56 protein-coding genes and 1 tRNA gene (2 of these 57 only partly in view) are annotated in these 56,060 nt (G+C 55.3%); 32 read left to right on the top strand and 25 right to left on the bottom strand.

Annotated elements, in window-relative coordinates; all coding sequences use genetic code 11:
- The 3 genes in view from GRI36_RS01930 to GRI36_RS01920 are tightly spaced (at most 50 nt apart) and all read left to right on the top strand, a layout consistent with a single transcriptional unit that may run on beyond the window.
- Positions 1-340, top strand: the end of a protein-coding gene (locus tag GRI36_RS01930; RefSeq protein ID WP_160596933.1) for a polysaccharide biosynthesis/export family protein. 371 nt of this gene lie to the left of the window's left edge; 340 of the gene's 711 nt are visible here — the last part of the coding sequence; its start codon lies beyond the left edge, outside the window; the stop codon is at positions 338-340.
- A gap of 12 nt (positions 341-352) precedes the next feature.
- The gene (locus GRI36_RS01925; RefSeq protein ID WP_160596932.1) at positions 353-2,512 is read left to right on the top strand and encodes a GumC family protein; all 2,160 of its coding nucleotides are present in this window, start codon (positions 353-355) and stop codon (positions 2,510-2,512) included.
- A gap of 50 nt (positions 2,513-2,562) precedes the next feature.
- Positions 2,563-3,741 carry a hypothetical protein gene (locus tag GRI36_RS01920; RefSeq protein WP_160596931.1) on the top strand — a complete coding sequence of 393 codons (1,179 nt, stop codon included), beginning with the start codon at positions 2,563-2,565 and terminating at the stop codon, positions 3,739-3,741.
- A 24-nt stretch (positions 3,742-3,765) separates the two neighbouring features.
- On the opposite strand, the gene fabI is transcribed toward GRI36_RS01920, so the two are convergent.
- The 3 genes from fabI to GRI36_RS01905 form a co-directional block, all read right to left on the bottom strand.
- Positions 3,766-4,569, bottom strand: a complete 804-nt coding sequence (gene fabI / locus GRI36_RS01915) for an enoyl-ACP reductase FabI (RefSeq protein WP_160596930.1) — start codon at positions 4,567-4,569, stop codon at positions 3,766-3,768.
- Positions 4,566-5,462, bottom strand: a complete 897-nt coding sequence (locus tag GRI36_RS01910) for a YihY/virulence factor BrkB family protein (RefSeq protein WP_160596929.1) — start codon at positions 5,460-5,462, stop codon at positions 4,566-4,568. The genes fabI and GRI36_RS01910 overlap by 4 nt, the downstream gene beginning before the upstream one ends.
- A gap of 132 nt (positions 5,463-5,594) precedes the next feature.
- Positions 5,595-6,557: a DnaJ C-terminal domain-containing protein gene (locus tag GRI36_RS01905; protein WP_160596928.1), complete on the bottom strand. Its 963-nt coding sequence runs from the start codon at positions 6,555-6,557 to the stop codon at positions 5,595-5,597.
- Between the two features lie 95 nt (positions 6,558-6,652).
- Between GRI36_RS01905 and pdxH the strand changes: the two genes are divergently transcribed.
- From pdxH to GRI36_RS01890, 3 genes are read left to right on the top strand one after another with little or no spacing between them, the layout of a single operon-like run.
- On the top strand, positions 6,653-7,261 hold the full coding sequence (gene pdxH, locus GRI36_RS01900; protein ID WP_160596927.1) for a pyridoxamine 5'-phosphate oxidase: 609 nt from the start codon (positions 6,653-6,655) through the stop codon (positions 7,259-7,261).
- Positions 7,234-8,202 (top strand): cation diffusion facilitator family transporter, encoded by a 969-nt coding sequence (locus GRI36_RS01895; protein ID WP_328598336.1) that lies wholly within the window; start codon positions 7,234-7,236, stop codon positions 8,200-8,202. Before pdxH ends, GRI36_RS01895 begins: the two co-directional genes overlap by 28 nt.
- A complete protein-coding gene (locus GRI36_RS01890; protein ID WP_160596926.1) occupies positions 8,199-9,014 on the top strand; it encodes a PhzF family phenazine biosynthesis protein in 816 nt (271 codons plus the stop codon). The genes GRI36_RS01895 and GRI36_RS01890 overlap by 4 nt, the downstream gene beginning before the upstream one ends.
- Here the strand turns inward: GRI36_RS01890 and GRI36_RS01885 are convergent.
- Complete coding sequence (locus GRI36_RS01885) at positions 8,999-10,123, bottom strand: serine hydrolase domain-containing protein (RefSeq protein WP_160596925.1); 1,125 nt, start codon at positions 10,121-10,123, stop codon at positions 8,999-9,001. The genes GRI36_RS01890 and GRI36_RS01885 overlap by 16 nt on opposite strands.
- 34 nt (positions 10,124-10,157) lie before the next feature.
- Here GRI36_RS01885 and GRI36_RS01880 point away from each other — a divergent pair, with 34 nt between their 5' ends.
- Positions 10,158-10,520 carry a hypothetical protein gene (locus tag GRI36_RS01880; protein WP_160596924.1) on the top strand — a complete coding sequence of 121 codons (363 nt, stop codon included), beginning with the start codon at positions 10,158-10,160 and terminating at the stop codon, positions 10,518-10,520.
- Positions 10,521-10,539: 19 nt separating this feature from the next.
- Here GRI36_RS01880 and mnmA read toward each other — a convergent pair whose 3' ends face one another.
- Positions 10,540-11,685, bottom strand: a complete 1,146-nt coding sequence (gene mnmA, locus GRI36_RS01875; protein WP_160596923.1) for a tRNA 2-thiouridine(34) synthase MnmA — start codon at positions 11,683-11,685, stop codon at positions 10,540-10,542.
- Positions 11,686-11,810: 125 nt separating this feature from the next.
- Between mnmA and GRI36_RS01870 the strand changes: the two genes are divergently transcribed.
- The 6 genes from GRI36_RS01870 (at position 11,811) to GRI36_RS01845 (ending at position 19,148) form a co-directional block, all read left to right on the top strand.
- On the top strand, positions 11,811-12,149 hold the full coding sequence (locus GRI36_RS01870) for a hypothetical protein (RefSeq protein ID WP_160596922.1): 339 nt from the start codon (positions 11,811-11,813) through the stop codon (positions 12,147-12,149).
- Positions 12,149-12,448: a CtrA inhibitor SciP gene (gene sciP / locus GRI36_RS01865; RefSeq protein ID WP_160596921.1), complete on the top strand. Its 300-nt coding sequence runs from the start codon at positions 12,149-12,151 to the stop codon at positions 12,446-12,448. The genes GRI36_RS01870 and sciP overlap by 1 nt, the downstream gene beginning before the upstream one ends.
- Before the next feature lie 157 nt (positions 12,449-12,605).
- Positions 12,606-12,869, top strand: a complete 264-nt coding sequence (locus GRI36_RS01860; RefSeq protein ID WP_160596920.1) for a GlsB/YeaQ/YmgE family stress response membrane protein — start codon at positions 12,606-12,608, stop codon at positions 12,867-12,869.
- Between the two features lie 251 nt (positions 12,870-13,120).
- Positions 13,121-14,338, top strand: a complete 1,218-nt coding sequence (locus tag GRI36_RS01855; protein WP_160596919.1) for an efflux RND transporter periplasmic adaptor subunit — start codon at positions 13,121-13,123, stop codon at positions 14,336-14,338.
- Between the two features lie 5 nt (positions 14,339-14,343).
- Complete coding sequence (locus GRI36_RS01850) at positions 14,344-17,874, top strand: efflux RND transporter permease subunit (RefSeq protein ID WP_160596918.1); 3,531 nt, start codon at positions 14,344-14,346, stop codon at positions 17,872-17,874.
- Positions 17,875-17,939: 65 nt separating this feature from the next.
- Positions 17,940-19,148, top strand: a complete 1,209-nt coding sequence (locus tag GRI36_RS01845; RefSeq protein ID WP_160598992.1) for a DUF445 domain-containing protein — start codon at positions 17,940-17,942, stop codon at positions 19,146-19,148.
- 35 nt (positions 19,149-19,183) lie between these two features.
- Here GRI36_RS01845 and GRI36_RS01840 read toward each other — a convergent pair whose 3' ends face one another.
- The 4 genes from GRI36_RS01840 to sucC form a co-directional block, all read right to left on the bottom strand.
- Positions 19,184-20,065, bottom strand: coding sequence for an energy transducer TonB (locus GRI36_RS01840; protein ID WP_160596917.1), 882 nt, complete (start codon positions 20,063-20,065; stop codon positions 19,184-19,186).
- 110 nt (positions 20,066-20,175) lie between these two features.
- Positions 20,176-21,105 carry an electron transfer flavoprotein subunit alpha/FixB family protein gene (locus GRI36_RS01835; protein WP_160596916.1) on the bottom strand — a complete coding sequence of 310 codons (930 nt, stop codon included), beginning with the start codon at positions 21,103-21,105 and terminating at the stop codon, positions 20,176-20,178.
- Positions 21,105-21,851: an electron transfer flavoprotein subunit beta/FixA family protein gene (locus GRI36_RS01830; RefSeq protein WP_160596915.1), complete on the bottom strand. Its 747-nt coding sequence runs from the start codon at positions 21,849-21,851 to the stop codon at positions 21,105-21,107. The genes GRI36_RS01835 and GRI36_RS01830 overlap by 1 nt, the downstream gene beginning before the upstream one ends.
- A 141-nt stretch (positions 21,852-21,992) precedes the next feature.
- Positions 21,993-23,207, bottom strand: coding sequence for an ADP-forming succinate--CoA ligase subunit beta (gene sucC, locus GRI36_RS01825; RefSeq protein ID WP_160596914.1), 1,215 nt, complete (start codon positions 23,205-23,207; stop codon positions 21,993-21,995).
- A 130-nt stretch (positions 23,208-23,337) separates the two neighbouring features.
- Here sucC and GRI36_RS01820 point away from each other — a divergent pair, with 130 nt between their 5' ends.
- Complete coding sequence (locus tag GRI36_RS01820) at positions 23,338-24,120, top strand: 3'(2'),5'-bisphosphate nucleotidase CysQ (RefSeq protein ID WP_160596913.1); 783 nt, start codon at positions 23,338-23,340, stop codon at positions 24,118-24,120.
- A gap of 112 nt (positions 24,121-24,232) precedes the next feature.
- Here GRI36_RS01820 and GRI36_RS01815 read toward each other — a convergent pair whose 3' ends face one another.
- Positions 24,233-24,925, bottom strand: coding sequence for an OmpA family protein (locus GRI36_RS01815; RefSeq protein WP_160596912.1), 693 nt, complete (start codon positions 24,923-24,925; stop codon positions 24,233-24,235).
- Between the two features lie 223 nt (positions 24,926-25,148).
- On the opposite strand from GRI36_RS01815, the gene GRI36_RS01810 reads away from it, so the two are divergent.
- Positions 25,149-26,453, top strand: coding sequence for a hemolysin family protein (locus tag GRI36_RS01810; protein WP_160596911.1), 1,305 nt, complete (start codon positions 25,149-25,151; stop codon positions 26,451-26,453).
- A 134-nt stretch (positions 26,454-26,587) separates the two neighbouring features.
- On the opposite strand, the gene GRI36_RS01805 is transcribed toward GRI36_RS01810, so the two are convergent.
- The 11 genes from GRI36_RS01805 to GRI36_RS13690 all read right to left on the bottom strand — a co-directional run bounded on the left by GRI36_RS01805 (position 26,588) and on the right by GRI36_RS13690 (position 36,736).
- Positions 26,588-27,001 carry a DUF3035 domain-containing protein gene (locus GRI36_RS01805; protein ID WP_160596910.1) on the bottom strand — a complete coding sequence of 138 codons (414 nt, stop codon included), beginning with the start codon at positions 26,999-27,001 and terminating at the stop codon, positions 26,588-26,590.
- Between the two features lies 1 nt (position 27,002).
- Positions 27,003-27,536: a signal peptidase II gene (lspA, locus tag GRI36_RS01800; RefSeq protein ID WP_160596909.1), complete on the bottom strand. Its 534-nt coding sequence runs from the start codon at positions 27,534-27,536 to the stop codon at positions 27,003-27,005.
- Positions 27,533-30,505, bottom strand: coding sequence for an isoleucine--tRNA ligase (gene ileS, locus GRI36_RS01795; RefSeq protein ID WP_160596908.1), 2,973 nt, complete (start codon positions 30,503-30,505; stop codon positions 27,533-27,535). The genes lspA and ileS overlap by 4 nt, the downstream gene beginning before the upstream one ends.
- 62 nt (positions 30,506-30,567) lie before the next feature.
- A complete protein-coding gene (locus GRI36_RS01790) occupies positions 30,568-31,620 on the bottom strand; it encodes a glycerophosphodiester phosphodiesterase family protein (protein WP_160596907.1) in 1,053 nt (350 codons plus the stop codon).
- Between the two features lie 21 nt (positions 31,621-31,641).
- Entirely contained in the window at positions 31,642-32,568 is a 927-nt protein-coding gene (locus tag GRI36_RS01785; RefSeq protein ID WP_160596906.1) for a bifunctional riboflavin kinase/FAD synthetase, read from the bottom strand.
- Positions 32,565-33,785: a dipeptidase gene (locus tag GRI36_RS01780; protein ID WP_160596905.1), complete on the bottom strand. Its 1,221-nt coding sequence runs from the start codon at positions 33,783-33,785 to the stop codon at positions 32,565-32,567. The genes GRI36_RS01785 and GRI36_RS01780 overlap by 4 nt, the downstream gene beginning before the upstream one ends.
- Positions 33,782-34,294: a dihydrofolate reductase gene (locus GRI36_RS01775; RefSeq protein ID WP_160596904.1), complete on the bottom strand. Its 513-nt coding sequence runs from the start codon at positions 34,292-34,294 to the stop codon at positions 33,782-33,784. Before GRI36_RS01775 ends, GRI36_RS01780 begins: the two co-directional genes overlap by 4 nt.
- Positions 34,294-35,349, bottom strand: a complete 1,056-nt coding sequence (locus GRI36_RS01770; protein ID WP_160596903.1) for a 5-(carboxyamino)imidazole ribonucleotide synthase — start codon at positions 35,347-35,349, stop codon at positions 34,294-34,296. The genes GRI36_RS01775 and GRI36_RS01770 overlap by 1 nt, the downstream gene beginning before the upstream one ends.
- Positions 35,350-35,362: 13 nt before the next feature.
- Entirely contained in the window at positions 35,363-35,845 is a 483-nt protein-coding gene (gene purE, locus GRI36_RS01765; RefSeq protein ID WP_407985653.1) for a 5-(carboxyamino)imidazole ribonucleotide mutase, read from the bottom strand.
- Complete coding sequence (gene gpmA / locus GRI36_RS01760; RefSeq protein ID WP_160596902.1) at positions 35,842-36,528, bottom strand: 2,3-diphosphoglycerate-dependent phosphoglycerate mutase; 687 nt, start codon at positions 36,526-36,528, stop codon at positions 35,842-35,844. The genes purE and gpmA overlap by 4 nt, the downstream gene beginning before the upstream one ends.
- 37 nt (positions 36,529-36,565) lie before the next feature.
- Positions 36,566-36,736 carry a hypothetical protein gene (locus GRI36_RS13690; RefSeq protein WP_202392095.1) on the bottom strand — a complete coding sequence of 57 codons (171 nt, stop codon included), beginning with the start codon at positions 36,734-36,736 and terminating at the stop codon, positions 36,566-36,568.
- A gap of 116 nt (positions 36,737-36,852) precedes the next feature.
- Between GRI36_RS13690 and GRI36_RS01755 the strand changes: the two genes are divergently transcribed.
- Positions 36,853-36,927: transfer RNA gene (locus GRI36_RS01755), tRNA-Thr, on the top strand.
- 114 nt (positions 36,928-37,041) lie between these two features.
- On the opposite strand, the gene GRI36_RS01750 is transcribed toward GRI36_RS01755, so the two are convergent.
- Positions 37,042-37,440, bottom strand: a complete 399-nt coding sequence (locus GRI36_RS01750; protein ID WP_160598990.1) for a winged helix-turn-helix transcriptional regulator — start codon at positions 37,438-37,440, stop codon at positions 37,042-37,044.
- A 126-nt stretch (positions 37,441-37,566) separates the two neighbouring features.
- On the opposite strand from GRI36_RS01750, the gene GRI36_RS01745 reads away from it, so the two are divergent.
- Genes GRI36_RS01745 through GRI36_RS01735 form a run of 3 tightly spaced genes read left to right on the top strand, consistent with a single transcriptional unit; the run spans position 37,567 to position 39,893 of the window.
- Positions 37,567-38,208 (top strand): NAD(P)H-dependent oxidoreductase, encoded by a 642-nt coding sequence (locus tag GRI36_RS01745; RefSeq protein WP_160596901.1) that lies wholly within the window; start codon positions 37,567-37,569, stop codon positions 38,206-38,208.
- A 21-nt stretch (positions 38,209-38,229) separates the two neighbouring features.
- The gene (locus GRI36_RS01740) at positions 38,230-39,093 is read left to right on the top strand and encodes a cytochrome b (RefSeq protein ID WP_160596900.1); all 864 of its coding nucleotides are present in this window, start codon (positions 38,230-38,232) and stop codon (positions 39,091-39,093) included.
- A 17-nt stretch (positions 39,094-39,110) separates the two neighbouring features.
- Positions 39,111-39,893 (top strand): glucose 1-dehydrogenase, encoded by a 783-nt coding sequence (locus GRI36_RS01735; RefSeq protein WP_160596899.1) that lies wholly within the window; start codon positions 39,111-39,113, stop codon positions 39,891-39,893.
- Positions 39,894-40,104: 211 nt separating this feature from the next.
- On the opposite strand, the gene GRI36_RS01730 is transcribed toward GRI36_RS01735, so the two are convergent.
- Complete coding sequence (locus tag GRI36_RS01730; protein WP_160596898.1) at positions 40,105-41,100, bottom strand: tetratricopeptide repeat protein; 996 nt, start codon at positions 41,098-41,100, stop codon at positions 40,105-40,107.
- A gap of 653 nt (positions 41,101-41,753) precedes the next feature.
- On the opposite strand from GRI36_RS01730, the gene GRI36_RS01725 reads away from it, so the two are divergent.
- The 7 genes from GRI36_RS01725 (at position 41,754) to GRI36_RS01700 (ending at position 48,645) form a co-directional block, all read left to right on the top strand.
- Complete coding sequence (locus tag GRI36_RS01725; RefSeq protein ID WP_160596897.1) at positions 41,754-42,185, top strand: SxtJ family membrane protein; 432 nt, start codon at positions 41,754-41,756, stop codon at positions 42,183-42,185.
- 10 nt (positions 42,186-42,195) lie between these two features.
- Complete coding sequence (locus GRI36_RS13685) at positions 42,196-42,345, top strand: DUF5989 family protein (RefSeq protein ID WP_202392094.1); 150 nt, start codon at positions 42,196-42,198, stop codon at positions 42,343-42,345.
- 8 nt (positions 42,346-42,353) lie between these two features.
- The gene (locus tag GRI36_RS14000) at positions 42,354-44,144 is read left to right on the top strand and encodes a carbamoyltransferase family protein (RefSeq protein ID WP_202392093.1); all 1,791 of its coding nucleotides are present in this window, start codon (positions 42,354-42,356) and stop codon (positions 44,142-44,144) included.
- Positions 44,145-44,261: 117 nt separating this feature from the next.
- A complete protein-coding gene (locus GRI36_RS01715; protein WP_160596896.1) occupies positions 44,262-45,173 on the top strand; it encodes a radical SAM/SPASM domain-containing protein in 912 nt (303 codons plus the stop codon).
- Between the two features lie 37 nt (positions 45,174-45,210).
- Positions 45,211-46,488: an SGNH/GDSL hydrolase family protein gene (locus GRI36_RS01710; protein WP_160596895.1), complete on the top strand. Its 1,278-nt coding sequence runs from the start codon at positions 45,211-45,213 to the stop codon at positions 46,486-46,488.
- Between the two features lie 136 nt (positions 46,489-46,624).
- Positions 46,625-47,095, top strand: coding sequence for a PH domain-containing protein (locus tag GRI36_RS01705; RefSeq protein WP_160596894.1), 471 nt, complete (start codon positions 46,625-46,627; stop codon positions 47,093-47,095).
- Positions 47,096-47,100: 5 nt separating this feature from the next.
- Positions 47,101-48,645, top strand: a complete 1,545-nt coding sequence (locus GRI36_RS01700) for a PH domain-containing protein (protein WP_235902326.1) — start codon at positions 47,101-47,103, stop codon at positions 48,643-48,645.
- Positions 48,646-48,684: 39 nt separating this feature from the next.
- Here GRI36_RS01700 and GRI36_RS01695 read toward each other — a convergent pair whose 3' ends face one another.
- Complete coding sequence (locus GRI36_RS01695) at positions 48,685-48,987, bottom strand: GNAT family N-acetyltransferase (protein ID WP_160596892.1); 303 nt, start codon at positions 48,985-48,987, stop codon at positions 48,685-48,687.
- Positions 48,988-49,041: 54 nt separating this feature from the next.
- On the opposite strand from GRI36_RS01695, the gene GRI36_RS01690 reads away from it, so the two are divergent.
- Together GRI36_RS01690 and GRI36_RS01685 are read left to right on the top strand one after the other, a co-directional pair.
- A complete protein-coding gene (locus GRI36_RS01690; protein ID WP_160598988.1) occupies positions 49,042-50,049 on the top strand; it encodes a threonine aldolase family protein in 1,008 nt (335 codons plus the stop codon).
- A 10-nt stretch (positions 50,050-50,059) separates the two neighbouring features.
- Positions 50,060-50,968, top strand: a complete 909-nt coding sequence (locus GRI36_RS01685) for a DMT family transporter (protein ID WP_160596891.1) — start codon at positions 50,060-50,062, stop codon at positions 50,966-50,968.
- On the opposite strand, the gene GRI36_RS01680 is transcribed toward GRI36_RS01685, so the two are convergent.
- Positions 50,965-51,735 (bottom strand): Rossmann-fold NAD(P)-binding domain-containing protein, encoded by a 771-nt coding sequence (locus tag GRI36_RS01680; RefSeq protein ID WP_160596890.1) that lies wholly within the window; start codon positions 51,733-51,735, stop codon positions 50,965-50,967. The two genes, GRI36_RS01685 and GRI36_RS01680, sit on opposite strands and share 4 nt — an antisense overlap.
- A 53-nt stretch (positions 51,736-51,788) precedes the next feature.
- Here GRI36_RS01680 and pepN point away from each other — a divergent pair, with 53 nt between their 5' ends.
- The 4 genes from pepN to GRI36_RS01660 form a co-directional block, all read left to right on the top strand.
- The gene (pepN, locus tag GRI36_RS01675; protein ID WP_160596889.1) at positions 51,789-54,422 is read left to right on the top strand and encodes an aminopeptidase N; all 2,634 of its coding nucleotides are present in this window, start codon (positions 51,789-51,791) and stop codon (positions 54,420-54,422) included.
- Positions 54,423-54,426: 4 nt separating this feature from the next.
- Positions 54,427-55,185: a peptidoglycan editing factor PgeF gene (gene pgeF, locus GRI36_RS01670; protein WP_160596888.1), complete on the top strand. Its 759-nt coding sequence runs from the start codon at positions 54,427-54,429 to the stop codon at positions 55,183-55,185.
- A 271-nt stretch (positions 55,186-55,456) separates the two neighbouring features.
- Positions 55,457-56,032: a ubiquinol-cytochrome c reductase iron-sulfur subunit gene (gene petA, locus GRI36_RS01665; protein ID WP_160596887.1), complete on the top strand. Its 576-nt coding sequence runs from the start codon at positions 55,457-55,459 to the stop codon at positions 56,030-56,032.
- 18 nt (positions 56,033-56,050) lie between these two features.
- Positions 56,051-56,060 carry the start of a cytochrome b gene (locus GRI36_RS01660; RefSeq protein ID WP_160596886.1) on the top strand. Its footprint extends 1,283 nt past the window's final position, so 10 of the gene's 1,293 nt are visible here — the first part of the coding sequence; its start codon is at positions 56,051-56,053; the stop codon falls past the right edge of the window.

Raw genomic sequence — 56,060 nt, 5'->3', positions numbered from 1 at the left:
AGTACCAACGATTTCCATTGGCGGGGAGGTCGAGCGGCCTGGTACCTATCCGTCCGCGACATCGCAAACTTTGCTTCGTGCGGTTAATAATGCCGGGGGATTGTCAGACATAGCGAAGGTTGACGATGTGCTCGTCATGCGCACCATCAATGATCAGCGCTATATCGGCGTCTACAATATCGAAGCAATCCAGCGCGGGAACTATAATGATCCGCTAATTTACCCTGGCGACATCGTTACCGTTGGCGATTCAGTCGCTAGGCGCAATTTGGAAAATATCCTGCAGTTCATTCCGCTGCTGTCGACGAGTGCGATCCTCATCGATCGCGCAATCAGATAATCGCGAGCTAAAATGACTGATACATCAATTTCCGCCATGGAAAAGCTAACGGCTTCCAGCCAGGTGAACGAGGCGCAGGCATCTGATTCCTTGCGGATCGATCTTGAGCGGTTTTGGATACAGGCACAGCACCTTAAATATTGGCTTGTTGGGATTATCCTTTTGGGCTTGCTGGCGGGCTTGGTTGTAACGTTGTTATCAACCGAACTATTTCGAGCAACGACGCGGATTGAAATTTCGTTGGTCGAGCAAAATGTGACATCTGTCGCCCCGTTGGAGAATGCATCGCGCACAGGCCAGATTGCTTATTTGACGACACAATACGAATTACTGGAATCGAAATTTCTGGCGAAACGAGTTGTTGATGCAGGAAATCTTACACGAGACAGTCAATTCCTAGAGGCGTTTAACTTGAACGAGTCTGGTAATGTCACCTCGCGTCGAATCGAAAGTATTCTGCTGAGCAGCGTGACGATTGATCCCGTGCCGAACTCCAGCCTAGTGGACATTCGTGCATCAAGCCCGAGCGCTGAAGTCTCAGCTAAGATCGCCAATCTATGGGCAAGTGAATTCATTGAAGCGAATTATGAAAAGCGGTTTGGTGCAAATATTGAGGCGCGGACCTTCCTTGAAGGTCAAATTGAAGAATTGCGCGAGCGATTGGCCGTTTCTGAGCGTGAGTTGATTGATTACGCCAATGCTAATGAGATTGTAATTCTAGCGATCCCGTCAGAAGGCGGCGGATCAGAAACTGCGACCCAAACATTGGTTGGTGCCGAACTGGTCGCTTTGAATCAGGCATTGGCGGAAGCCACCACGCAACGGATCGAAGCGGAAGCCGCTTTGAAATCCGGATCACGTAACGTGTCGGGGGCTGCAGCAACGGCCGGGCTTCGCAGCCGTCTTGCAGAGACACGCGCCCAACTGGCTGAACTTCAAGCAAAATTTGGCCCGGGCTATCCAGAAATCCAAGCCAAGAAAGCTGAAATAGCCTCGCTTCAACAAGCATTGGCGGGCGAGGGGGCTGTCGACAACCAAGATGCACAAGCTGCATTTCGCAAGGCCAGCATGCAGGAACAGAGCCTGCGGTCACGGATGAACGCGGCCAAAGGATCCTTTCTCGGCCAACAGGGCCAAGGCATCCAATATGGCATTTTGAAACGCGAAGTTGATACCAATCGGCAGATCTATGACGCGCTATTGCAACGTTATAAGGAATTGGAAGCCGCCGGCGCCGGCAAGAACAATATGACCACTATTGATCAGGCTTCTGCTCCGAGTGATCCTTATGCTCCTTCCCTGTTCCGAAACTTGATAATCGGGCTTGTTGCATCGTTGTTGGCGGCAGCCGCGCTGGTCTACCTTCGTGAAACGATGGATCAGACAATTCGGGATCCTTCTGATGTGAGCCGCAGACTAGGCCTTTCGCCTCTCGGCCTCATTCCGCGGACTGATTCGGACAATATTGTCGATGAACTTCAGCGCCGAAGTTCTGAGATCAGTGAGGCGTATGCTGCTGCCCGAACCAACATGGCATTTCTTACGCCGCAGGGCGCGCCGAGATCGATTATGCTCACCAGCACACGGCCCAATGAGGGTAAAAGTATCTCGTCAGTTGCGCTGGCACGCAGTTTCGTCCAACTCGGCAAGAAAGTATTGTTGATTGATGCCGACTTGCGTCATTCCGGTCTTAGTGACTTCATTGGGATTGATGCGAATCCTGAGCATGGCTTAAGCGCCATGTTAAGCGGGAACACCGATCTGAAATCGTCCGTGGTTGCGGTTAACCCTCACGGGTTTGATATTCTTCCTACAGGTCACCGCCCGCCCAATCCGGTTGAATTGCTCGCTGGCCCGGGCCTTGGCAATGTCGTCCGGAATGCACTCGAAACCTACGATCAGGTCCTCGTTGACGGTGCGCCTGTGCTCGGCCTTGCGGATGCTCTTGAAGTCTCCAAAGCTGTAGATGGGGTTATCTACGTAATCGAATCGAATGGTGTGAATACACGCGCCATCGAAACAGCCCTGAGCCGTCTTAAATCGGCTAACGCCACAGTCTTCGGCGCGCTAGTAACCAAATTGGACCAACGTAATTCGGCCTACGGCTATGGCTACGGCTATGGCTACGGTTACGGCTATGGTGACGGTGATGGTCGGGACGATCAGAAATAGTCGCGGGCCTTTTATGGCTCGATTGAGTATGGAAGAGGCGTGAAAAGCGCATGAGTAGCCAAAAAGTATTTCGCCTTGCGGCTGCGATTGTGATTGGCCTCACGCTTGCGACATTGCTGCTCCTGCAATCATTCAGCAGTGTTTTGATGCGCAAGAATCCCGCACTTGCAGTTCAGTTGCTGCCAGTGAACGGATTGGCTCAGGAGCAATTGGCGGCACGCCAGTTTATGGGCGGGGTCAAGGAAGCCTCAGACATAACACCATCGGCACGCACTGCCGCATCAATGGCAACAGCTGCATTTGGCAACGACCCACTTAGCCCAAAGGCGCACGCAATCTTGGCATTGGCTGAAAATGATGCTGCCAAGCGACAGGGAATACTCGAAGCTGCCACGCGTTTGAACAGGCGGGACTTGCTTCTGCAAGGCTTGGTACTCGAGGGGCAGGTCGAACGCAGAGACTACTCCGGGACGCTTGAAACACTTGATGCGATCATGCGCGTCCATCCGGAACAGAAAGCTAATTTCTTTCCCATCCTGACTCGCGCATTGGAAGACGATAGTGCGCTGTCTGCGCTTTCGGGAATTCTTGACCGCAAGGCTGAGTGGCAGGAGGAATTTCTCAAATACGCAGCCTCGCAGCCTGATGCTTTGGCCAATCTTGCCGAACTCAGGCTTCTGCGCGGAGCGGTGGATCCTGAGGTCGATGCACGGCTTATCCGAGGGCTGGTTGCCGCTGGATCGATTGAGACGGCTTATCGCATTTTTGAAAAGGCAAACGGTGTTGCGCAACAAGAGCGGTCAACTTCGCAATGGCACCGGACATTTGCGCCTTTCGATTGGCGGCTGGAAGACCAAGCGGCCTTCCGGGCACAGCCTGATCCGAATTCCAATGCGCTGGAAATATTTGTACGCAGCGGGAAGGGTGGGGTCTTGGCCGAAAGGTGGCTACAAAACCCGAACGCCCCCCTCACCGTGACATTGGCGCACTCGATCGAGCCAGCAGCGCAAATAAAGGATGTCCGGATGCAGTTTAGCTGCGCCACCTCGGCCGAGCCCTATTATGAACGTGCGCTCCGTATTCGCACAGACAGTTTCGACGTTCCTTCGCCGCCAGCAGCCTGCAAGTTTGTTAAGATTGCGATCTATGCTCGTTCATGGTCTGGCAGTTCCGATATCCGCGGCACCATCGACCGTCTTGATATCAAAACACCTCAACCCACTCGATAAATTCGCAGTGATGTGTCCTGTCTTCTAATCGAGCGCGATATCCGGGGCGTCTTCCTGTTTCATCCCGACAACATGATAGCCCGCATCAACATGGTGGGTCTCACCAGTCACACCGGAGGATAGATCGGAGAGGAAATACAATCCTGATCCGCCGACATCATCAATCGTTACATTGCGGCGCATGGGCGAGTTTAACTCGTTCCATTTCAGGATGTACCGGAAATCTCCGATACCACTCGCGGCTAAAGTCTTAATCGGGCCGGCAGAAATGGCGTTTACCCGAATATTTTGCGGACCCAAGTCGTTGGCAAGATATTGCACGCTGGATTCAAGCGCAGCCTTGGCCACGCCCATAACATTGTAATGCGGGATGACTTTCTCGGCCCCGTAATAGGTCAATGTCAGAATAGAGCCGCCATTTGGCATCATTTCCGATGCCCGCTTGGCCACCGCGACCAGAGAATAGGCCGAGATATTCATAGTCATCTGGAAATTTTCGAGACTTGTATCTACATATTTTCCACGTAACTCATTCTTGTCAGAAAATCCGATTGCATGGACTACAAAGTCAATTGTGTCCCACCTGCTCCTGAGTATCGCGAATGCGGTATCCAAGGCGGACATTTCGGAGACATCGCATTCAAAGGTGAAGTCCGACCCAAGCTGCTCTGCCAGCGGCTTGACCCGCTTGGCAAGTGCGTCACCCTGATACGTAAAAGCCAATTCTGCACCATGCTCGCGCAATTTCTTAGCGATACCCCAGGCGAGCGATTTGTCATTGGCTAGGCCCATGATCAGCCCGCGTTTTCCTTGCATCAATCCGGTCATTGCGAACTCACCCCATTTTCTTGTGCTATCTCTTGCGCAGTTTCCGACACCGGTCCGAAAGACTCATTCTCAGGATCGGCCAAAGCAGCGTTCAATTCCGCACCCACAACAACCCCTAACCCTACCAACCAGAAAAAGAAAAGTGCGATCATCATCCCGGCAAGGCTGCCATATGTTAGGTCATAAGAGAAGAATTGTGTCAGGATCGGCGGCAGAGCAACAGTTACGCCAACCCACCATGCCGCAACCACAAGCGCTCCTGGCCATTTTGGATATTGTTTGCTCCGGTATGGGGCGGGCGTTAGCGTCTTGAATAATAGATAGATGGATCCAAAAAGGCCAAGCGCGGGAATGATCCGTGAGATCGAAAGTTCTGAAACCACGTCACTAAGCAATGGCAAATATGCGGCAATCACTTGCTGCGCGGTTCCGATGGCGACCTGAGCAATCAGCGAGAGCATGAGCATCACCACTGCCGCCATAATGACACCAAATGAAAGCAAGCGATAACGCCAGAATGCCAATGTGGCTTCTGTTCCGTATGCTCGGCGCAGTATATCGCGGATTGTCTCGACTAAGCTGGAGACGGTCCATAAGCCGACCAGTCCACCAATCCATAGCAGCCATCCACTACGCGCGGCCACAACGTTACGTGCGACCGGCTCGATCACGTTGCCAACAACTGGCGGAAGCGCGAACAGGATGGCGTCTATTGTCGCGGCGCGCTCGCTTTCTTCTCCGATGGCAGAAAAGATCGCTGCGCCCAGAATGAAAAAAGGAAACAGCGCTAGCATCGCCATATATGCGAGATTGCCGGCATGAATGAAACCGTCATTCCATGCGCCCGAGATTGTCCGCTTCATCACTTCGAAGAAGCGAGAGCCAGGCCCCATTTTATTGGTTAGTCCATTTCGCAAAACATCGCGCTTCCGGCGCCGCGCTTCGGGTGACAGCGACGTTGCGCGGCGTTGCTGAGGCTGAGGAACTTGTCTGATGATTGATACTCTTTTGAGAGGCAGACGGTATTAAACGCCCATATCAGCTCGCGGGTTACTTGTATCGTGCCAGCCCTCAAGACGTTTGGCCAGTTCCGGTAAGTCCTTCGGTAAGAATATCTCCAGAGTCACCAACTGGTCACCGCGTGAGCCACCCTTTTTGGAAAAACCCTTGCCTTTTAGGCGTAGGACTGTCCCGCCATTGGTCCCGGGTTGCAACGTCATCATCACCGGCCCATCGACAGTGGGGACCTTAACTTTTGCCCCGTTTACGGCCTCATCCAGCGTAATGGGCAAGTCCATCCGGACTTCACTGCCATCGCGGCGAAAGAACGCGTGTTTGTCGATTGAAATGATGACGATTCCATCGCCATTTCCGCCCGGTCCGGCGCTACCTTTGCCTTTAAGCCGCATTTGGGTGCCATCCTCGACACCTTCGGGCAGCTTCAAATCAATGGTCTTCCCGTCAGACAGAGTAATCCTTTGATCAGCCCTGGTCGCAGCATCGGTAAACGCGACGCGAAGTTTATATTGGATGTCAGCGCCTTTTTGCGGCGGCGCCGATGGGCGTCGCCCAAAACCAGACTGACCATATCCGGCCTGTCCTGCGGTACCGCGCCGCTGCCCGCCTCCTCCTCCAAATAGCCCTTCAAAGATATCACCAAGATCCACACCTTCGGATGAGAAACCGTCAAAGCCTTGCGCGCCATAGCCGCCCTGTGGTCCTGACCCGGGTCGTCCGCCACCCATACCCGCGAAAGGGTTCGCTGGATTGCCATCTGCATCGATTTCACCACGATCAAATTGGGCGCGTTTGTTTTTATCCGACAGCAAATCATAAGCCTGCGTGACTTTGCTAAACTGCTCTGTCGCCTTCGGATTGTCTTTGTTCTTGTCGGGATGCAACTCTTTGGCGAGCTTGCGATAGGCGCTCTTAATATCCTGTTCGGACGCGCCGCGTGAAACGCCAAGGGTGGAATAAGGATCGCTCATACTGTGTTAGCTAGGTGCGACGGTCGCAAGGCGCAAGCAGAGTCATGCAACTTCCGGTGCTTCCACCGTCATCAATTGGCCTGTAGGGAGGCACGATGACCAAAGATCAACTGCAAAGCGCTGTCCCGCAATCAGACCCCTTCGGGATTTTTGACGAATGGCTCGCCGAAGCCCGCGAAACGGAATTGAACGATTCGAATGCAATGGCGCTGGCGACTGCAACAGCTGATGCCGTTCCATCAGTAAGGATGGTCTTGCTAAAGGGACACGGGACAGACGGATTTACATTTTATACCAATGCGCACAGCCGGAAGGGCGATGAGATCTTGGCCAATGCGCAAGCGGCATTGCTATTCCATTGGAAATCGCTCCGCCGCCAAATCCGTATCGAAGGGCCGCTAAGTGAAGTGTCCTCAGCAGTCGCGGATGAATATTTTCACAGCCGGTCACGCGATTCGCAATTGGGGGCTGTGGCTTCTGACCAATCGCGGGCGCTGCCTGACCGGGCCACTTTCATTGATCGCTATCAGGCCGCCGAAGCCAAATTCGCTGGCGGAGCAGTGGAACGTCCGGCACATTGGACAGGTTTTACCGTCAAACCCGTTGCCTTTGAATTCTGGCTCGATCGCCCCAATCGGCTGCATGATCGGCGCCGTTTCATCCGTTCGGGCGGCGAGTGGACCAGCACGTTGCTTTATCCGTGACAGAGCCGTTCGATAAACACGCCGGCCTGGCCCGAAGCGCTGCGCTGGCTTCGATTGCAGTCGCAATCTTTCTGGTTGCAATCAAATTCTGGGCCAGCGTTGAAACCAGTTCTACCGCTATGCTCGGAAGCCTTGCCGATAGCGCACTCGATTTAATCGCAAGCATAGCAACTCTGGTGGGAGTCTGGATTGCGGCGCAACCTGCAGATGAGGACCACCGTTTCGGGCACGGCAAAGCCGAATCGCTAGCGGCGATGTTCCAAGTAATGTTGATCGCGCTGTCCGCTGCAGCCATCGGCTTTAGAGCGGTTGAGAAGTTGGTCGAAGGCGGGCGAACCAGCGCTGCGGCTGAAGGTATTGGCGTTTCAGTGGTTGCAATTGTTGCTACGCTCGGGCTCCTTGCATGGCAGCGCTATGTCATTCGCCGGACTGGTTCGGTTGCGATTTCTGCTGACCATTTGCACTATCAGTCGGATCTTATGCTCAATCTGGCAGTGATTGCCGCGCTGGCGCTTGATCAGTTTGCAGGGTTTGGCCTAGCTGATCCGCTGTTCGGACTCGGCATTGCGGTTTGGTTGCTGTGGGGGGCATGGCGCGCGGCGACCGAGGCAATCGACCATTTGATGGACCGGGAATGGCCTGATGAAAAACGACTACGTTTCGTCGAATTGGCGGCCAAGCACCCCGAATTGAATAACCTGCATGATTTGCGAACCCGCACCAGCGGGACACGTGATTTTGTCCAGTTTCACGTTGATATGCCTGCGCAAATGACAGTTGAAGAAGCGCATGACATTATCGAACGGGTCGAGGCAGATTTGGAAGGTCACTTCCCTAATATGGAATTGCTGATCCATATCGATCCGGAGGGGCATGTGGACGAACCGGGCAACCTGCTGGTCGAAGATGATGAATTCAAGAAGCTAGGAAAAAGCATATGAGCCGGATCGCCATCCCATATTTTCATGTTGATGCTTTCGCTGACCGGCCCTTTACCGGCAATCAAGCGGCGGTGATGGTTCTTGAGGAATGGCTGCCCGATGATGTCCTCGTTGCAATCGGTGAAGAGAACAATTTTGCGGAAACAGCCTTTATCGTTCGCGACCAAACAGAAGCGGCCGATTGGGAGCTACGTTGGTGCACCCCGACTTACGAAATTGCCCTATGCGGCCATGCTACACTTGCCAGCGGGCACGTAATCCTAACTCGCGACGGAGGGAGTAGGGTAACATTCCGGACCCGTAAATCGGGCATCCTAGAGGTTCACAAAAGCGAAGGCGGGTATGAAGTGGCATTACCCGCCATCCCTACGCAGCCTCGCGTGCACCCTGAAGCAGCCGCATTGTTGGGGGGCGAACCATTGGAAGTGAACCAAAACCCAGACCTCTACAATTTGTTCCTTTACGGGAGCGAGGACGAAGTCCGGGCGCTCAAACCTGATCTCAAAGCCTTGGGTGAATTCGGGGTTGATCAGTTTATCTGTACTGCCCCCGGCGATCGCACCGACATCGTCAGCCGTGTTTTTGTGCCGGGAGCCGGAGTTGATGAAGACAGCGTCACCGGCTCTGCACATGCGGTTCTAACCCCTTATTGGGCCGACCGACTGGGCCGCAGCAGCTTTACCGCCCATCAGGCATCACAGCGAGGCGGGGATCTAACCTGCCGGCTTGAAGGTTCGGGGGCAACTGCGCGAGCTTGGCTTGGCGGCCAGTGTGTGACCGTGGTCGAAGGAACCTTTTACCTTTCGGGGTAAAGCTCAACGATATCGAGCAAATGCTGCAGCATGGCCTTGCGCTCTTCCGGATTGGAATGACCGAGGCGAACCACGGTCAGCCTTTGTTCGGGCGACACCAGAATATACTGTCCCATATGACCGATTGCAGCGAACATCGTCTCGGGCCCGCGATCCTGCAATTTTTCATCGCGGTCCAGACCCGAGTCCCGGTTAAGCCAGGTTTGCGCGCCGTAAAATTCCGAACGCGGGCTGGGCGATGTCATGAATTCAATCCATTTGCGCGGGATCAATTGGGACCCGCGATAAGAGCCCTTATTGCGGAGAAATTCCCCAAATCGTGCCCAATCGCGCGCATTTGCGTGCATTAAGCTGCCTCCGATCAGCGTGCCGCTTGCGTCATACTCGGGAACCATCGATTCCATAGCGAGTGGAGCAAACAGGCGTGTCCTCAAATAGTCATCGACAATTGCCCGCCGTGTTTCCGAATCCTTGCTGTTAGTCAGAACCCGTGCTGCGATATCGGCTAGAATAACTGTGGTGTTACTCGAATATTCAAATTGTGCACCCGGTTCAGCCTCTAAAGATTCAGCAGTAGCCCAATCGGCCATGTCGTCTCGCCCATCCATGAAAAGCATCCGGACTTCGGACGATTCGTAGGGCGGATCGCCCGCTTCTGTATGGCGTAGGCCAGACCGCATCTGGAGTAACTGCCGCAACGTGATCTCTCCGCGAGGTTCTTGCGGGCGGTTCCACCGCGGTTCCGGCACTGATTCGTCGAGGCGCAACCGGCCATCCGAGACCAGCATCCCGATCATTACTGCTGTGACAGTCTTGGCCATCGACCAACTGACGAAGCGCGTATCCTTATTGTAATCCGGCCCGTAACGTTCGGCGACGATTTTGCCGCCATACATCACCACTAAGGCGCGGGTCTCACCAAGCCCTTCCTTAGTGAACAGATCATCTATTTGACGGGCTAGCTGGTCCTTCGGCGCTCCGGCCTCATCCGTAACAGCCGCCAATGCTCCGTCGGACAGGGGAGCGTCGATCATCGGCACGTCGGAACAAGAAGCAAGGGCTGGCAGCAGCACAAAGCTCGCGATAAGGGAGAGGCGGCGTAAGTTCATGCCGCTTCACTCGCTGACAGGATTTCACTTGGCAATGGCTAAATCAACGGCACGACCAGCAAGCAGAGCCAGGACGCGTGGCAACCGCAAATATCTTTGGCCATTCCTAATTGTGGTCGCCGCGCTTGCGGTTGCAGCCTTTACCTATCGCGCTCCGATTACCGGATATGCGGGTGCAGGTGCTGCCTATTCCGCCCGCGTGGCCTGTTCGTGCCGGTTTATCGGCAATCGCAGTATGGAAGATTGTGCAAAAGACAAGTTACCGGGAATGGAGCTGATTTCGCTCAAAGAAGATGCCGATGCAAAAAGCGTTACCGCAGTCTTCCCATTGATCGCGTCTGAAACCGCGACATATCGCAAGGGCTATGGCTGTATCCTGGAGAAGTGGGAAGAATGATTGCCGGCCGGCCGGCTAGTCAGTCTGTTCGCTCAATCCAACCGCCGCCAACCACCCGTTCACCAGCATAAATCACTGCCGCTTGCCCGGGAGCAACGCCGAATTCAGGCTGTTTGAAGCGGATCGTTGTGGCCAAGCCTGCGCCAAGCGGCCCGTCCAATTCAATAGGCACCGGCTTCGAGAGAGAGCGTACTTTTGCTGTAAGCGCTGTGTCAGGCAGCGGGCCAATGCGGTTGGTTTCGATGATCTGCGCCGAATGAACTGCGAGCATGGCTTTGGGGCCAACGCGGACCTCCGCATTCGCGGCATCGAGACCGACGACGTAAAGCGGCTCTGGCAGGCCACCGATTTCCAGGCCTCGACGCTGGCCCACCGTGTAATGGATCACGCCCTTATGCCTGCCCAGCTCTTCACCCGTTTGCGCATGCACGATCGCGCCAGGCTGCCCGCCTTCGGGCCGGACTGACCTGACAATCTTGGCGTAATCGCCATCGGGGACGAAACAAATGTCCTGGCTGTCCGGCTTCGCTGCATTGCGCAATCCTGCTTGTTCAGCCAACTCACGCACCTGGGCTTTCGGCATACCGCCGAGCGGGTACCGGATAAAATCCAGCTGTTCGTCGGTGGTGGCATAAAGGAAGTATGATTGATCGCGCGCCGGATCGACGGCGCGATGCATCTCAGCGCCAGCGGCACCAATTTTTCGCTGGACGTAATGACCGGTCGCTAGGCAATCCGCGTCCAATTCCTTCGCCATCCGTAGCAAATCGGTGAATTTCGGACCCATATTGCACCGTATGCAAGGAACGGGCGTCCGTCCCGCCAGATAATCATCGGCGAATTGTTCGACAACTTCTTCGCGGAAAGCACTTTCGTGGTCGAAAACATAATGGGCAATTCCCAGCCTGTCAGACACCGCGCGGGCGTCGCTTATGTCATCGCCAGCGCAGCATGCACCTTTGCGGCCCGTGGCTGCGCCATAATCATAAAGCTGCAGGGTAATTCCGATCACTTCGGCCCCAGTTGATGCGGCCAGTGCGGCAACCACTGAAGAATCGACCCCGCCTGACATGGCGACAACAATTCGGCAATCTGCCGCCGGGCGCGGCAAATCAAACAGGCTAGCGCTGTCCAGCGCAGAATCGAGGATCGTATGGGTAGGCATGCACGCGCCCATACACGTCTAGGCGGGGTTCTGCCAGTTCGGCTTTACCTTCTGTTCGGTATTCCTAACGAGCGATGAAGCAAGACTTTACCTGATCTTGACTTTCGCTGACTAGAAGCATTCACATGATCGACGGACAATTTCACCAAGCTGGCTTTACCGCGCCTGCAAAAAGCACTGGTTTGCAATCGCTTGAATGGCCTGTGCTGGCAGCGAAACTTGCCGCAGCGCATGATTTGCGTGGCGCATTTATGGGCCGGATTGCCGATACAACCGGCAACTTTTCGCGCTTCACCAGCGGCACGCATACAGCCGACGACCAAACAATTAACGAAACAAAGCCATCCGTTAACCTTGTAGGTTCAGCGGATGAAAAGCGCTCTGGGAGCAGAGCAGTGGCAACGAAAATTGATTACCCATCAGTTTTCGAAACCAATATGGCCCCAAGCGACAGAGAGTTGTGATGATCGAGAACCAGAAAATCCGTCCCGCCAAGGTCATCGGCCCATTGGGTGAGCCCCTGACGATTGACGACCTGCCGCCGCCGGAAACAAAGCGCTGGGTTGTGCGCCGCAAGGCGGAGGTAGTCGCTGCGGTTAATGGCGGCTTGCTGACGATTGATGATGTGCTTGAACGATACACTCTGACGCTTGAGGAATTTGCTTCCTGGCAGCGCGCGGTTGACCGTTCGGGAATGCAGGGCCTGCGCGTGACCCGGATTCAGCACTACCGCGATTTGTATGAGCGCCAGTTAAAATACTGAGCGATTCCAATCCGATTTTATAAATTAGCGGCGCGATTGGCCAATGGCGCCTTTTGCCGCTAAGACTCCTGAATGTTCTCAGCAACTTGCTCGGGAACGTTTTCTGATGTCCAACCGTTAATTGGCGTCAGATAAGACAAAGCAGGAGGAAATTATAATGGGTTGGATTATTGCATTAATCGTTGGCGGCGTTGCCGGTTGGCTCGCCAGTCTCGTAATGAACCGCGATGCATCAATGGGCATTTTCTGGAATATCGTTGTTGGTTGTATCGGTTCGGTTGTTGGCAACCTAATCGCGAACCAATTCGGCATTGCAGGTAGCGTACAAGAATTTTCCATCACTGGCTTGATTGTAGCCGTTGTTGGCGCAGTTGTGCTGCTCGGCATCGTGAACCTCGTCCAACGTGGACGCGTTCGCTAAGTCGCAGCTTTCAAGATGAATTCGAAGGGGCGGGGGCGTAAGCTACCCGCCCTTTTTGGTTGGTGGTGGCAAGACTGCAACAGGGATCGGACTGTTCGTCGGTCAGACAAGTCACCGGTCGAGCATTCATTTGCGGATGCAGGCTCAAAAGCCTAGGGATTTCATGAAAATTGCGCCCGTATATTGCATCTGGTGATTTATGCGCATAATACACCTAACACATTTGGTGTTATTGACGATCAGGACCGGCCATGAATTACGAAACAACTGTGCAAGCCGATAACCCCGCTGATGGCGGTGCATGGTCTGGTGCGGAGGACGCGCTAGATAATGAGGTCAGTTCGAAGACGGGCAAACGTAAACTTATTATTGGCCTGATAATTATCGGTCTGATCGCAGCTTTAGGGTTTGCATATTACCAAGTCAGTAATTCAGCTACCGCTGTTGGCGCAGGCGACGATCAGGCTGAACAGGCGGCTTCCGTAACAATTATCAAGCCGGGCCGAGCGACTATTGCAGGCGAAATTCAGGCCACCGGGACGGTGGCCGCGCGCCGCGAATTGCCAGTGGGCATTGCCGGCGAAGGTGGGCGCGTAGTCTCGGTTCCTGTCGATGCCGGTGATTGGGTCAAGGCCGGACAGGTCTTGGCCTTTATCGACCGCTCGGTGCAAAATCAGCAAGTTGATAGCGCCGCCGCACAGGTCAATGTGGCGCAGGCCGATGCAAATTTGGCCCAAGCTAATCTCGACCGCGCTTTAAAATTGGTAGATCGCGGCTTCATCAGCAAGGCTGATGTTGATCGTTTGACCGCTACCCGCGACGCAGCCGTTGCCCGGGTCCGCGTTGCAAATGCACAAGTCCGCGAGACCCGTGCCCGCAACGCGCGCCTTAACATTGTCGCCCCTTCTTCGGGACTTGTGCTGGAGCGGATGGTCGAGCCTGGCCAAATTGTCAGCGCAGGGTCTGGTGCATTGTTCCGTATTGCCCAAGGCGGCGAGATGGAGATGATGGCCCGGCTGAACGAAGTTGACCTTGCCAAAATCTCGGCCGGTGTTCAGGCGACAATCACCCCCACCGGTTCGCAAAAGAGTTTTGCCGGACAGATCTGGCAAATTTCACCTATTATCGATGCGCAGGATCGGCAAGGAACGGCGCGAATCGCGCTCCCTTACGCGCCAGAACTCCGCCCGGGAGGCTTTGCGCAGGCTACAATCAGCAGTGGCACGGTGGTTGCACCGATGCTGCCCGAATCCGCAGTTCTGTCAGATGATAAGGGCAGCTATGTCTTCATCATCGACAAGGATAACAAAGCCCAGCGCCGCGACGTCACGACTGGCATGGTCACGCAAGATGGTATCGCTATCGCCAGCGGGCTCGATGGCACCGAATCGATTGTTCTGCGTGCTGGCGGGTTTTTAACCCCGGGCGAAGTGGTCAATCCGAAGTTAGCCAAAACTGACGGGAAGTAAGCGCCATGAACTTCCAGAACATGTCTGCATGGGCAATCCGCAATCCAGTAATTCCGTTGGTTTTTTTCCTCGCCATCCTCTTGGCGGGAATGCTCAGCTTTGCCCGCATGGACGTAGTCAACAATCCGGAAGTTGAATTCCCCGCGGTCAATGTGTCAATTTCGCAACCGGGCGCCGCCCCGACCGAGATCGAGAACCAAATTACCCAGCGGGTGGAATCAGCCGTACGTTCAATCAATGGCGTAAAAACTCTCAGTTCCAGTGCGAGCGAGGGGAACTCCAGAACTTTTATTGAATTTGAAATTGGCACAGACCCCAACGATGCTGTCGCCGAAGTTAAGAATGCGGTTGATTCGGTGCGCAGCAGCCTGCCTGACGGCATTCTAGAGCCGCGGATCAGCAAGGAAGAAATTTCTGGCGGGTTCCTTGGCATTTATGCCGTTGAAGCTGACGATATGACAATCGAGCAGCTCAGCTGGTTCATCGATGATTCGGTCGCCAAGCGATTGCTCTCGATTGAAGGCATGGCTGATGTTGGTCGTTTCGGCGGCGTTGACCGTGAAATTGAAGTCATCCTCGACCCAGGTAAGATGCAGGCGCTTGGTGTCACGGCCAGCCAGATCAATCAGGTCTTGCGCCTCGATAATTTTGACGCGGCGGGAGGAATGGCTGAGGTTGGCGGAACCCGCCAGTCAGTCCGCGTTTTGGGCAACGCCGACACAGCTTTCGATCTGTCGCAAAAACAAATCCGGCTGGGTGATGGCCGGACGGTGAAGTTAACCGATGTGGCCACCGTGCGCGATGGTTTCAGTGAGCGGACCTCAATCAGCAAAGTCCGTGACAAGGAAGTGGTGAACTTCTTCATGTCGCGCGCCAAAGGTGCATCGGACGTAACCGTTTTTGAAGCTGCCTTGGCCGAAATTGAAGGTATTGAGGCGGACAATCCCGGCATTAAATTCATTCAGCTGTCAAACAGCGTGAAATACACCGAGAGCCAATATGAAAGCTCTATTGCGGCTATGGTCGAGGGTGCAATTCTGGCCGTTGTCGTCGTGTTCTTCTTCCTGCGGGATTGGCGGGCGACGGTCATTTCCGCTATTGCTATCCCGCTTTCGGCAATTCCCACCTTCTGGTTCATGGACCTGCTCGGATTCAACCTCAACTTCTTGTCCCTGTTGGCGCTTGGTTTGGTCGCCGGGGTGCTGGTCGATGACGCGATTGTGGAGATCGAGAACATCGTTCGCCATATGCGGATGGGCAAAAGCGCCTATCAGGCCTCGATTGATGCTGCTGACGAAATCGGCCTCGCTGTGGTTGCAACCTCGTTCTGTATTGTTGCGGTGTTCCTGCCAGTTGGCTTGATGCCGGGCATTTCAGGTCAGTTCTTCAAGAACTTTGGCATTACAGTGGTAATTTCGGTGCTGATGAGCCTCGCGGTGGCGCGATTGATCACGCCCATGCTGGCGGCCTATTTCCTGCAGGCAAAAGGGCATGCGGAGCATGGTGAAGGTCCATGGATGGACAGATATATGAATGTCCTGCGTTGGACGCTCGACCGGAGCAAGATGGCGAAGGTGCGCGATAAAATTGGCGAACCACGGCGCGGGTTCTTCTATCATTTGCTGAATACGCTGGTTTTGTTGATTGCGCTTGTGATCCCTGCCGTGGCTGTGTTCTTCTTCTACCTAGGCATTCCAAACACGAGCTATGATGGCCTCGCGTCACTCAATGTTCCTGATACACTTGCAAGCGCGGTTGTCGCAGACAAGGAATCCTTCCTCTGGAGCTTGATTGATAAGCCGATCGCCATTCTGGAATTGGTTCTGGTCGTTGGCGTCGGCCTCGTTGCACTGATTGTCGGGCTGAAGCTATTACGGCTGATCGCTGATTTCATTGGCAAGATAACCAGCGCCAAATTCTCTCAATCCTATCATTATTTTGAGGCACGATTCTCTGATCACCGTGTGTGGATGCTGGGCGTGGGCTATTTCGCATTCCTGCTGACCATTTTGCTGTTCATGAATACGCCGGCCCAATTCCAGCCGACGATTAACGACGACAATAGCCGGGTCGAGATTGAAATGGTGCCCGGCACCACCTTGGCCACGACCGAGCGAGTTGCTGACCAGGTTGCCGCTATTCTTTACGAGCAACCCGAAGTCTTGCGAGCACTCGAACGTGTTCGTGAAGGTCAAGCGACTTTGTATGTTGCGCTGAAAGAAGACCGCGAAAAGACATCGATTGAATTCGAGCGGGATCTTGCGCCAACCTTGGCTGCCATCCCCGATGCCCGTGTGCGCTTTGCCTCGCAATCGGGCGGTTTTGGCAGTGGCCGTGATATGACGGTGATGCTGGCTGGCTCCGATCCTGAACTGCTTGAAGCAACTGCCGCCACATTGGTCGAGCAGATGAAGGGGCTCGACACGCTAGTTGCTCCGCGCATTAGCGCCGATATTAATCGGCCTGAACTTATCATCCGACCACGTGCAGATATGGCTGCGGAATTGGGGGTCACAACTGCAGCCCTTAGCCAAACAATCCGCATCGCTACGATGGGTGAGATCGAACAGAACGCAGCAAAATTCTCGCTGTCTGACCGGCAAATCCCAATTCGCGTAAAGCTTCCTGCAAAATCGCGACAAGACCTCAACACAATCGCTAATTTGCCCGTACAGACTGCGCGTGGCGGTTCGGTTCCTCTTGAACGGGTTGCGGAGATTTCGTTCGGTTCCGGTCCAACAGTTATTCAGCGTTACAATCAGAACCGGCGCGTCTTGGTCGGTGCTGATTTGGCCCAGAACGTGGTCAAAGGAACCGCACAACAGCAAATAGATGCGCTGCCTGTACTCGCCGACTTGCCGCAAGGCGTAATCCGTGACGTCGTCGGTGAAGATGAGTGGCAGCAGGAATTGGCTGATAATTTCCTGATCGCTGTGCTTTCGGGGATTCTGCTGGTGTTTGCTGTGCTGGTGCTGTTGTATAAGAGGCTGATGTCGCCGCTGGTCAACATGTGCTCGCTTGCGCTGGCTCCGCTCGGCGGCATTTTCCTTGTCTGGTTGGTTGGTCAGCCGGTCTCTATGCCCGTGATGATCGGCATTTTGATGTTGCTCGGCATTGTGTCGAAAAACTCAATCCTGTTGATCGATTTCGCCATTGAAGAAATGAAGGCCGGTCAGGACAAGCTGACAGCAATCGTTGATGCTGGTCACAAGCGTGCTCAACCTATTGTCATGACAACCGTTGCGATGACCGCGGGAATGGTCCCGACTGCCCTGTCTCTGTCGGGCGACGGAGCATGGCGTGCACCGATGGGCACCGTGGTAATCGGCGGCCTAATCCTTTCGACGATCCTGACTCTGCTGATTGTGCCAGCCGGCTTCAGTTTGGCCGACGGGTTGGAAAAACGGATGGGTCCTTGGATGCGTATGCGCTTCCTAACCTACAAACCGGGCGACAATCATTATGACCAGGCGACGCTCGAAGGATCATCAAGGCCCGCGCCAATACCGCCCACGGATGGCCACCCCGCCGAGTGAGCTTGAGCAATCGCCGCATAAATCTGCCTGCCGGCGCGCCGATGCCGCCTGATACTGCGCGGCGGATGCGCATAACCGCCACGCTGATGCTGGTTGCGATGGCCGGGTTGTTCATCCTGTCGCGCCAATATCTCGGTATCCACCCCAGCTGGGGCTATGTTCACGCCTTTGCCGAGGCCGCGATGGTGGGCGGTCTGGCGGATTGGTTCGCGGTAACGGCGTTGTTTCGCCACCCGTTGGGGGTGCCTATTCCTCATACAGCGATTATTCCGGCCAATAAGGACCGGATTGCCGACAATATGGCGCAATTCCTGCGTAGCAATTTCTTGATCCCCACGGTTGTTGCACGGCGGATGCAGAATATGAATATCGCTCGCGCCGCAGGCGAGTTTTTGGTGCAACCGGCCAAAGGTTCGCAATCACGGATCGGGTCCGGCGCAGCCGAATTGCTAGCGGGCGTACTTGAATCACTCGATCCCGAGCGGTTGGGCGGACAAGTGAAAGTCGGCCTTAAGGCGCAAGCGCGCAAAATCGAGATTTCGCCGCTACTTGGTCAAATGCTGACCACTACCATCGCTGACAAGCGCCATCTCCCGCTTATCGATGCTCTGGTGCGTTGGTCGGGCCTTACGCTTGAAGACAATGAGGATATGGTTCGTGCTATGATCAGCGAGCGCGCCAATGGGATCATCCGTTGGACCGGTCTTGACGGGCGGCTATCCAGCTCGGTGCTCGACGGGCTATACAAGCTCCTCGCCGAAGTGCTGGTCGATCCCGAGCATCCCCTGCGCGACAAAATCGAGGAAGGGCTTGAGCAGCTCGCCCGCGATTTAATCCATGACCCGCAAATGCGCGCTAAGGTAGAGCGGATGAAGAACGAAGTCCTTGAGAACGAGGCGGTTGCGCGCTGGTGGGAAGGGGTTTGGGAACGGATGCGTGCCGGAATGATCCGTATGGCGCGTGATCCCGACACAGTCTTGGGCGGCCAGATTGGCAGCAGCTTAGCCGAATTGGGCGAGGCGTTGCGCGATGACCAACGATTGCAAACGCAAGTGAACCGCTTTGCCCGCCGTACTGCGGTTGGCGTAGCAACGCGTTATGGTGACCAGATCGTCCAGTTGGTGTCCGAAACCGTGCGCCGCTGGGATGCGCGGACGCTAACAGACCGGATTGAGAGTGCGGTCGGGCGCGACTTGCAATTCATCCGCATTAACGGGACGCTGGTTGGTGGGCTGGTCGGGATTACCATCCATTTTATTGATGGGTTGTTTTAAGCCAGTCTAAGATCGAAACCAGTCAGCTGATCCTGTTAAGAGCGCGCTGTAGCGAATACGACGGAAGTGCCCCAATAGGACCTCACCGGCTTGCCATCGGCCCCAATTGCTGGCTCGAAGCTGGCGCGGGATTTGATCAGTTTACAAGTCGCGTCGCGGAAAATGGGGTCGGAGTATGATTCCTGAATGATGCAATCGGTGACCACGCCTTCTTGATCGATATCGAGGCGAAACCGGACAGATCCCGACAAACCTTTTCTCAAGGCCCCTGCCGGGTAGCCGCTGCTTCTGATCCACTGAGAGGGATTATTTGACGGCTTGGGTCCGGAAATCCGGGTCCGCTGAACTTCAGGGTCGTACCCCCATGTGCGGACAAGATCATCCATACATGTATTAATCGCCCTCATCGCTCCCTCCAGTGTGCCCAGCTGAAGTGAGACAGGCTGCTCCACGCCTTTGACGATATCGAAGCTACGAATTTCTGCGGCCCGCTCGCTTTCACGGTCAATGGCCGCTTTGCGTTCTTCGGGCGAGGCCATGTCCATATCTTTATATTCTGCATGCGGGACAAGACCTGTGCTGAACTGCCATGTCGTCGCGCCATTATCCGACTTCCCGTAAAGGATATTAGGAGCCTCACCTGGTTCATCGCCTGGAGCGAAGCGGTAATCAAAGCCTCTGCCCTTCGGCGCTATCGACTTGCCCGATACCAGCATCTCAAAGCCTGGGCCCGGTATGTAGCGGACGAACTGGGCAATGATCTTATCGTCCCCTTCGCCGAAGATCCGGCCTAAACGGCAGGCCTCCGCATCGTAGCTTAAGGCCCACTTCGAGGTCGGTTCGAGCTCAAGAGGAGCAGCATGGAGCACACCAGAACTACTTGCGGCGAAAATTGCTATTGGGATGGATCTGAACATTGTGGCTACACCCTTGAGTTAGAGATTCTGTACGGGCAAGTGTTCAAAATATACAAAAAGGCGGCCCAGTCAAAGAACTAGGCCGCCTTTTTCTCATAGTTTACGGTAGCTTAAAGCTTATCAGTCAATTCCGGCACAGCTTTAAATAAGTCGGCGACCAAGCCGATATCGGCGACTTGGAAAATTGGCGCGTCTTCGTCTTTGTTGATCGCGATAATTGTCTTGGAATCTTTCATCCCGGCGAGGTGCTGGATCGCACCTGAGATACCGATAGCGATGTAGATTTCCGGTGCGACAATCTTGCCGGTTTGGCCGACCTGATAATCATTGGGGACATAGCCCGCATCGACTGCGGCGCGCGATGCGCCGATACCCGCGCCCAACTTGTCTGCCAGCGGCGTAATCACTTCTTCGAAGGTCGCTGCGTCTTTCAGCGCGCGGCCACCGGAAACAATGATCTTCGCGCTGGTTAATTCAGGCCGTTCGCTTTTGGCGATTTCGGAACTGACGAAGCTGGATGTACCCGCATCACCGGGGCCAGAAACAGCCTCGATGGTGCCCGAACCGCCAGTGGTTTCGGCTTTGTCGAATGCGGTTCCGCGAACGGTAATCACCAGCTTCGCATCGCTGCTTTCAACCGTGGCAATCGCGTTACCGGCGTAAATCGGACGGGTGAAAGTCTTGGGACCTTCAACCGAAAGAATGTCGGAGATTTGCATCACATCGAGCAGAGCTGCGACGCGTGGCGCGATATTTTTGCCGTTGGTTGTCGCAGGCGCGAGAAACGCATCGTGGTGCCCCATCAAATCGGCAACCAAGGGTGCGACATTTTCAGCCAATTGATTTGCGTAGGCTGCGTCGTCAGCGAGGTGGACTTTGCCCACTCCGGCAATTTTCGCGGCTTCGTCGGCTACGGCGGCGCAACCAGAGCCGGCAACCAGCAGATGCACTTCGCCCAGCTTGCTTGCAGCTGTAACCACAGCCAGCGTTGCGTCTTTTACCGATGCATTATCATGTTCGACGAGGACTAGAGTCTTCATTATACGGCTCCCAGTGCTTTGAGCTTGGCGACTAGCGCATCCACATCTTCGATTTTTTCACCAGCCTGGCGAACCGGCGGCTCGCTGACATTGGTGGTCGTCAGACGCGGGGCAATATCGACACCGAAATCGGAGGGCGTTTTGCTGTCGAGCGGCTTCTTCTTCGCTTTCATAATGTTGGGCAAAGAAGCGTAGCGCGGTTCGTTCAAACGAAGGTCGGTGGTGACGATGGCTGGCAGCGATAGTTTGACAGTTTCAAGACCGCCGTCGATTTCGCGGGCAACGATGACGCTGTCACCGTCGATCTCAACCGTGTTGGCAAACGTGCCCTGCGGACGGCCCATCAACGCAGCGAGCATTTGGCCAGTTTGGTTGCTGTCATCAGAAATCGACTGTTTGCCAAGCAGGATCAGTCCGGGGTTTTCATCATCCGCGATAGCCTTCAGAATTTTGGCGACGGCTAGCGGCTCTACCTCTTCATCGGTTTCTACCAGAATTGCTCGGTCTGCGCCCATTGCGAGCGCAGTTCGCAGCGTTTCCTGCGCCTTGGCCGGTCCGACTGATACGGCGATGATCTCTTCAGCCTTGCCAGATTCCTTGAGGCGGATGGCTTCTTCAACCGCGATTTCATCAAACGGGTTCATGCTCATTTTGACGTTTGCCAAATCGATGCCTGTACCGTCCGCTTTGACGCGAGGTTTTACATTGTAATCGATAACCCGTTTGACGGGTACGAGGATCTTCATGGGATACCTTTCCTCTCTAAAAACTTCTTGACCGGACTAGCTCGCGTTTACGTAAACGTCAAGTAGCGTACCGGGTGTCGGTAGCTAAACGCCTGACCCGCCGCAGGTATCCCGAAGGCCCTGCTGCGGGTCAGAAACAGATCAGGCTGCCTTCTTTACTTCGGCAACAATCTTCTGTGCCGCATCACCCAAATCATCTGCGCTGACGATGGGCAGGCCGGAATTGGCGAGGATATCCTTGCCCTGCTGAACATTTGTGCCCTCAAGCCGGACTACTAATGGCACTGACAGGTCGACTTCCTTCGCAGCGGCGACGATCCCGTCAGCGATAATGTCGCACTTCATGATGCCGCCAAAGATATTCACCAAAATGCCTTTAACCGCCGGGTCGGACAGGATCAGCTTGAACGCTGCGGTCACCTTTTCCTTGGTTGCGCCGCCGCCCACGTCGAGGAAGTTGGCCGGGAACGCACCGTTCAGTTTGATGATGTCCATCGTCGCCATGGCGAGGCCTGCGCCATTGACCATGCAGCCAATGTTACCATCCAGCTTGATGTAGGCAAGATCATGCTTGCTCGCTTCGACTTCAGCGGGATCTTCTTCGGTTTCGTCGCGCATCGCTTCCACGTCTTTGTGACGATAGAGCGCGTTGCCGTCGAAGCTCATCTTGGTGTCGAGCACCAGCAGTTGAGCGTTGCCCGAAGAATCTGGTTTCGTCTCAACCAATGGGTTGATCTCGAGCATTTCCATGTCGAGGTCCATGAAAGCGGTATAAAGTTGCTTGGCCAGTTTCTGGCACTGCTTGTTCAGATCGCCGGACAGTTTGAGAGCAAAAGCAGCTGCGCGGCCATGATGCGGCATAAAGCCTTGGGCGGGGTCGATCGTGATCGTTGTGATCAGTTCGGGTGTGTTGTGCGCCACATCCTCAATATCCATGCCGCCTTCGGTCGATACTACCATAGCGACTTGGCCAGTTGCCCGGTCGACAAGCATGGCGAGGTAGTATTCCTGCTCGATATCAACGCCGTCGGTGACATAGAGGCGGTTGACCTGCTTACCTTCATCACCCGTTTGGATGGTGACGAGAGTGTTGCCAAGCATGTCCCGAGCATCCGATTCAACATCGGCAATGCTTTTGGCGAGGCGGACCCCGCCTTTCGCGTCAGGGCCAAGCTCTTTGAATTTCCCTTTACCGCGGCCACCAGCGTGAATTTGCGATTTCACCACATAAAGCGGTCCTGGCAGCTTTTTCGCGGCTGCCACAGCCTTTTCCACGGTTAATGCTGCGTGACCGGCTGGGATGCCGATTCCGTATTTCGCCAGAAGTTCTTTTGCCTGATATTCGTGAATGTTCATGGGGTGTCCGACTTTCGCCTGTTGTGGGCCGAGAATTAATGAGAATCTGCTGTGCGCATAAGCATGGTTGAGCGCGCTTGAAAAGTGCCAGCTTGCAAAGTCTGGCTACTGACCCCAACAGCGAATGAACATGATTGATCGTTCCCGCCTTGAAGAAATCGTCAATGAAGCTGGCCGGATTGGGCTTGGACTCTATCCTGGTGACGGGCACGCAGTCAAAAGCTGGGAGAAAGAGCCCGGTAGCCCAGTGTGCGAAGCTGACATTGAGGTAGATGGGTTCCTGCGCCAGCAATTGGGTGAATTGCTGCCGTCCGCGGGCTGGCTGTCCGAAGAATCAGCGGACGATCCGGATCGGCTGAACCGCGGTCTGATTTGGCTAGTCGATCCGATTGACGGAACCAGAGACTTCCTGCGCGGTCGCAGCGGGTGGTGTGTATCGGTAGCGTTAATTAGTGCCGGCAGGCCATTGATAGGCATACTTGATGCTCCGGCACGCGGAGAGAAATGGATCGGCATTGCAGGTCAGGGGGCCTGGCGCAACGGAGAGCGTCTGAAGGCCTCGACCCGCAGACAGCTTGTTGGTGCGAGAGTGCCGGCTGATCATTTATCTGATATCGATCAGATATTGACGATGGTTGATAAACCCAATTCCATCGCGTTGCGGATTGCGATGGTCGGTGCAGACGAGGCCGATCTGGTGGCGACACTGCGCTGGGGCTTTGAATGGGATATCGCTGCAGCCGCATTAATTGCGCGGGAGGCGGGCGCGGCAGTTAGCGACGCCTATGGCCAGACATTCGATTACAACCGACGCGACCCCAGGGCCTTTGGCTTACTGGTCAGCGCACCCGATATTCATGCCGCTGCGACCCAGCATTTGGCCGACCGGGCAAAAGCAATCATCGGTGCGTAAACTTATGTGCGAATCGGCATAGCCTTCAACGAAAAGGGCCGGCCAAACTGGCCGACCCCCTTGTCCAATTGTCCAATTGTCCAATAAATGATTGGAAATTGAGAGAAGCAGATTAATTCCCAGCGCGTGCTGCATTCACGTCGTCTTGCGAAATCGGAATGATCTTGATCTCAACACGGCGGTTAAGCGCACGGCCCGAATCTGTAGTATTGTCCGCAATCGGTGCGGTTTCGCCAAATCCCTGCCAACGAATTCGTGCCGAATTGACTCCGCGCGAACTAAGATAGTTTGCAACTGCTTCAGCACGTTGTTCCGACAGGCGCTGGTTATAAGCATCGGAACCGCTCGAATCGGTGTGACCATAAACGTCGATCAGGCTGTCAGGATAGGTTTGAAGGCTGTTTGCAACCCGGTCGAGAGTATCACGGAACGCGGTATTAATTGTGTAGCTGTTGACCGCGAATGTTACGCCATCTGGCAGATTGACCAAAATGGCATCGCCGCCATCAACTTCGGACACATCAACGCCTGTACCGGCTGTCTGCTCCTTCAGTTCCTTGATCTGCTGGTCCATTTTGTAACCGACCACGCCGCCAGCAACGCCGCCAACCCCGGCGCCAATGATGCGACCCGTTTTGCCGCCGATTACGCCGCCAAGCAGGCCGCCAAGAACCGCGCCGCCGACGCCGCCAATACCTGTGCGGGATATCTTCTGTTCACCGGTGTTGGGGTCTGTGACACAGGCAGAAACGGTAACGAGGGATAGAGCCGCGAGGCTCGACATCATAAATCTAGATTTTTCCATGGGGTATTCCCCTCCTATTATTTTGAACCTGTTCCCGAATTCGGGCCAAGCGCGGTCCAATACGCCGATGTAGCATTAACCCATCAGGAACGCCTAGGTTCCGCGGAAAGTCTGTGACGCGAATTTACTTTTGGCAAATTGAAAGAAAGGTTTAGCAAGTCCGGCGGCTATTGCCTCGCACTCCCGGGCTGGCGAAGCGCGTAAATTGTGCTAGCGGGGCGGCGTGACCCCATTTCCTTGGCCTGACCTCATCATTATTGGTGGCTTGATCATCATCAACGGCGTGTTCGCGATGTCCGAACTCGCCATTGTGTCTGCGCGCACCGCGCAATTGCAGGGGGCAGCCGATAAAGGCAGCAAGGCCGCCGAAACTGTTATGGAATTGGCCGCCGACCCCGGCAAATTCCTCTCGACAGTGCAAATCGGGATCACCTTGATCGGTATTGTGGCTGGTGCCTATTCTGGCTCCAGTCTGGGCGGGCCAATCGGTGAGCGATTGGCCGCGATTGGCTTACCAATTGAATACGCTGATAATGCAGGATTCGCGTTCGCCATCGTTCTGACGCTGTATTTCAGCTTGGTGGTCGGAGAGCTCGTACCCAAGCAGTTGGCTCTGCGAGCTGCAGTGCCAATTTCGCTGGTCATGGCGCGTCCAATGGCGATTCTGGCGAGATTCGCCGCTCCGGTAGTGTGGGTACTTGATTCCTCATCTGGCCTTTTGATTCGCCTGTTCGGGATACGTCCCGGGGGACAATCTTCAGTTACTGCCGAAGAACTACACATGATTTTCGCCGATGCGACACGGTCGGGTGTGATCGAAAGCGACCAGCACCAAATTCTGACTGGTGCTGTACGGCTTGCCGAGCGCCCTGTGCGCGAAGTGATGACGCCGCGTACAGATGTGGACTGGATAGATATCAAAGCCGACGAAACAGAAATTCGCGCCACAATCGATGGTAGCCCGCATTCGCTGCTGCCGGTGGCGGATGGCTCTCCGGACAAGATTCTGGGAGTCGTTAAAGTGCGCGAAGTGCTGGCCAAATTGGTTGCAGGCAAGCCGGTCAACCTGAAGCGGCTAATGCGCAAGCCCGAGATTGTGCCTGATCAGCTTGACGCGATGGACGCGCTCCGCAGCCTGCAACAAGGCGAAGTCGCGATGGCCATGGTTCATGATGAATATGGCCACCTTGACGGGATTGTTACGCCAATCGATCTCCTGACGGCCCTGGTCGGGCAATTTGTCAGCGATCAGGATAATGGTGACCAGCCGTCAATCGTCGAAAGGGGCGATGGTTCGCTGTTGATCTCGGGAAGCTTGTCTGCCGATGATCTCGCGGACCGGCTGGGCCTCGATTACGGCGATGATCGTGAATTCGCGACCGCCGCTGGATATGTGCTGTCGGTAATCAAAAGATTGCCAGCAGAAGGCGAAGTTTTCGCTGAACAAGGCTGGGGCTTTGAAGTCATCGACATGGATGGCCGAAAGATCGACAAGCTTCTGGTGACGAAGATCGAGGAAGCCGAGTAGCTTTTTGTTTGGCGCCTCAAACGCCGGGCACGTTTATTTGTTTCGCCTTCAAGCTGCCGTTGGCCGCGCGGTAGCGCGAAGCCAAGGAGCGCTAATGCATTCCGCTCAGCGCCCAAGGGCCCAAAATGGCATTATCAGCCCGGAATGACAGCTTGCGAGTTTACTCCATCGCCTTCGGGTGCAGCAATAATATCACGGGTCACACTGCCTTTGGCGACTGTGTTGGTGCCAGGATCGCCGACCGAAGACCGGATGCCGGGCGCGGCTGTTCCTGCGCGGTCTAGCGCGCTGGTTTCAACCGAGCTGCGCGGCGCGGGACCGCCGAACAACACTTCCAAAGCTTGCTCTGCCGCGGTGCCATCTGCCGGGCGCGGTGCGCCCGGGGCTGGTGGTACCAGGCTGAAATCTGGCGGAACCACCAAAGGAGCCTGACGCTGCACAGCAAATTCATCAGGACGCTCGCGGCCCATAATGCCGCCGCTGCTGCCGCATGCTGCCAGCATGGCGCTGCTTGCGCCGAGAAGGATGATAGTTGTCGACTTACGCATATTAGCTCTCCACGGCGGTATTCGCCGGTTCACTCGTGTTTGTTGAGTCCTTATCGCGCACGAAGAAGGATCGGGCAAGGATGATCACTACGCCAATGGTGATAGCGGCATCAGCAACATTAAAAACCAGAAACGGACTGAACCCACCAATGTGGAAATCGGCAAAGTCGAGCACATAGCCCATGTTGAAACGGTCAACGATATTGCCGAGCGCGCCGCCAAGGATCAGCGACAGGCCAAGAATATCGCCGAACGCTTTCTCCCGCAGCATCCAAACGAATACTACGACTGCGATAAGCGCGGTTAACAGCACAAGGCCCCAGCGCATTTCTGGGGAGGTTGCCGTGAACATACCCATCGACACGCCGTAATTATGCACCCTGTGCAACGCAAAAAATGGCAGCAGGTCAATCCGCTCGCCCAGCTTCATCGCCAGTTGCGAATCGACAATCCACTTTATCCATTGATCAGCGGCGAAAATTACTAACGCAATGATTAGTCCGATAGTGCGGTTCTTGGTGAGAATATCGGTCATGCTGCGTCCAGTTCTGCAACAACGCTGTCACACCGGCCACACAACGCACCGTCCTCGGTAACCTCGGGCAGTAAGCGCCAGCAGCGGCCGCATTTGTGGTCGGATGTTCGGGTGACTTGCACGCCATCCCTTTGGCCGCGAGTGACTGACGCGGCGATGAACAGGTCTGCCAAATCGGCATCGCTGAAACCCTCTGGCACCAGATTCGTGGGAACAATTACATCTGCTTCCAGCCCAGAGCGGATTGTTTTCTCGCGCCGGAGAGGCTCGATTGCCTCCATCACTGTTTCGCGAAGATCGCGCATTGCATCGAACCGTGCAGCCAACGTTTCGTCGGCCCAGTCGGACGGCAATGCGCGCAATTCTTCCAGATGGATGCTGCCGCGTTCGGGGAAGCGGGTGCTCCACACCTCCTCTGCTGTGTAGACCAGCACTGGCGCAGAATAGCGGATCAGCGCCTGGAACAAAATGTCGAGCATTGTGCGATAGGCGCGCCGTTCCAGCCCGCCCGCCGCATCGCAATAGAGCCGGTCCTTGCGGATATCGAAGAAGAAGGCCGACAAATCCTCATTGGTGAATTCGGACAGCGCGCGGACATATTCATTGAAATCGAAATCATCGATTGCAGTGCGTAGCGTGGCATCGAGTTGCGCCAGCCGGTGGAGCATATAACGCTCCAGCTCGGGCATATTGGCAGTTTCCACGCCTTCTTTATCGTAATCAAACCCGTCGAGCGCGCCGAGCAGATAGCGGAAAGTGTTGCGAAGTTTGCGGTAGGTATCGCCCACGCCTTTGAGGATTTCATCACCGATCCGGTGGTCTTCGGTGTAATCAACGCTCAGCGCCCACAGCCGGATAATATCCGCGCCATATTGCTCCATTACCTTCAGCGGATCGACCGTATTGCCAAGGCTCTTGGACATTTTCATGCCCTTGGGGTCCATAGTGAAACCGTGGGTCAGCACTGCCTTGTAAGGCGCACGGCCTCTGGTGCCGCAGCTTTCGAGCAGCGAGGACTGGAACCAGCCGCGATGCTGGTCGCTGCCTTCCAGATACAGATCGGCGGGGGACTGCAATTCGGGCCATTCATCCGATTCGAGCACGAAGGCATGGGTCGAGCCGCTGTCGAACCACACGTCGAGAATGTCTTTGACCATCTCGTAATCATCGGGGTTGCGATCAGGGCCGAGGAATTCAGCGGCGCGGCTTTCTTCCCATGCGTCGACGGTGTCATTTGCGATGGCCGTCTGGATTCGGTGATTGACGGCTGGATCGACCAGCAATTCGCCGCTTTCACGGTGCACGAACAGAGCAATCGGCACGCCCCATGCGCGCTGGCGGCTGATCAGCCAGTCGGGGCGGCCCTCGACCATAGAGCGCAAGCGGTTGCGGCCTTTCTCGGGCACGAAGCGCGTGGCTTCGATTTCGGACAGCGCCCGCTCGCGCAATGTCGGTGCAGCGCAGAGCGTTTCGTCGGAAGGCTGGATTGCGCCGCCTTCGCCTTCCCAGCCCTTTTCTTGCGGCGTCTTGGGCGAGATGTGCTCCAACGCCTCGTCAATCGCGATGAACCATTGCGGGGTGCAGCGATAGACGACCTTGGCTTTGGAACGCCACGAATGCGGATAGCTGTGGTGATAATCGGCGCTGGCGGACAGCAGCGCACCCGCCGCGCGTAGATCGGAGCAGATCGGCCCGTCTGGCGCGTTGAACGGCTTGTTGATGACGCTGCGGCGGCGTTCCTTGCCGTCTGCATCGACATCACCTGCGCCGAGCCACAGCCAGTCGTCGCGATAACGCCCGTCGCCCATGACGGCGAAGACCGGATCGATGCCGTTTGCCTTGCACAGGTCGAAATCGTCCTCGCCGTGATCAGGCGCCATGTGCACGATACCGGTGCCGCTGTCGGTGGTGACGAAATCGCCCGCGAGCATGGGGCGCGGCTTGGCGTAGAACCCGCCGAGATGGTGCATGGGGTGGCGGACGATGGTTCCGGCGAGGTCGGAGCCTTTGCCGCGCCAACCAATCTCATAATGGTCTGAAGTAATGCCGATCCGCGTCGCGAACTGATCGACAAGCGCTTCGGCAATCAGCACATCAGAGACGCGAGCCGATTTCGCAACTTCCCCATCAGGCTGCGTGTGAATGTGCAGAAACGCATAATCAACGTCGGGGCCATAGGCGAGCGCTTGGTTCACCGGGATGGTCCACGGCGTCGTGGTCCAGATTACCGCGTGAGAGCCGACCATGTTGGATAGCGGCCCTTCAACAATCTCGAACGCCACATCGATCTGCGGGCTGTCAGTCAGGTCAGCATATTCGACCTCGGCATCGGCCAGCGCGGTTTCCTCGACCGGCGACCACATCACCGGCTTCGCGCCGCGATAGAGCTGGCCGGTCTCGGCGAATTTGTGCAGTTCGGCGACAATCGCGCCTTCCGCCTGCGGGCGCATGGTCAGATAGGGCTTGTCCCACCGGCCATTGATGCCGAGCCGCTTAAGCTGCTCGCGCTGAACATCGACCCATTTCTGGGCATAGGCGCGGCATTCAGCGCGGAATTCCTTCGGCGGAACGTCGTTCTTGTTGAGCTTCTTCTTGCGGTAGAGCTCCTCCACCTTCCATTCGATTGGCAGGCCGTGGCAATCCCAGCCGGGCACGTATGGCGCATCTTTGCCGAGCAAGCTCTGCGTGCGCACGACCGTGTCTTTCAGCACATGGTTCAGCGCATGGCCGATATGCATATCGCCATTGGCGTAAGGGGGGCCGTCATGCAGGATGAATTTCTCGCGCCCTGCACGCGCCGCGCGCAGTTTTTCATACAGGCCAGTTTCTTCCCAGCGCGCCTGAATGCCCGGTTCCTTCTGCGGAAGGCCGGCTTTCATCGGGAAATCGGTCTTCGGCAGGAAAACGGTCGGGCGGTAATCGCGCGCTTGATCGTCTGCTGGCGTATCTTTGGACGTGTCTTGGGGCATAGGGCAAAGCCGTTAGGGCAATTGCGTGAGCGGATAAAGTGTTTGCTTGCGTCTTTCTGGCGCTATTGTCGCTCGCGGCGTTTCTCCAGCGCGGCATTGGTCGCGGCGATCTCGTCTTTGCTGCGCCGGTCGGAGCTCGGATAGAGGGCAGGAGCAATCGCCCAGGTGTCATCGACCCAGATATAGCCGTTAAAATCACGCGGGATGTCGCCCAATTGTTCGGGCAAGGTCAGGCCGGCAATCGGCTCGCCCGCGCTTTCCGGCCCACTGACGATGATGGTGCCGCCAAATTCTGCCATCCGCGCAATCAGCTTGTTGGGCCAGCCCCAGAATTTCCATTGCTCATCCACCGGAATGATCATGGTGCCGCCTTTGCAGCTTTCGGGCAGAAAGCTGGTCCAGCCGGTCAGCACATAATCGCTGGCGCATTGCTTTGCCGCTTCGGGGCTGAACGCCCATGCCTCGGGGTAAATTTCCTTGATCCGCGCAACCGGAGCGGCATCGCCAAAAAACACATCGGTGCGTTTTTCAGGATCGCGCCCTACCAGCTTCAGCTTGGTTGCGAGCAGGTCAGCTTCTGTATGATCATCAGAGCCGAAATTGAACACTAAGCGATTGGTCGAAGAAACCGATTGCAGGAATCGTTCCAGCGGACGGATCGCGCCCACCCCCTTGCCGCGCAATGGGAAAGTCTTGCCGCTATCTGCAGTGTAGCCATATCCTGCGTCGAGCGCGCCAAGCTCCTCCATCGTCTTGCTGCCAACCGGCCCTGAGCCATCTGTCCGGCAATCGAGGCTTGTGTCACCAAATACAGCCAAATCGCCATCTTTGGTCATGGCGAGATCGATTTCGATCAGCCGCATACCAAGAATTCCCGCGTGTTTCGCCGATGGGCCAGTGTTGTCGATGAAATCGTGCAGCGGCGGTTCGATTGCGGCCGCAGTGCAATTATCAGGCCCCAGCCTGGTATCGTGTGCCACTTGCGCAACGCCGCGCTGGGCCACCAGCTTAACCGAGCCCCCCGGCGCTTTGGCCAGCCAGCTGGCATTGACGACAGTCAGCGCGACAAATCCGAGCGCGGCCAGAAACCCCAGCCGTGTGAGCCATATTTTCATTCTAGAAACCCTACCCCAAATCTATCCCAGCAATTCTGCAGCGCGGGTGCAATCGCGCTCCATCTGCTCCATCAGTTCCTCGAGCGAATCGAACTTGGCCTCACCACGCAGGAAATGGTGAAACGCCACTTCTATCTCCTGCCCGTAAAGGTCACCGGCGAAATCAAAGAAATAGGGTTCGAGCAATTCTTTGGGCGGCTCGAACTGGGGCCGGATACCGATATTAGCTGCACCCTTCAATTCTTCGCCGGTGGTAAGAATCCGCCCGGTCACGGCATAAATGCCGAATTTGGGCCTGAGATAATTCTCCACTGAAAGGTTGGCAGTGGGATAGCCGATTTCGCGCCCCCTCTTGTCTCCATGCTGGACAATACCCCTGATCGCGAATGGCCGCGTCAACAGCCGCGCTGCCTCTTGCGGGTTCCCTGCGCGTAACGCCTCGCGGATGCGGCTGGAGGAGATGACCTCATCGCTGTCACCAACAGGGCTGATTGTGCGCGCTTTGATGCCGTGTTTCGCGCCCACTTCGCGCAGTATATCAGCATTGCCGCCGCGGGCTTTGCCAAAGGTGAAGTCTTCCCCCGTCACCACTCCAGCTATAGCCAATCGTTCGGCCAGCAGATCGCCAATGAACTCGCCCGCTGTTGTGGAGGCAAGCGCGTGGTCAAAATGGAAAACGAGCATCGCGGTCGCGCCAGCTTCGACGTATAGTTCCTGTCGCTGTTCAAGCGTGGTCAGACGGAAGGGTTCGATATCGGGCTTGAAAAAGCTGACCGGATGCGGATCGAATGTCGCGACGATTGCCGGTCGGCCTTCTTCACGCGCCCAGCGGATTGCCTCGCCAGCAACTGCTTGATGGCCCTTGTGAAACCCATCAAAATTGCCGAGCGCCAGAATTGCGCCGCGCAGACTTTCAGGCGGCGCTTCGCGGTGGTCGAGCCATCTCATTCGGCGGGATCCACCGCCTCTGGGGTGTTCAGTGCGGCGGCTGGCGCAGGCATAATCCCGGCGGTCAATACGCGAATTGCATTGCGGCCCATGACATCGCGGATTTCATCTTCACTGAAACCTGCTTCCATCAAGGCTTGTGTGACCTGGACCAGTCCCGACGTGTCGAACCGCACGGTTACTGCGCCGTCATAATCGCTGCCCAATGCAACATGCTTGATCCCGACCAGATCGCGGACATGCTTCATAGCCTTGGCGATTGCTGCGGGTGAGGTGTCGCATACCGCGCCTTCCCAATATCCGATGCCGATAATGCCTCCGGTTTCCGCAAGGCCGCGGATCTCGTTATCGTTCAAATTTCGATTGACCTTGCAGGTGGCCTGCACACCGCCATGGCTTGAGACAACCGGACGGGTCGCGCTTGCCAACACTTCGGCGACGCCTGCCTTGCTCAAATGTGCGATGTCGACGATCATGCCGATCTGTTCCATCCGTGCCATCACTTCGCGGCCCATCGGCGTAAGACCGCCTTTTTTGAGGCCATGCATTGATCCGGCCAGTTCATTGTCGAAGAAATGGGTCAGGCTGGCCATGCGAAACCCTGCCTCGAACAGCAGGCCGAGATTTTCCGCATTGCCCTCGAGATTGTGCAGACCCTCTATGCTGAGCATCGCCCCGACAGGCTTGGTATCAGTGGCCGCATCGCGCGCTTCGAATAATTCTGCCAGCGTTTCGGCGTTTGAAATTTTAAGCAGCGCGCGGTCCGACCCCTCTGCGGCTTTGTCCAGTTTTTGGCCATGCCATAACGACCGCTGCAGTAGCGAATCCCATGTATGTGTCGGCTGCAACTGGCCGATCACCAGTCCGGTGATATTATCGCTTTCGGCGCTGTTGGAATCGTAATTTTGGTCCTTCGGCGTTTTGGTCACGCTGGAGAAAATTTGCAGCGCGACGTTGCCATCCTGCAGACGCGGCAAATCCATCTGGCCTCGCTCGGCCCGATCGAGCAGATTACGCTTCCACAGTAGCGTATCCGAATGCAAATCGACGATAGTCAATGTGTCATGCAGCGCCTGCGCTTCGGCCGAAATTTCGGGCAGCGGCTTGCCATCGATCCGGTTCATGTCGCGTTCGATCATTCCCGGAGCAAGTATGAAGAACGCGATGGTGCCAATGACCAGCAGGCCGATCAACGACAGGAGGATTTTGCGGATCATTCGCTGCGTTCCAATGTACAGAAGGAATAGGCGGGGCGATCACTGGTTGCAGGATGATCTTCGCTTCGAACGATTGTCCATTCTGGCCCAAGCGGCTTCATAAAAGTATCGCCGTCATATTCGGCATGAATTTGGGTTAGCTCGATCCGGTTGGCTAGCGGGTGAAAGACATCATAAATCGCCGCCCCACCTATGATCGCGACTTCTCCGGGGCCTGCCAGGCTCAGCGCCTGTTTGGCTGAATGTGCGACCTCCGCGCCTGCGCTGTCCCACCGCTCCCTGCGAGTCAGCACAATGTGGCGGCGACCAGGAAGGATGCCGGGCAAGCTTTCAAATGTCTTGCGCCCCATGATCATGGGGCGGCCCATACCATCTGGTCCCATGGTAAGGGCTTTGAAGTGTTTCAAATCAGCCGGGAGGTGCCAAGGCAAAGTGCCATCCTTGCCGATCACGCCATTTTCAGCGCGGGCGTAAATCAGGACAATGGTTTGGGATTGCGCTTCACTCATCAATCGCGTCCGATCCGCGTTATGTGACCCATCTTACGGCCGTCACGCGCCTGTTTTTTACCATAGAGGTGCAGATGCGTGTCCGGTTCTGACAACAGATCAAGCGCAGTCTTTGCTTGCTTGCCGACCAGATTCTGCATCTGGATTCGCGGCGCAGTGGTCGCCGTATCACCCAGCGGCAATCCGCATATCGCTCTGATATGGTTCTCGAACTGGCTGGTGACCGCGCCTTCGATGGTCCAGTGTCCCGAATTGTGCACTCGCGGAGCCATTTCATTGAAGATCGGCCCCTCATGCGTCGCAAAGAATTCGCAGGTCAGCACACCGACATAATCCAGTGCCTGCGCAATCGAGGCGGCTAATTTGCGCGCCTCCTCGACTTGCGCGCAAACTCTGTCGCTGGCAGGCAAGGTCGAGCTGGCCAAAATGCCGTCTATGTGGACATTTTCGGCGCTGTCCCAGAAGCGTATTTCGCCATCATGACCGCGAACTAATATAACTGAAAATTCGGCGAAGAATTCGACGAAGCCTTCATAAATTGTAGCGGTGTCAGGCAGTCGCAGACCTTCTGCATCGCGGCTGGAGTCAATTCGCCACTGGCCCTTGCCGTCATAGCCGTCGCGGCGGGTTTTGAGGATGCCGGGCGCGCCAATCCTGTCAATCGCCGCGATCAGGTCGTTATGCGAATCGATCGTGACATAGGCGGCAGGCTTGCCGCCGAGTCCTTCGACAAAGCGTTTCTCATTCAGCCGGTCTTGCGCAGTTTCCAGCGCTCGCGGGTGAGGGTGGAGCCGGTCTTCAATGGCCGACAGCGGGTCAACCGGGACATTCTCGAATTCCCAAGTTATCACATCGCATTGCTGCGCAAAAGCATTTAGCGCGGCGGTGTCATCCCATTTGTTAAAGAAGAAATCATCGCTGACCTGCGCCGCGACAGATTCGCGTTCGGGCGCAAATATCTTGCAGTGATAGCCCAATTGCGCGGCAGCCATCGCCATCATCCGGCCAAGCTGCCCGCCACCCAAAATCCCGATTGTTCCCCCGGCCTTCAGCATCGCGTTGCCGCCATCATTCTGCCGGCCGCTCGGCTACGGCATCGCTGCGCGCTGCGCGCCAAGCTTTTAGCCGATCGGTCAACGCACCATCATTGGTGGCGAGGATTGCAGCGGCGAGCAGTCCAGCATTGGTTGCGCCAGCCTCACCAATCGCCAGCGTGCCAGTGGGAACACCAGCTGGCATCTGCACAATCGACAGTAAGCTGTCCAAGCCCGAAAGCGCTTTCGACTGGACGGGGACACCTAATACCGGAAGATGCGTCATCGCGGCGATCATGCCGGGCAAATGCGCGGCACCGCCTGCACCGGCGATGATGACTGTAATGCCTTCTTCAGCCGCGTTCTTCGCAAATTCCACCATCCGGTCAGGCGTGCGGTGCGCAGAAACAATCCGAACGTCGGTTTCAACGCCCAATTCCTCAAGCACGCCGGATGCGCATTGCATGGTCGGCCAATCGGATTGACTGCCCATCACGATAGCAACTTTAGCCATCATTTATCCTTCAAATAATAGCGTTCGCCAGGCTGCATATCATCATCAAATTCATAGATGATCGGTTCGCCAGTCGGGATTTCCAACCCGGTAATGTCATCATCCGAGATGTTCGACAGATGCTTCACCAGTGCGCGAAGCGAGTTGCCATGCGCGGAAATTATCACGGTCTCACCGCTGGCCAGAACCGGCAAAATGTCGCTTTCCCAATAGGGCAGCACACGCTCAATGGTTAGCTTCAAGCTCTCGGTGTTGGGAATATCAATTCCTGCATAACGCGGATCGGCCGCCAGATCATATTTGCTGCCCGCTTCCATCGGCGGCGGCGGCACATCGAAGCTGCGCCGCCAGATATGGACTTGTTCGTCGCCGTGTTTGTCACGGGTTTCTTGCTTGTTAAGCCCGGTCAGTCCGCCATAGTGGCGTTCATTGAGCCGCCAATCCTTGATCACTGGGATCCACAAACGGTCGCATTCGCCCAAGGCCAAATTCAGTGTCTTGATCGCTCGGGTCTGGAATGATGTGAACGCGGTGGTGGGCAATACACCCTTCTCCGCCATCAACACCCCGGCGGCTTTTGCCTCCTCGATGCCCTTCTCGGTTAGGTCGACATCCCACCATCCGGTGAAGCGGTTTTCAAGGTTCCACTGGCTTTGGCCATGGCGGACAAGAATTAGGGTCGGCAAGAGGCGTGCTCCTCTAGGTTTTCAGAAGCAGTTGCAACTAGCTTTCGCGGCCTGTTTTGGGAAGGGCCGATTTGGTAGATGCCTCGTCGCGGCTTCCGGTCATTTCACGCGCCTGTGTCTTGCGCCGCCGCAGGTTCTCCCGCAGCTTCGCCGCCAAACGGTCTTCACGGGACAAGTTTTCGTCATTGTCTGTGGTTCTATCATTCATTTCGAAAGCTATTGCAGCCTATCGCCTGTTTGCTCAAGCCCAGTGAGGGAGTTCACGCGCATACCGGCTTGACTTTCGGCACTGTCCCGACAATAGGGCGCGCCTTGTTCTAGAGTGCTGCTGTAGCTCAGTGGTAGAGCGCGTCATTGGTAATGACGAGGCCGGGAGTTCAATTCTCCCTAGCAGCACCATCACTTCCGCTTAGTGTGAAACGGTTCCCTTGTGGGGGTGCACAAAGCTTGAAACGGCCCGATTGCGGACGGTGGAATGCCAGATTGGAGTTCGGCTGAATCGACCCAGCTGAGTCAATCCGCCACCTCATCGTAGCTGGCCCTTGCTTCATCGATGTTCGTCAGGTTCTCAAGGGCCCAAATGCCAAGCGCATTGACCGGTTCGCGAAAGGATTCCCCCATATTGGTAAGCGTGTACTCAACCTTTGGCGGGATCGTCGGGTATTGTTTGCGGTGGACAAGCCCGTCCCTCGCCAGTTCCTGCAAGGTCCGGCTCAGCATTCGCTGCGAAATCCCCAAGTTCCGCTTCAATTCGTTGAAGCGCAGCGTTCCGTACTGAGCGAGCGAAATTATCACGAGCACGCTCCAGCGATCACCAACTCTGGCCAGGACCTCGTTGATACGCTTACAATCCGGGCACTGCCCGGCACCTTGTGCAAGAACTCTTTCTGAAGGCGGCTCGCATTTCAACATAGTGGTTACCTGCATGTAACTTAGGGTCAGAAATGTCCCCTCTTGCTGAGGGCATCAGTTCCGAATAGCGCGTTGGTATCAGTATTATACTGCCATTGCCAGTACGGGAATAACAGGACACCAACGATGCCAAACAAGACACTGATCGATCTGCTGAACTGGCGATATGCTACCAAGAAGATGGACCCGGCCAAGTCGGTTCCAGAGGACAAAGTCGATGCAATCATCGAAGCGATCCGATTGGCACCAACCTCAAGCGGTACACAGCCATTCGAAGTGGTCCTTGTGACCGATCCGGACGTTCTCGCACAGATACGCGCCGCAGCAAGCGACCAATCGCCGATCACCGATGGCTCGCACCTTTTGGTGTTTGCCGCGTGGGACAATTACACCGAGGCGCGCATCGACGAAGTGACTGATCTGAACATCGAGGCGCGCGGCGATATTCCGCTGATCCATCAATATTACGGAAACCTCAAATCCAACTACGTCCCGCGCAGCGCAGAGGTGAATTACGCGCATGCCGCGCGCCAGGCCTATATCGCTTTGGGAATCGCGCTGGTCGCTGCAGCAGAACAGGAAGTCGACTGCACGCCGATGGAGGGATTCGACCCCGCTTCGGTGGACGCCATTCTGGGCCTGAACGGACGGGGCCTGCGCTCAGTCGTGCTCTTGCCGCTTGGTTATCGAGATCCGGCTGGGGACTGGTTGTTGCCCATGGCCAAGGTGCGCAAACCTCGTGAGCGCATGGTCAAAAGGGTCAGCTGACCCACAGCAGGGGAGGTATAAATGTACGGTTCCAATTTCGAAAGCTGGGTCGCGATGGCGATCATTGTCACTTCGGTGCTCACGGCCTGGACGATGAACTATCGCGCTCCGAAGGTCCGAGCATTCGGAACCTTCCTGGCTGCGCTGGGCTGTTTCGCGGTTGTATTTTGGTTTGCAGCCATTCTGGGAACAGATGTTTTGGATAATCCCAAACCCAATCAGACCCCGATGGATTCAGCCAAACCCGCGCTGATGTGGATTCAGGCCACTATCGCACTGATCGCAGCGCTGATGCTGTCGTGGACGGCCGTGAAGCAGCTCGGAAGTACCACAGAATTGGATCTGCCGCTGGCAAACGAGCCTGATCGTTACGGGCGTGTCTCGCGTATCCTCCATTGGACAACGGCGATATTATTCATTTCGTTGTTCCCGATCGGGATGTTTGCTTCCATGATCCCTGAAGATACCTGGTTCCGTAACCAGTACTATGTCGTCCACAAGACGATCGGCGTGCTGGTATTCGCCTTGTTGCTGGTCCGGCTGGTATGGAACCGTCGATCTAAGCGGCCTGATCTTGACCCGTCGCTTAAGCCCACAGAGCGAAAGTGGGCTCACCGCGTGCACATCTTGCTGTATGTGATGCTGATTGCCATGCCAGTCACCGGCTATGTCATGACCAGCTTTCATGGCTTTCCGACCTATTTCTTCGCGTGGGAGCTCGACCCCCTTTGGGGCAAAAGCGATGCCTACATAATCTGGGGCACATTTCACAAATACCTGCTGCCCTATTTACTATACATCATACTCGGCGCTCATATCCTTGGCGCCTTGAAGCACCATTTTATTGACCGCCACAGCGGTGCTCTCAAGCGAATGGTCGCTTGAAACAGCGGGAGCGTGTGATGAGTATGAAATCCCTGTTCGATGTGAGCTGCAAAGTCGCGGTGGTAACCGGTGGATCAAGTGGTATCGGTGCAATGATGGCCCGTGGGCTGCTGGAAAATGGCGCGAAAGTTCACATTTCCGCGCGAAAAGCAGAACGTCTTGAAGCAAAGGCCAAGGAGCTGTCTGAGCTGGGCGAATGTATTGCGATCCAGGCTGATATGTCGAAAGTCGAGGGGATCGAAGCGCTGGTCACGGAAATCAGCAAGCGTGAGAGCCAAGTTGACATCCTGATCAACAATGCAGGCGCCAACTGGGCTGCACCACTAGAGGACTTCCCTGAAAAAGGCTGGGACAAGGTCATGGACATCAACATCAAATCCATTTTCTTCGCAACACAGAAGTTCCTCCCGCTATTGAAAGCGGCCGGCAGCAGCGAAGATCCCGCGCGGGTGATCAACATTGCCTCGATCAATGGAATCAGGAATTCGGGCATGCCGACTTATGCTTACTCAGCCAGCAAATCAGGCGTAATTCATCTGACAGAGCATCTGGCAACCGATCTGGCATCCAGCAGCATCAATGTGAATGCAATCGCCCCAGGCCTTTTCCCAAGCGACATGACGAAACAGATTATCGAAGATGACGATATGACAAAATTCGCGCTGTCCCAGATTCCGCGCGGAAGGATGGGCAAGCCTGAAGATATTGCTGGCACGGCAATATTCCTGTGTTCCCAGGCATCCTCGTGGATGACAGGCCAAACGATAGTGCTGGACGGAGGCATGATCTCCACCGCTTAGGATAGTGATTTCCAGCCCTGAGCAGCCTGATTGGCGCGTTTCAAACCTAATCGAAATTCAGAACGTCCGCCTTCTACCCCAATAACGGCCATTCAGCAGTGCCTTGGATTTCGCCAGAAGCGGACTTTCGGTTAATCCAACTTTTCAGATAGAAGCGGCCTGTCAGCTAACGACCCGCTTGCGGACGTTCGCCACCCAATTTCCAGGAGTCTTAATTGAGATCGAAACGGTCCATGACTTGCCGCTCTGCCTGGATGCGACTTTCGATCCGTTCCAAGCCAGCCTGGGTAACGCTTCTTCGTGGCTCGACTGAAAGAGCGCGGAGATAGTATTCTCGCGCAGCCGTAAGATCGCCTTTTCCTTCACGACAAAGACCAATGTTAAACAACACCGATAATTGATTGGGATTTGAAGCTTCAAGCCCTCCGAATGCACTGCATGCTCCCAAGGGGTCGGTTTTAGTCAAATGTATTGCGTCTTTGAAGGAACGCGCGTCGTCCTTTGACAAACCGTTGCGTCGTTCGAGGATGCGGAATTCGGTTTCACGATACTGTGGTGCCAAATCTAGCCGTGCCGCATAGGAATATTGAGCTGCTAGCGAACCCAACATCTGGTCAGGATCAGGAACCTTATCTTCATCTTCACAGTAAGACTGGGTTGCCTCTAAATAGTTTGAATTCTGATAGAGCAGATCACCATTTGGCGCGACGATCCGTAATGAGGGCGTATAGCTCACCGTCATATTTCGACATTCGTAGACTTCTACCACATGCTCAACACACTTCTTTGCTACCTTCTTGGCGCAAGTCTTCACCTTCTTGGGACTAATGGAATAGTCGTTGACCTGGGAACGAGCAGTTCCGCTCAACACCGCAACAGTTGAAAGTTGATCTTCCGCGCTTGCTGCTTCATCGCCATCAACAGCTTGAATATGCCCGATGCCAAGTAGATGATTCTTGAGTGTCGCAGCGGGTACGATGGAGAACCAATTCTTCCCATGGATCTCCACTTCTGCCAGCAAGTCTGTCAATAAGAAGGAAAGCTCAGGACCAGCGTCACCGCCAAAGCCTTCGACTGCAATGGTATGGATTTCTGCATCCATGTCAGTGCCGCTCGCATAGACACCCGCTACGGGAAGAGTCTCTGCTCTAGCTACCGAGCATGAGCACAGTATTGCCGCAGCACAAATAACGTTCTTCACTTCCATGCCCTCCACCCAATCTCAAGCAACCTAGGCAAGGTCGCCAAGAACCCCTTAATCAATGTTGAATTTACCGTTCAGGAAGTGTGCCGATCCGCGGAAATTCGACTTTCAGCTAATTCAGCTGGGTGCCCGAGTGTCCGCTCTCCACCGCAATTGACGCCGTTCTGCGGTGGCAGGAACCGGCCCGATAGCGGGCGTTGGTTAAGCCGCCTAGCCAAAGGCCATGCAGGTATCGCGCAGGTCGAATTTCTGAATCTTATTGGACCAAAACACTTTCGATAGGAAAACGGCAAATCCGGAACTCAGTATAGTTTGGGAACCGCGTGGGTCGTTGGCCAATCGACTGACCGTTCAAGGCTTTTCTCTATGATATTATAAGCCTTTATTCAAACTACCCCTTGCTTTGGTAATGACGAGGCCGGGAGTTTAATTCTCCCTAGCAGCACCACCACTTCCGCTTAATGTTAGAACGGTTCCCTTTTGGGGACTCAGCTAAGCTTGATGCTTGTGTGGGTGTCGGGTGGGCGATGCTATGAATAGGAAGGTTGCTTGCTACAAGGTCCAAAAAGTTGCTTGTGGCTGGATTGTTAAATTGCTTTGACTCTCCGACCTATTCTGCGATTTGCATGTATGCTTACGCGCCACGGGGAATAGGGTTGGATAATACAGCACATATACCAGTGAAGGAAGGTTCTGATCGCGCTTTTGCATTTCTTTTTGCGCTGATTTTTCTAGTGATTGCAGTCTATCCTTTGGCGGATTCAACCGGCGGTGTCAGGGTTTGGGCTTCGGCGATTGCATTGCTGTTGTGGGCATGCGGCGCATTCATTCCGCGAATTTTCCATTATCCCAATCGGTACTGGCTCAAGCTGGGTATGTTACTCGGGCGGATAACGTCACCGATTATTCTTGGAATAGTGTTCTTTGGCTTGGTAACTCCGATTGCACTTCTATCGAGACTCATGGGGAGTGACCCGTTGCGGGTCGGGCTCGCAGTGAAGCGCAAAGATACCTATTGGATCGAGCGTGAGCCTGCCGAAGGTAAACCGGGCGAAGGTGAGGCGGCAACGATGTCGCGGCAATATTGATGGTATTTTTATGAAGACATTGGTCGAGTTTTGGCGCTTCCTGCTCGTGCGTAAGAAATATTGGCTGTTGCCGGTATTTCTGGTGCTGGCGCTGTTTGGCGCGCTGATTGTTATGACGCAGGGGACCGCAATTTCCCCGTTCGTCTATACTTTGTGGTAACATAAACTGTGATCGCAATTTTAGGATTATCGGCGTTTTACCACGATTCTAGTGCTGCGCTGCTGATTGACGGAAAAGTAGTTGCAGCGGTCCAGGAAGAGCGATTTTCGCGCATAAAGAACGATGCTGGTTATCCCGAGCATTCGATCAATTATTGCCTGGCAGTAGCGGGTTTGAAACTTTCCGATGTCGATCACATCGTCTTTTACGAGAAGCCCTTTCTCAAATTTGAGCGTCTGCTCGATACTTACCTTACCTTCGCACCGCGTGGTGTACGCTCGTTTGCAACGGCGATACCAGTGTGGATCAAGGAAAAGCTATTCCAAAAGAGCGTGCTGCTCAAGCAGTTCGAGAAGCACGATGAGGGCTGGACAGATACCGGCCAACTCAAGTTCAGCGAGCATCATCTGAGCCACTGCGCGAGCGCCTTTTTCCCATCGCCATTTGAAGAAGCACTGGTGTTGAGCGTTGACGGTGTGGGCGAGCGGACAACGACATCGGTGGCTGTCGGGCGTGGCAATAATCTCAGCATTAAACGCGAAATCCAGTTCCCGCATTCGCTCGGGCTGCTGTATTCAGCCTTCACCGAATATATCGGGTTCCGGGTCAATTATGACGAATATAAGGTCATGGGTTTGGCTCCCTATGGAGCGCCGATTTACCGCGATCAAATTCTTGAACACCTGATTGATATTAAGCCTGATGGCAGTTTCTGGATGGACCAAAGCTATTTTGGCTATGCGACTGGTTTCAGCTCGATCAATGCCAAGTTCCGCGACATCTTTGGTCAGCCCCGACGCCATCCTGATGAACCGATTGATCAATTCCACATGGATATTGCGCGCTCGGTCCAAGTTGTGACTGAGGAGATCGTACTGCGAATGGCGGCGAGTTTGCAGGAAGAGTTTGGCATTCGGAACCTATGCCTCGCTGGCGGCGTGGCGCAGAACAGCGTCATCAATGGGATGCTGGCCAGAAGCGGACATTTTGATCACGTTTGGGTGCAGCCGGCAGCAGGAGATTCTGGCGGATCGTTGGGCGCCGCGCAAGCCTATTGGCACCTTGCAATGGGCCAACCACGTTGCATTTCAGATGCTGCCGATGCCATGAATGGTGCCTGCTTAGGACCTTCGTTTTCTCAAATGGAAATTGAGAGGTCGTTGACGCAGCTCGGAGCCGAATTCGAGGCTCTATCGGATGAGGATTTGTTCCGGACGGTCGCCAGCGATCTTGCTTCTGGCAAAGCGGCTGGTTGGTTTGATGGCCGGATGGAGTTTGGCGCGCGTGCTCTGGGCAATCGGTCAATTCTAGGCGATCCGCGTTCGGATTCGATGCAGGCCAAGATCAATCTGCGGGTGAAAGGTCGTGAGAGTTTTCGCCCGTTCGCTCCCGCTGTTTTGGCCGAGCATTGCGCTGAATGGTTCGATCACCTTCATGACAGCCCCTATATGGCGATGGTCGCGCCAGTTGCGGCGAGCAAGCTGGAACCGGTCACGTCGGAGGATAGTGGCCGCACAGGGTTCGATAAGTTGAAAGTGCGCCGTTCGGTGATACCGGCGGTGACCCATGTCGATGGCTCTGCGCGCATTCAAACCGTAACAGCCGAAATGCGCCCGCGCTTTCATGCATTGATCAGGGCGTTCTATGAAGAAACTGGCTGTCCAATGGTTTTGAACACCAGTTTCAATGGCCGTGATGAGCCAATCGTGTGCACACCTGAAGATGCTTATCGCTGTTTTGTGGATTCAGGCCTGGACTTGCTGATTTGTGGCAATTGCGTTGTGCGAAAACCCAGCTAGGCAAATCTGATCTGGCAGCTTGCGCATTGTTTGATCGACTTGAGTGTCGTGTTTATAATGGACTGCTCTCGGCTCGATAGGCTAGCGACGGCGAAATGAGAGATGAAGAGAGCCGGGATGAAAAGCTTAGCGATGGATCGGGAACTACTAATATCGACTGGCATCGGTTGTGGTGTCCTGTGTTCCTATTGTCCGCAGGTGACGATTGGCCAAGCCTATAAGAAAGTCAGCGGTCCCTCGTCTCTAAGCTTCGATACCTATAGAACTTGCGTCGATAAGCTCCCTGAGGATGTCATCGTCAACTTCACGGGGTTCTACGAACCGTTCCTCAATCAAGCTTGCACCGATATGATTTTGTATGCGGTGGAAAAAGGACATGAGGTCAGACTTTCCACTACGGTGATGGGCTTGACCGCTGAACAGGTCGATAGGTTCAAACATATCGAGTTCGTAAAGTTTGCGGTGCATCTCCCAGATACCAAAGGGCTGACGCGGATAATTGTTGATGACACTTATATGGCGGCGCTTGCGCGACTGATCAAAAGCGACATTTCGAATATCGGATTCCATGTGCATGAGGGGCAGGAAGGCCCCGAAGCGGTTCATGAGACTGTAGACGCGCTGCTGATTGAAAATGACATTGAACCGGAAAACAGGTGGATACTAACCCGCGCCGGAAACATCGATATTGATGGCGTTGCCCCGCCGGTCCGGCTGACTGGCGAGTTGGCGCTGTGTCCGCGCCTCTATGAAAATGTCCTGTTGCCTAGCGGCGATATTGCTCTGTGCTGCATGGATTGGGATCTGAAACATGTGATCGGAAACTTGCTTGAAACCGAGTATGAGAACCTTTTCACGGGCCCGCAATTCAAAGAAGTTCTGCGCGCATATTCCGATGACAGCATGGATATCCTGTGCCGGACTTGCGAAGTCGCTCGTACGAAAAAAGACGTCCGGATAAGCGAGTTTAAAGCCTATGTCGAAGCGCAAGGCGGCACTTCGGTTGCGGGTGGAGCGATTTCCTCGTGAGCGCATTAGAGGCGCCTGTGCGGGCTCTTAGCCGCTAATGTCTGTCGCCCAGAAGTTCTTCGGTGGGTACCGAACTACTGCCATAGTGGTGTTAAATACGCTGGTTTTTCTGGTGGCGCTCAATCTCGCGCTATGGGCCGTGTTTGCGGTAGCTGATCATCGGCCCAGCATGATTGACACCAGTTCGCGACTATCGCCGGATGGGTATTTCCATGAAAATGGAACCGCGGTTGATAACGGCAAGCGGATGCCGACGAATCTGACTATCTTCGACTACAAAGCCTACGAAGGCGTGATGGCCGAGCGTGAAATTGGCGAAATGCTGGATGAGTATTACGATCACTATCAAGATGGTCTGAAATATCAGCCCTACACGCAATATGCACCGCGCGTATTCGAAGGCAAATATCTGAATGTCGAGCGAGCGCCGAATGGATTGACGGTCCGCCGCACGATCAATCCACCAGCTGAAGAGAGGACCGGAAAGACCATTCGGATATTCACTTTTGGTGGCAGCACAACATTTGGAAGCGGCCTCCCGGATCAATATAATTGGCCAACCCGTCTAAGCGAAATTCTCAATGCAAGGGCTAAAGCGGCAGGGTCGGACGTTCATGTCGAAATCACCAATTATGGCCGGGTCGGTTTCTATCCCACGCAGGAACTGCACCTGTTCATGGAAGTTTTGCGAAGCGGAGAACGTCCCGACATCGCCATCTTTCTCGACGGGCTGAATCTGGGTGAAGATGATGACACTACCGGCTTGACCAATTTCTTTGCGAAAGCGGTGAACGAGGCGCAGCAGCCAAGCGGCGCGCGGTGGGAATGGTTGCCCATGGCTCGCGCCGCCAAGGGTGTCCAAAATCGTTTGAAGCCGCAGAACAGCGAAAAAAGCCCGCCCCCTTCGAAAGACGAACGATTAGAGCATATGCATGAAAGATTTGTCCAATTCAGGACAAATGTAGAAGCTGTTTCTGCGCTCTATGGCGTGAAGCCGATCTTCTTCCTTCAACCTGACGCGCATTATAATTATCCGGTCCATCTTTATGGGCGGGGCGAGATGGTGGTGAATCCTCCGCGCCGCGCTTTCAAAGAGCGCCTATACGCTCGGCTACGCGAGGATGACGGCTTCATTGACTTGACGGGATTGTTTGAGGACTATGGAGACCGGAAGGCAGTCGTGGACTCAGCGCATTTCTCCCCCAATTTTGCGAACTTCCTCGCCCAGAATATTGCAGAGCGTCTCGATCTCGCTGGTATCGGTGATAGAGATCGCTCGAATGTCGTCGCTACCGGAATCCCAAAGAGGCATTAGACTGAGCTGCCAATTCCCGCGTTCGGGTTATTTGCAAGCACGCGAGCTGTGTTGCAGCCAGCCCGAGATAACCTGAGCCACGCGCTTGCATGAGAATTACTTGCCAAAGCTATGCGTATTATCCATGCAAAGCACCATGGACGAAACCGACAACTCCCTCACCCCATTGCACTCCAACCACGTCAAGGTGACGCGCATTGTCGCGTTACTTTTCGCGATCCCGTTTGTGATTGCTTCAATCGTGCTTGAGGTCGCGGACATTCTGCCATTTGGCGTGTTTGTAGTTCCTGTGTTTTTGATTGCGGCATTCTTGGTAATCCGCATTCCACTGCGGCGTTATCATGCGCGCGGCTATCAAATGTCCGACGACCGGTTGCGGGTTGTTCGGGGGATCATGTTTCATTCGGACACTGTCGTACCATTCGGCAGAGTCCAGCATATCGACGTCAACCAGGGGCCGCTGCAGCGCGCTTACGGGATTGCCACCCTGACGGTCCACACCGCTGGCACCCACAATGCTTCGGTGCATCTACCCGGGCTCAACAATGAAGACGCTCTGGCAATGCGAGAGACCATTCGCGCACATATCAAGCGTGAGACGATGTGAGCGACATGGGAGAAACAGAAGGGCATCAGGAGCTTGAAGACGCTCGCCTAGGAGTTCCTTTGCGGACCAACCCGCTCAGCTTTGCGGCAAATGCGGTGGCCAGTTTGCAAAATGCCATTTTTCCGATGGTGGCGGTGTTTTTCACAATGAATGACAAGCCTTGGGCGATCTTTGCAGCTCTGGGCATCGGTTTGGCCATCGCCGTCATTTCGACAGCAGCATCTTATCTTTCGTGGCGGCGACTAACTTATATTGTCGGTCAGGAGGACATCCGCGTTGAGAGCGGCATTTTATCGCGGGCGGCACGCTCTGTTCCTTATGAACGAATTCAGGATGTCAGCCTTGAACAAAAATTGATCCCTCGCATATTCGGATTGGTTCAGGTCAAATTTGAAACAGGCGCAGGCGGCGGTGATGATTTGTCGCTCACCTATCTTTCGGAAGCCGAAGGCGAACGGCTGCGCGAAGCGATCAAGGCGCATAAAGATGGTGCGGTTCAAATTGACGGCGAACAGGCAGCCGAGGAACCAGCCGCAGAAGTTTTATTTGCGATGGATGAAAAACGCTTGCTGAAATTCGGGTTTTTCGAATTTTCGTTGGCGGCATTCGCAGTGATTGCCGGTTTGTTCCAATATGCCGAGACATTTGCATCAATCGAATTGTGGAATGCTGATTTATGGGCCGGATTGCTCGGTGAATCGGGCAGTTGGGTTTCTGGACTCGGCTTTGGCGCGCAAATTGCGGGTGTCTTCACTGGGTTGATCGCCTTTGCTGTGGTCGGGTCGATTTCCGGGTTGGTGCGTACATTCTTGCGCGATTGGGGCTTTGTTCTTGAGCGGACCGAAAAAGGCTTCCGCCGCCGCCGTGGCCTGCTGACGAAAACCGATGTTGTGATGCCAGCGCACAGGGTTCAGGCCTTGAAAATGTCAACCGGCATTTTTCGTCGCCGCTTTGGATATTATGGCCTGAAATTCGTAAGTCTGGCGCAGGACAGGGGCTCTGCCAGCCATGACGTCGCGCCGTTCGGAACGCTGCAAGAACTCTATCCGATTGCATCGGTTGCCGGCTTTGCGATCGAGCCTTCACAGGGCACGGATTGGCAGCGGGGAAGCCGCCAATACCGGATCGATAGCGCCATCATCGTGCTGACCATTTTTGCAATAATTGCTATCGGTGTAGGTTCGGTATTTTATGTGTCGGGTGCGGTTTCTCCGCTTTGGGCATTATTGCTGCTTGGGGCGGGTTGCTTACTCGCTATGCAACAGATGTTTATGTGGCGGTTCGACTTTAACGCCATCGACCGCAGTCATTTTTTCGTCCGTAGAGGCTGGCTTTCGCCCAGACTGGATGTGGCGTCACGGATCAAGCTTCAGTCGGTCGAACTTGCTCAAGGGCCAATTGCGCGAAAGCGCGGTTATGCATCGCTGCGTCTAGGGCTGGCTGGCGGGATGCTGAATTTTGAAGGTCTGCCCGTTGATCGTGCGCATGAATTGCGCTCGCAAATATTGACCAGCCTCGCTGGAACCGATTTCTCTGAACTGGCAAGCTGATCTTTGTTTGGTTCCGGGCGCCGACGGTAGGGCCTGCTTTTATGCTCTCAGATCGTGCCATTCCGGGTTGTGTTCGAATTTCTTGGCGACGTAAGAGCATTGCGGGACGATTTTAAAGCTCTGCTCGCGTGCGTCGGACACCAATTGTTTGACCAGTTCCGCGGCCACGCCGCGCCCGCCGATTTCCTTGGGAACTATTGTGTGTTCGGCCACCCGGGCACCATCGCGCAAGACCCAGGTCAGGCGCCCTATCGCGTCGCTGCCTTCCAGATGCGCTCGATATTCGCCTCTGTTGCCATTTTCGTTCCGGGTGATTGTCAGGCCCTCTAGAGTCAAAATCATTCTCCTTCTTGCGCTTAACGCCCGTGTGCGTAAGGGCGTTCCATAATGAGTGTTATGCAATTCTTGTCCGACAATACCGCATCGGTCCACCCCAAGCTTTGGGATGCGATGCGCGGTGCCGATGCACCCGATGCGCCCTACGATGGCGATGCTGTGTCAAAGCAACTGGACGCGGCGTTTGGTAATCTGTTCGGGCGCGAATGCCGGGTGCTGTGGGTCGCTACGGGCACGGCAGCCAATTGTCTGGCGCTGTCGAGCATGGTCCAACCGCATGGCGGCGTAGTGTGCCACCGTGAAGCGCATATCGAAATGGACGAGGGCGGCGCACCGGGGTTTTACCTGCATGGTGCGAAGCTGATGTTGGCCGAGGGCGAGGGCGCCAAACTGACCCCCGGGGCAATCCGCGCAGTAATTGACCCTATTCGCGATGATGTTCATCAGGTCCAGCCGCATGCGATTTCGATCACGCAAGCGAGCGAATATGGACGTTCCTATCGACCAGAAGAAATTGCCGCAATTGCCACATTGGCCAAGGAACGCGGGTTGGGCCTTCATATGGATGGCGCGCGGTTCGCCAACGCATGCGCATTTCTAGGCGGTTCTGCTGCTGAGGCTGCGTCAAGATCTGCGGGCGAGGTTGACGCGCTCAGTTTCGGCTTCGTCAAGAATGGCGGAATGAGCGCAGAGGCGATTGTGTTTTTCGATACGGCGCTAGCTGATGTAGCGTATTACCGGCGCAAACGAGCTGGCCATTTGCAGAGCAAGGGCCGCTATCTCGCGGCGCAATTGCTGGCGATGCTGGATGGTGATTTGTGGCTTGAGAACGCCCGGTCTGCCAACAACGCCGCGCAGGAAGTTGCGTCGGTTGCTGCAGACCGGCTTATTCATCCGGTCGAGGCGAACGAGATATTCCTGCGCTGCACACCGGCAGAGCGAGCCGCTTTGCGCGCGAAGAATTTCGACTTTTACGATTGGGGCGCTGATGCGGCGCGGCTCGTGACAGCGTGGAACACCCCGCAGGAACATGCGGTTGCTCTTTCGAAAGCTATAGCCTCGCTATGAACCCGAGCTCATGAGCGAGAACAATCCGCACACTTTACTGCGGCCACAGATCGCACTTCCCTTTGTCGTGGTGGCGTTGATTTGGGGTAGCACATGGTACGTTATCACTGGTCAGATCGGCGATGTTCCGGCCAGTTGGTCAGTTACTTGGCGGTTTGCTCTGGCGACTCCGGCTATGTTCACCGTCGCATTGGTGATGCGCAAAAGCCTGAAGATTGGCCGAGCGGGGCATTTGCTCGCAATGTTTATCGGTCTCACCCAATTTTGTCTCAATTTCAATTTTGTCTATCGGGCTGAATTGCACCTGACCTCGGGCGTAGTGGCAGTGATGTTTGGGCTTTTAATGGTGCCCAATGTGCTGTTCGCGCGGATTTTTCTGGGTCAGCAAGTCACGTTGCGGTTCGTGCTTGGCAGCTGCGTTGCAATTGCCGGAATCGGCATGTTGCTGCTGCATGAGGCACGGCTCTCGCCAGTTGGCGGCAATGTTGGGCTTGGCATTTTGTTGGCGATAGGCGGGATTTTAGCCGCGTCGATTGCTAATGTTATCCAGGCAGGCGAGACTGGCGCGAAACTCTCAATGCCAAGCCTCCTCGCATGGTCGATGCTCTATGGCACCATCATCGATTTCGGATTGGCTTGGTTCACTGCAGGACTGCCGGTTTTTCCGGACCGCTGGCAATATTGGGCAGGAATCGCGTGGCTCGGGCTGGCCGGATCGGTGGTGACGTTCCCGCTTTATTACACGATTGTCCGCCAAATCGGCGCAGGTCGGGCGGCGTATAACAGTATTTTGGTGATTATCGTCGCGATGCTGATCTCGACCTTTATCGAAGGCTATCAATGGTCGTGGCTATCAGGCGGAGGCGCGGTGCTGGCACTGTTCGGGCTGGTGTTGGCGCTTCGGGCGCGGAAGACTTAAAGCAACCCTCGAAGTCCTTCGCGATAGGTCGGATATTGCGGTTCCCACCTCAACAACCGCTTGGCTTTGCCATTAGCGACGCGGCGGTTTTCCGCATAGAAGCCGAGAGCCATGTCGGACAAATTGGCCTTTTCAAGCGATTGCAGCGGCGGCGGATCCACCCGCAACAAGCGGCAGGCTTCTTCGATTACGCAGTTCTGCGCGCACGGCAGATCGTCGGACAGATTATAGGCACCTGCTGGCCCATCAAGGGCCGCTATCACTCCAGCTACAATGTCCTGGACGTGCACGCGGCTGAAGACTTGCCCGGGCATATCAATCCGGTTGGCTTTGCCGGATTTAACCCGGTCAAATGCGCTGCGGCCCGGGCCGTAAATGCCGGGTAGGCGGAGCACTCTGGCACCAATTTCAAGCCAGCGCCGGTCGCATATAGCGCGATCTTTCCGGCGGCCGCCGCCGGTCGGGGCACTTTCGTCAACCCACGCGCCCTCAGCGTCACCGTACACTCCGGTAGAAGACAAATAACCTAACCAGTCATGCTTTAGGTCAGCCGCGTATCGGTCCAGCACCGGGTCGTTGCCACCCGCTGGCGGCACCGAAGAGAGGACATGGGTTGCCTGCGATAAAGCTCCGCGCACTGCTTCCTCATCGCCGAAGTCGACATTTCCGGCGCTGCCGGTCGCATCGACGCGCCAGCCGTGCTCGCGCAAAGCCTCAGCCAGACGCGAAGCGGTGTAGCCCAAGCCAAAGATGAACATTCTTGCCATCGCTGCGTTGTAGGGATTGGACCCCGAAAAGAAAGCACCTACAGACACATCCTATGGACATAATAACAAACCCCGAAATGGCTGACGCAGCCCCGACCCCGCACCAACCGCCAGTTATCAGGCGCGAAGATTATAAGCCGTTTCCCTGGTTGCTGCCGGTCACGCGGCTGAACTTTGAATTGGGTGTGGAGACAACGCGGGTCACATCCACTCTGTCGGTGGAGCGCAATCCTGCGGGCGATGCATCGCCAACCATTACGCTCAATGGTGACGGGATTTCGGCGCTGACCATAAGAATTGATGGCAAGCAGACGTCTGAGTGGACCATGGATGGTGGCAATTTGCTGCTGCCGCTGCCCGGTGCCAGCCACGAAATTGAAATTGTTACCGAAATCGATCCCTCGGCCAACAGCCAGCTGATGGGGCTGTATGCCTCAAACGGGATGTTGTGCACTCAATGCGAGGCGGAGGGGTTCCGCCGCATAACCTTCTTCCCTGACCGTCCTGATGTCCTGTCGACTTACACAGTGCGGATGACAGGCTCGCAGGACCAATTTCCGGTCCTGCTGTGCAACGGTAACAAATCTGCCGAGGGTGTTGGCGAGAACGGGACGCATTGGGCCGAGTGGCACGATCCGTGGCCCAAGCCGTCTTACTTGTTTGCGCTGGTCGCGGGTGATCTGGTGGTCAATCGTGGCAGCTTCACCACCATGTCTGGCCGCGAGGTTGAACTGGCTATCTATGTCAGGGATGGTGACCTGGACCGGACGGGTCACGCAATGGCCTCGCTAATCAAGTCGATGAAGTGGGACGAGGAGACCTTCGGCCGCGAATATGATTTGGATGTTTTCAACATCGTCGCCGTCAGCGATTTCAACATGGGCGCGATGGAGAATAAGGGACTCAATGTCTTCAACACTAAATATGTGCTGGCAGACCCCGACACCGCTACCGATGGCGATTTTGACGGGGTCGAAGGCGTAATTGCGCATGAATATTTTCATAATTGGTCAGGCAATCGGATTACCTGCCGTGACTGGTTCCAGCTGAGTCTGAAGGAAGGTTTCACCGTTTTGCGTGACCAGCTGTTCAGTCAGGATATGCAGGGCGAAGCGGTCAAGCGGATCGAAGATGTGCGGATTTTGCGCAGCGTTCAATTTCCTGAAGATTCGGGACCATTGGCGCATCCGATTCGCCCCGACAGTTTCCGCGAAATCTCCAATTTCTACACTTCGACCGTCTATAATAAGGGCGCAGAAGTCATCCGCATGATGCGAACCATGTGCGGACCGGAGGCTTTCCGCAAAGGAACCGACCTTTATTTTGACCGCCATGATGGCGAGGCGGCAACGTGTGAAGATTTCATCTTGGCGATGGAAGAAGGTGCAGGGCTGGACCTGACCCAATTCCGCCTCTGGTATTCGCAAGCGGGCACTCCCAAAGTTGATATCGCGATGGCCCATGACGGCGATACCGCCACGCTGACCGTCAAACAGACCGTGCCGCCTACTGCCGATCTGGCGGATAAGCTGCCAATGCCGATCCCGCTCAAAATTGCCCTGTTTAACCGCGAGACAGGCAAGCACGAAGGCGAGCACCTGATTGTGCTGAATGCCGCTGAGCAAACTTTCGAATTTGGTGGTTTCGCCCAGCCGCCTGTCCTGTCGGTCAATCGCGGTTTCTCTGCGCCGATTAGCATCGAGCGTGATGTGCCGGACGAGGATTTGGTTTTCCTAGCGGCGAAGGATGATGATTCCTTTGCCCGGTATGAAGCGATGCAGGATCTGATCGTGCGCCATTTGACAGCGGCATCGGGCGGTGCGCTGGATGATTCCGCCAGAGAGGCTGCGCGAATGGCTATTGCTCAGGCGTTCGGCTCGATCCTGAGCGATGATGCGCTTGATGATTCGATGCGCGGTGAATTGGTGATGCTGCCGGGTCTAACCTATCTTGCCGAGCAACAATTAATTGCTGATCCCGCAGCGATCCACACCGAACGCGAAGGGCTAAAAGCATGGTTAGGTGCGCGGTTTGAAAGCGAGCTGGTGTTAATTCATCAGCGCGTCTCGAAACTGCCATTTGGGCTTGATTCGGCGTCACGCGGCGCTCGCAAAATTAAAACGCAGGTGCTGGTCTATCTTGCTGCTGGCAATCCTGAACTGGCGTCGAAGATGGCGGCGGCGCAATATAATGCGGCGGACAATATGACCGACCGGCAGGGCGCTTTGATGGTCTTGACCGGCCTTGGCACAGCAGCGCGCACTGACAAGTTGATTGATTTCCACCGCCGTTACAAAGGCAATGAACTGGTGGTCGATAAGTGGTTTGCGCTGCAGGCTTCCTCGCTCCATCCTCATGCAATCGAGCATGTTAAGGCACTGGCCGAGCATCCCGATTTTACGATGCGCAATCCCAATCGTGTGCGCTCGCTGTATATGGCCTTCGCCGCCAATCCGCAGGCATTCCATGCGGCTGATGGTGAAGGGTACAAAATCATCGCCGATCTGATTCTCGCGCTTGATCCGATCAATCCTCAAACTGCAGCGCGTTTTGTGCCTTCTTTGGGCAGGTGGCGGCGGATCGAGCCAGCAAGGGCTGCGATGATGCGCGCCGAGCTAGAGCGGATTGCGAAGTCCGACAGCCTGTCGCGCGATACGTTTGAACAAGTCACTCGCTCGCTCGGATAAGGATGTGGCTGAGGTCGACACAATCCGCGCCGAATCCCTGAAAGGGTTTGCGCATGGGTTCCTTGGCAGGCGGGGCGGGATTTCCACCGGCGCTGTCGCGGGGCTAAATGTCGGGCTTGGCGCTGACGATGATGACACTTCTGTCACGGAGAACCGGAGGCGGGCTGTGGAGGCGGTTATGCCGGGCGCTAAACTTGCCACGGTCTATCAAGTGCATTCGGCAGAGGCTTTAGCCGTTAAGGAGCCTTGGCCAGTTGATGAGCGGCCCAAGGCCGATGGCATGGTCACCAACCGGCCCGGTTTGCTGCTTGGCATCGTGACCGCCGATTGTGCGCCCATCTTGTTGGCCGACGCGAGCGCCGGTGTCATCGGTGCAGCCCATGCCGGATGGCGTGGCGCACATGGCGGGGTCATTGAGGCGACCGTCGATGCGATGGAAGCGCTTGGAGCGAAGCGCGCTGCCATTGCCGGTGTCATCGGACCCTGCATCGCCCAGGCCAGCTATGAAGTGGATGATGGATTTCGTGCGAACTTTGCTGACGAGGATGCGCAATTTTTTGGCATGGGCAAAATGGGACATTATCAGTTCGATCTCGAGGCCTACGCCGCGTCGCGTCTGGCCAAGGCCGGGATCGGAAGGATTGAGCCCCTCGGCATCGATACTTACGCCGATGGAAACAGGTTTTTCTCCTATCGCCGCGCCACGCATCAGGTCGCCGCAACCTATGGGCGCCAATTCAGCCTGATCGGAATTCCGACCTAGTTTGGGTGATTAGAGCAGGTCGTATCAGTTCACCGATTGCAACAAACCGAACGGATAGTGCCAAAAAGGCGGTTGGCAGCGCCGCCAATCGGGGCTAATAGCGCGCCCAAACCGGCAGTGAACGGTGCATTCGTCGCACCTTCCATCCAGCCGAAGCACGGGGCCCCAAATTTCGGGTGTTCTATTATGTGGTTCGTCTTGATTATCGTTTCGGTTGATTTTTATGTTTGCCCTGCCTTCGTGCGGGGCGGTTGCAGGGCAAGGCAGGCTAATGGCTGATACGACTGGCACCGCAACTCCTGATTTGGCCGTTGAAAACGGTGAAGACGGAGTACGTCGGCGTGACTTCATCAATATTGCAGCTGTGGGCGCCGCTGGCGTCGGCGGCGTTTTTGTAGTGATTCCGCTGATCAGTCAGATGGCTCCTTCGCAGGATGTCTTGGCTGAAAGCAGCACCGAAGTGGACATTAGCGCGATTGAGCCGGGTCAGGCGATCAAGGCGATTTTCCGTAAGCAGCCATTGTTCGTGCGGCGCTTAACCGATGCTGAAATGGGCGAAGCCAACAGCGTCGCGACCGGTAGCCTGCGCGATGCCGAATCGCTTGATGACCGCACCAAGGAAGGTCACCGTGATATACTCGTGACGATGGGCGTTTGCACCCATCTGGGCTGCGTCCCGCTAGGCGCTGCCGATGGCGAGAACAAAGGCGAATATGGCGGTTATTTCTGCCCATGCCACGGTTCGCACTACGATACGGCTGGCCGGATCCGCAAAGGTCCAGCACCGACCAATCTCCTCGTGCCGGATTATGAATTTTCGTCCGACACTGTCATTCAGGTCGGGTAAGAAGGAAGAGCAAGCACCATGAGTTTCC

The sequence above is a fragment of the Pontixanthobacter gangjinensis genome (assembly GCF_009827545.1).
GTDB lineage: Bacteria > Pseudomonadota > Alphaproteobacteria > Sphingomonadales > Sphingomonadaceae > Pontixanthobacter > Pontixanthobacter gangjinensis.
The sequence above is the reverse complement of the archived record's forward strand: the minus strand, read 5'-3'. Positions and strand labels throughout refer to the sequence as shown.

What these genes read in the sequence shown, in the direction of transcription:
- GRI36_RS01925 (WP_160596932.1), top strand. Translation starts at nt 353, where the DNA reads ATGACTGATACATCAATTTCCGCCATGGAAAAGCTAACGGCTTCCAGC.
- GRI36_RS01920 (WP_160596931.1), top strand. Translation starts at nt 2,563, where the DNA reads ATGAGTAGCCAAAAAGTATTTCGCCTTGCGGCTGCGATTGTGATTGGC.
- fabI (WP_160596930.1), bottom strand. Translation starts at nt 4,569, where the DNA reads ATGACCGGATTGATGCAAGGAAAACGCGGGCTGATCATGGGCCTAGCC.
- GRI36_RS01910 (WP_160596929.1), bottom strand. Translation starts at nt 5,462, where the DNA reads ATGGGGCCTGGCTCTCGCTTCTTCGAAGTGATGAAGCGGACAATCTCG.
- GRI36_RS01905 (WP_160596928.1), bottom strand. Translation starts at nt 6,557, where the DNA reads ATGAGCGATCCTTATTCCACCCTTGGCGTTTCACGCGGCGCGTCCGAA.
- pdxH (WP_160596927.1), top strand. Translation starts at nt 6,653, where the DNA reads ATGACCAAAGATCAACTGCAAAGCGCTGTCCCGCAATCAGACCCCTTC.
- GRI36_RS01890 (WP_160596926.1), top strand. Translation starts at nt 8,199, where the DNA reads ATGAGCCGGATCGCCATCCCATATTTTCATGTTGATGCTTTCGCTGAC.
- GRI36_RS01885 (WP_160596925.1), bottom strand. Translation starts at nt 10,123, where the DNA reads ATGAACTTACGCCGCCTCTCCCTTATCGCGAGCTTTGTGCTGCTGCCA.
- GRI36_RS01880 (WP_160596924.1), top strand. Translation starts at nt 10,158, where the DNA reads ATGGCTAAATCAACGGCACGACCAGCAAGCAGAGCCAGGACGCGTGGC.
- mnmA (WP_160596923.1), bottom strand. Translation starts at nt 11,685, where the DNA reads ATGCCTACCCATACGATCCTCGATTCTGCGCTGGACAGCGCTAGCCTG.
- GRI36_RS01870 (WP_160596922.1), top strand. Translation starts at nt 11,811, where the DNA reads ATGATCGACGGACAATTTCACCAAGCTGGCTTTACCGCGCCTGCAAAA.
- sciP (WP_160596921.1), top strand. Translation starts at nt 12,149, where the DNA reads ATGATCGAGAACCAGAAAATCCGTCCCGCCAAGGTCATCGGCCCATTG.
- GRI36_RS01860 (WP_160596920.1), top strand. Translation starts at nt 12,606, where the DNA reads ATGGGTTGGATTATTGCATTAATCGTTGGCGGCGTTGCCGGTTGGCTC.
- GRI36_RS01855 (WP_160596919.1), top strand. Translation starts at nt 13,121, where the DNA reads ATGAATTACGAAACAACTGTGCAAGCCGATAACCCCGCTGATGGCGGT.
- GRI36_RS01850 (WP_160596918.1), top strand. Translation starts at nt 14,344, where the DNA reads ATGAACTTCCAGAACATGTCTGCATGGGCAATCCGCAATCCAGTAATT.
- GRI36_RS01845 (WP_160598992.1), top strand. Translation starts at nt 17,940, where the DNA reads ATGCGCATAACCGCCACGCTGATGCTGGTTGCGATGGCCGGGTTGTTC.
- GRI36_RS01840 (WP_160596917.1), bottom strand. Translation starts at nt 20,065, where the DNA reads ATGTTCAGATCCATCCCAATAGCAATTTTCGCCGCAAGTAGTTCTGGT.
- GRI36_RS01835 (WP_160596916.1), bottom strand. Translation starts at nt 21,105, where the DNA reads ATGAAGACTCTAGTCCTCGTCGAACATGATAATGCATCGGTAAAAGAC.
- GRI36_RS01830 (WP_160596915.1), bottom strand. Translation starts at nt 21,851, where the DNA reads ATGAAGATCCTCGTACCCGTCAAACGGGTTATCGATTACAATGTAAAA.
- sucC (WP_160596914.1), bottom strand. Translation starts at nt 23,207, where the DNA reads ATGAACATTCACGAATATCAGGCAAAAGAACTTCTGGCGAAATACGGA.
- GRI36_RS01820 (WP_160596913.1), top strand. Translation starts at nt 23,338, where the DNA reads ATGATTGATCGTTCCCGCCTTGAAGAAATCGTCAATGAAGCTGGCCGG.
- GRI36_RS01815 (WP_160596912.1), bottom strand. Translation starts at nt 24,925, where the DNA reads ATGGAAAAATCTAGATTTATGATGTCGAGCCTCGCGGCTCTATCCCTC.
- GRI36_RS01805 (WP_160596910.1), bottom strand. Translation starts at nt 27,001, where the DNA reads ATGCGTAAGTCGACAACTATCATCCTTCTCGGCGCAAGCAGCGCCATG.
- lspA (WP_160596909.1), bottom strand. Translation starts at nt 27,536, where the DNA reads ATGACCGATATTCTCACCAAGAACCGCACTATCGGACTAATCATTGCG.
- ileS (WP_160596908.1), bottom strand. Translation starts at nt 30,505, where the DNA reads ATGCCCCAAGACACGTCCAAAGATACGCCAGCAGACGATCAAGCGCGC.
- GRI36_RS01790 (WP_160596907.1), bottom strand. Translation starts at nt 31,620, where the DNA reads ATGAAAATATGGCTCACACGGCTGGGGTTTCTGGCCGCGCTCGGATTT.
- GRI36_RS01785 (WP_160596906.1), bottom strand. Translation starts at nt 32,568, where the DNA reads ATGAGATGGCTCGACCACCGCGAAGCGCCGCCTGAAAGTCTGCGCGGC.
- GRI36_RS01780 (WP_160596905.1), bottom strand. Translation starts at nt 33,785, where the DNA reads ATGATCCGCAAAATCCTCCTGTCGTTGATCGGCCTGCTGGTCATTGGC.
- GRI36_RS01775 (WP_160596904.1), bottom strand. Translation starts at nt 34,294, where the DNA reads ATGAGTGAAGCGCAATCCCAAACCATTGTCCTGATTTACGCCCGCGCT.
- GRI36_RS01770 (WP_160596903.1), bottom strand. Translation starts at nt 35,349, where the DNA reads ATGCTGAAGGCCGGGGGAACAATCGGGATTTTGGGTGGCGGGCAGCTT.
- purE (WP_407985653.1), bottom strand. Translation starts at nt 35,845, where the DNA reads ATGATGGCTAAAGTTGCTATCGTGATGGGCAGTCAATCCGATTGGCCG.
- GRI36_RS13690 (WP_202392095.1), bottom strand. Translation starts at nt 36,736, where the DNA reads ATGAATGATAGAACCACAGACAATGACGAAAACTTGTCCCGTGAAGAC.
- GRI36_RS01750 (WP_160598990.1), bottom strand. Translation starts at nt 37,440, where the DNA reads ATGTTGAAATGCGAGCCGCCTTCAGAAAGAGTTCTTGCACAAGGTGCC.
- GRI36_RS01745 (WP_160596901.1), top strand. Translation starts at nt 37,567, where the DNA reads ATGCCAAACAAGACACTGATCGATCTGCTGAACTGGCGATATGCTACC.
- GRI36_RS01740 (WP_160596900.1), top strand. Translation starts at nt 38,230, where the DNA reads ATGTACGGTTCCAATTTCGAAAGCTGGGTCGCGATGGCGATCATTGTC.
- GRI36_RS01735 (WP_160596899.1), top strand. Translation starts at nt 39,111, where the DNA reads ATGAGTATGAAATCCCTGTTCGATGTGAGCTGCAAAGTCGCGGTGGTA.
- GRI36_RS01730 (WP_160596898.1), bottom strand. Translation starts at nt 41,100, where the DNA reads ATGGAAGTGAAGAACGTTATTTGTGCTGCGGCAATACTGTGCTCATGC.
- GRI36_RS13685 (WP_202392094.1), top strand. Translation starts at nt 42,196, where the DNA reads ATGAAGACATTGGTCGAGTTTTGGCGCTTCCTGCTCGTGCGTAAGAAA.
- GRI36_RS01715 (WP_160596896.1), top strand. Translation starts at nt 44,262, where the DNA reads ATGAAAAGCTTAGCGATGGATCGGGAACTACTAATATCGACTGGCATC.
- GRI36_RS01710 (WP_160596895.1), top strand. Translation starts at nt 45,211, where the DNA reads ATGTCTGTCGCCCAGAAGTTCTTCGGTGGGTACCGAACTACTGCCATA.
- GRI36_RS01705 (WP_160596894.1), top strand. Translation starts at nt 46,625, where the DNA reads ATGGACGAAACCGACAACTCCCTCACCCCATTGCACTCCAACCACGTC.
- GRI36_RS01700 (WP_235902326.1), top strand. Translation starts at nt 47,101, where the DNA reads ATGGGAGAAACAGAAGGGCATCAGGAGCTTGAAGACGCTCGCCTAGGA.
- GRI36_RS01695 (WP_160596892.1), bottom strand. Translation starts at nt 48,987, where the DNA reads ATGATTTTGACTCTAGAGGGCCTGACAATCACCCGGAACGAAAATGGC.
- GRI36_RS01690 (WP_160598988.1), top strand. Translation starts at nt 49,042, where the DNA reads ATGCAATTCTTGTCCGACAATACCGCATCGGTCCACCCCAAGCTTTGG.
- GRI36_RS01685 (WP_160596891.1), top strand. Translation starts at nt 50,060, where the DNA reads ATGAGCGAGAACAATCCGCACACTTTACTGCGGCCACAGATCGCACTT.
- GRI36_RS01680 (WP_160596890.1), bottom strand. Translation starts at nt 51,735, where the DNA reads ATGGCAAGAATGTTCATCTTTGGCTTGGGCTACACCGCTTCGCGTCTG.
- pepN (WP_160596889.1), top strand. Translation starts at nt 51,789, where the DNA reads ATGGACATAATAACAAACCCCGAAATGGCTGACGCAGCCCCGACCCCG.
- petA (WP_160596887.1), top strand. Translation starts at nt 55,457, where the DNA reads ATGGCTGATACGACTGGCACCGCAACTCCTGATTTGGCCGTTGAAAAC.